The sequence below is a fragment of the Pseudomonas sp. LBUM1651 genome (assembly GCF_059716135.1).
In genome coordinates, this window is sequence record NZ_CP166805.1 from 1,942,966 (window position 1) to 2,000,636 (window position 57,671).

At 60.3% G+C, this 57,671-nt stretch carries 42 protein-coding genes and 1 pseudogene (2 of these 43 only partly in view); 26 read left to right on the plus strand and 17 right to left on the minus strand.

Annotated features, from left to right (window positions below; genetic code table 11):
• Both rloB and rloA read right to left on the minus strand, forming a co-directional pair.
• Positions 1 to 84: the 5' portion of an osmotic stress tolerance membrane protein RloB gene (gene rloB / locus ACA066_RS08990; protein WP_497698923.1), read on the minus strand. 1,452 nt of this gene lie to the left of the window's left edge; only the first 84 of its 1,536 coding nucleotides appear in the window; its start codon is at positions 82 to 84; its stop codon lies beyond the left edge, outside the window.
• A 5-nt stretch (positions 85 to 89) separates the two neighbouring features.
• Positions 90 to 626: a retropepsin-like aspartic peptidase RloA gene (rloA, locus tag ACA066_RS08995; RefSeq protein ID WP_214381807.1), complete on the minus strand. Its 537-nt coding sequence runs from the start codon at positions 624 to 626 to the stop codon at positions 90 to 92.
• Positions 627 to 1,774: 1,148 nt separating this feature from the next.
• Here rloA and ACA066_RS09000 point away from each other — a divergent pair.
• The 6 genes from ACA066_RS09000 to prpD all read left to right on the plus strand — a co-directional run bounded on the left by ACA066_RS09000 (position 1,775) and on the right by prpD (position 10,395).
• Positions 1,775 to 2,494, plus strand: coding sequence for a GntR family transcriptional regulator (locus ACA066_RS09000; protein WP_174602652.1), 720 nt, complete (start codon positions 1,775 to 1,777; stop codon positions 2,492 to 2,494).
• Positions 2,491 to 3,381 (plus strand): methylisocitrate lyase, encoded by an 891-nt coding sequence (gene prpB, locus ACA066_RS09005; RefSeq protein ID WP_461951125.1) that lies wholly within the window; start codon positions 2,491 to 2,493, stop codon positions 3,379 to 3,381. The genes ACA066_RS09000 and prpB overlap by 4 nt, the downstream gene beginning before the upstream one ends.
• A gap of 171 nt (positions 3,382 to 3,552) precedes the next feature.
• Entirely contained in the window at positions 3,553 to 4,680 is a 1,128-nt protein-coding gene (gene prpC, locus ACA066_RS09010; protein WP_497698924.1) for a bifunctional 2-methylcitrate synthase/citrate synthase, read from the plus strand.
• 185 nt (positions 4,681 to 4,865) lie between these two features.
• Entirely contained in the window at positions 4,866 to 7,463 is a 2,598-nt protein-coding gene (gene acnD / locus ACA066_RS09015; protein WP_497698925.1) for a Fe/S-dependent 2-methylisocitrate dehydratase AcnD, read from the plus strand.
• 55 nt (positions 7,464 to 7,518) lie between these two features.
• On the plus strand, positions 7,519 to 8,709 hold the full coding sequence (prpF, locus tag ACA066_RS09020; RefSeq protein WP_497698926.1) for a 2-methylaconitate cis-trans isomerase PrpF: 1,191 nt from the start codon (positions 7,519 to 7,521) through the stop codon (positions 8,707 to 8,709).
• 201 nt (positions 8,710 to 8,910) lie between these two features.
• A complete protein-coding gene (gene prpD / locus ACA066_RS09025; protein ID WP_497698927.1) occupies positions 8,911 to 10,395 on the plus strand; it encodes a 2-methylcitrate dehydratase in 1,485 nt (494 codons plus the stop codon).
• A 133-nt stretch (positions 10,396 to 10,528) separates the two neighbouring features.
• Here the strand turns inward: prpD and ppsR are convergent, their stop codons facing one another.
• Positions 10,529 to 11,347 (minus strand): posphoenolpyruvate synthetase regulatory kinase/phosphorylase PpsR, encoded by an 819-nt coding sequence (gene ppsR, locus ACA066_RS09030; RefSeq protein WP_008027418.1) that lies wholly within the window; start codon positions 11,345 to 11,347, stop codon positions 10,529 to 10,531.
• A 174-nt stretch (positions 11,348 to 11,521) separates the two neighbouring features.
• Between ppsR and ppsA the strand changes: the two genes are divergently transcribed.
• The 8 genes from ppsA (at position 11,522) to ACA066_RS09070 (ending at position 19,651) form a co-directional block, all read left to right on the plus strand.
• Complete coding sequence (gene ppsA, locus ACA066_RS09035; protein ID WP_497698928.1) at positions 11,522 to 13,897, plus strand: phosphoenolpyruvate synthase; 2,376 nt, start codon at positions 11,522 to 11,524, stop codon at positions 13,895 to 13,897.
• A 171-nt stretch (positions 13,898 to 14,068) separates the two neighbouring features.
• Positions 14,069 to 15,058: an alpha/beta fold hydrolase gene (locus ACA066_RS09040; RefSeq protein ID WP_497698929.1), complete on the plus strand. Its 990-nt coding sequence runs from the start codon at positions 14,069 to 14,071 to the stop codon at positions 15,056 to 15,058.
• Between the two features lie 121 nt (positions 15,059 to 15,179).
• Positions 15,180 to 15,671: a ribonuclease E activity regulator RraA gene (rraA, locus tag ACA066_RS09045; protein WP_084318739.1), complete on the plus strand. Its 492-nt coding sequence runs from the start codon at positions 15,180 to 15,182 to the stop codon at positions 15,669 to 15,671.
• Between the two features lie 26 nt (positions 15,672 to 15,697).
• On the plus strand, positions 15,698 to 16,693 hold the full coding sequence (gene cmaX, locus ACA066_RS09050; protein WP_497698930.1) for a divalent cation transporter CmaX: 996 nt from the start codon (positions 15,698 to 15,700) through the stop codon (positions 16,691 to 16,693).
• Between the two features lie 63 nt (positions 16,694 to 16,756).
• Positions 16,757 to 17,005: a CrfX protein gene (locus ACA066_RS09055; protein ID WP_497698931.1), complete on the plus strand. Its 249-nt coding sequence runs from the start codon at positions 16,757 to 16,759 to the stop codon at positions 17,003 to 17,005.
• 2 nt (positions 17,006 to 17,007) lie between these two features.
• Positions 17,008 to 17,832: a mechanosensitive ion channel family protein gene (locus ACA066_RS09060; protein WP_008027407.1), complete on the plus strand. Its 825-nt coding sequence runs from the start codon at positions 17,008 to 17,010 to the stop codon at positions 17,830 to 17,832.
• Positions 17,833 to 17,918: 86 nt separating this feature from the next.
• Positions 17,919 to 18,509: an RNA polymerase sigma factor SigX gene (gene sigX, locus ACA066_RS09065; RefSeq protein ID WP_497698932.1), complete on the plus strand. Its 591-nt coding sequence runs from the start codon at positions 17,919 to 17,921 to the stop codon at positions 18,507 to 18,509.
• Positions 18,510 to 18,616: 107 nt separating this feature from the next.
• Positions 18,617 to 19,651: an OmpA family protein gene (locus ACA066_RS09070; RefSeq protein ID WP_497698933.1), complete on the plus strand. Its 1,035-nt coding sequence runs from the start codon at positions 18,617 to 18,619 to the stop codon at positions 19,649 to 19,651.
• A 127-nt stretch (positions 19,652 to 19,778) separates the two neighbouring features.
• Here ACA066_RS09070 and cobA read toward each other — a convergent pair whose 3' ends face one another.
• The 7 genes and pseudogenes from cobA to ACA066_RS09105 form a co-directional block, all read right to left on the minus strand.
• Positions 19,779 to 20,549 (minus strand): uroporphyrinogen-III C-methyltransferase, encoded by a 771-nt coding sequence (gene cobA, locus ACA066_RS09075; RefSeq protein ID WP_497698934.1) that lies wholly within the window; start codon positions 20,547 to 20,549, stop codon positions 19,779 to 19,781.
• A gap of 10 nt (positions 20,550 to 20,559) precedes the next feature.
• Positions 20,560 to 23,277 (minus strand): nitrate reductase, encoded by a 2,718-nt coding sequence (locus ACA066_RS09080; RefSeq protein WP_497698935.1) that lies wholly within the window; start codon positions 23,275 to 23,277, stop codon positions 20,560 to 20,562.
• Between the two features lie 20 nt (positions 23,278 to 23,297).
• Positions 23,298 to 24,497: pseudogene (locus ACA066_RS09085) on the minus strand (NAD(P)/FAD-dependent oxidoreductase); the annotation flags it as partial.
• Between the two features lie 380 nt (positions 24,498 to 24,877).
• Positions 24,878 to 26,548, minus strand: coding sequence for a bifunctional protein-serine/threonine kinase/phosphatase (locus tag ACA066_RS09090; RefSeq protein ID WP_497698936.1), 1,671 nt, complete (start codon positions 26,546 to 26,548; stop codon positions 24,878 to 24,880).
• Positions 26,549 to 26,555: 7 nt separating this feature from the next.
• Positions 26,556 to 27,767, minus strand: coding sequence for a nitrate/nitrite transporter (locus ACA066_RS09095; RefSeq protein WP_497698937.1), 1,212 nt, complete (start codon positions 27,765 to 27,767; stop codon positions 26,556 to 26,558).
• 354 nt (positions 27,768 to 28,121) lie between these two features.
• Positions 28,122 to 28,697 (minus strand): ANTAR domain-containing response regulator, encoded by a 576-nt coding sequence (locus ACA066_RS09100; protein ID WP_084318725.1) that lies wholly within the window; start codon positions 28,695 to 28,697, stop codon positions 28,122 to 28,124.
• Positions 28,698 to 28,712: 15 nt separating this feature from the next.
• Positions 28,713 to 29,924: a CmpA/NrtA family ABC transporter substrate-binding protein gene (locus ACA066_RS09105; protein WP_497698938.1), complete on the minus strand. Its 1,212-nt coding sequence runs from the start codon at positions 29,922 to 29,924 to the stop codon at positions 28,713 to 28,715.
• A gap of 228 nt (positions 29,925 to 30,152) precedes the next feature.
• On the opposite strand from ACA066_RS09105, the gene ACA066_RS09110 reads away from it, so the two are divergent.
• The 4 genes from ACA066_RS09110 (at position 30,153) to ACA066_RS09125 (ending at position 34,506) form a co-directional block, all read left to right on the plus strand.
• Positions 30,153 to 30,881, plus strand: coding sequence for a helix-turn-helix domain-containing protein (locus ACA066_RS09110; RefSeq protein ID WP_497698939.1), 729 nt, complete (start codon positions 30,153 to 30,155; stop codon positions 30,879 to 30,881).
• 4 nt (positions 30,882 to 30,885) lie between these two features.
• Positions 30,886 to 32,541: a type III secretion system outer membrane ring subunit SctC gene (gene sctC / locus ACA066_RS09115; RefSeq protein WP_497698940.1), complete on the plus strand. Its 1,656-nt coding sequence runs from the start codon at positions 30,886 to 30,888 to the stop codon at positions 32,539 to 32,541.
• On the plus strand, positions 32,538 to 33,029 hold the full coding sequence (locus tag ACA066_RS09120; RefSeq protein WP_497698941.1) for a hypothetical protein: 492 nt from the start codon (positions 32,538 to 32,540) through the stop codon (positions 33,027 to 33,029). The genes sctC and ACA066_RS09120 overlap by 4 nt, the downstream gene beginning before the upstream one ends.
• A gap of 457 nt (positions 33,030 to 33,486) precedes the next feature.
• Positions 33,487 to 34,506, plus strand: coding sequence for a quinone-dependent dihydroorotate dehydrogenase (locus tag ACA066_RS09125; RefSeq protein ID WP_497698942.1), 1,020 nt, complete (start codon positions 33,487 to 33,489; stop codon positions 34,504 to 34,506).
• Positions 34,507 to 34,718: 212 nt separating this feature from the next.
• Here the strand turns inward: ACA066_RS09125 and rmf are convergent, their stop codons facing one another.
• Positions 34,719 to 34,934 (minus strand): ribosome modulation factor, encoded by a 216-nt coding sequence (gene rmf / locus ACA066_RS09130; protein WP_003223300.1) that lies wholly within the window; start codon positions 34,932 to 34,934, stop codon positions 34,719 to 34,721.
• Positions 34,935 to 35,464: 530 nt separating this feature from the next.
• Between rmf and rlmKL the strand changes: the two genes are divergently transcribed.
• Positions 35,465 to 37,735 (plus strand): bifunctional 23S rRNA (guanine(2069)-N(7))-methyltransferase RlmK/23S rRNA (guanine(2445)-N(2))-methyltransferase RlmL, encoded by a 2,271-nt coding sequence (gene rlmKL / locus ACA066_RS09135; protein WP_497698943.1) that lies wholly within the window; start codon positions 35,465 to 35,467, stop codon positions 37,733 to 37,735.
• A gap of 210 nt (positions 37,736 to 37,945) precedes the next feature.
• The gene (locus ACA066_RS09140) at positions 37,946 to 40,336 is read left to right on the plus strand and encodes a sensor domain-containing diguanylate cyclase (protein ID WP_497698944.1); all 2,391 of its coding nucleotides are present in this window, start codon (positions 37,946 to 37,948) and stop codon (positions 40,334 to 40,336) included.
• 127 nt (positions 40,337 to 40,463) lie between these two features.
• On the opposite strand, the gene dacB is transcribed toward ACA066_RS09140, so the two are convergent.
• On the minus strand, positions 40,464 to 41,924 hold the full coding sequence (dacB, locus tag ACA066_RS09145) for a D-alanyl-D-alanine carboxypeptidase/D-alanyl-D-alanine endopeptidase (protein ID WP_497698945.1): 1,461 nt from the start codon (positions 41,922 to 41,924) through the stop codon (positions 40,464 to 40,466).
• A 234-nt stretch (positions 41,925 to 42,158) separates the two neighbouring features.
• Between dacB and ACA066_RS09150 the strand changes: the two genes are divergently transcribed.
• Positions 42,159 to 42,503: a YggL family protein gene (locus ACA066_RS09150; RefSeq protein WP_007896965.1), complete on the plus strand. Its 345-nt coding sequence runs from the start codon at positions 42,159 to 42,161 to the stop codon at positions 42,501 to 42,503.
• Positions 42,504 to 42,685: 182 nt separating this feature from the next.
• Here the strand turns inward: ACA066_RS09150 and ACA066_RS09155 are convergent, their stop codons facing one another.
• Positions 42,686 to 43,876, minus strand: a complete 1,191-nt coding sequence (locus tag ACA066_RS09155) for a benzoate/H(+) symporter BenE family transporter (protein WP_497698946.1) — start codon at positions 43,874 to 43,876, stop codon at positions 42,686 to 42,688.
• Between the two features lie 360 nt (positions 43,877 to 44,236).
• Here ACA066_RS09155 and ACA066_RS09160 point away from each other — a divergent pair, with 360 nt between their 5' ends.
• Positions 44,237 to 45,001: a GntR family transcriptional regulator gene (locus tag ACA066_RS09160; protein ID WP_497698947.1), complete on the plus strand. Its 765-nt coding sequence runs from the start codon at positions 44,237 to 44,239 to the stop codon at positions 44,999 to 45,001.
• A gap of 179 nt (positions 45,002 to 45,180) precedes the next feature.
• Here ACA066_RS09160 and guaD read toward each other — a convergent pair whose 3' ends face one another.
• The 4 genes from guaD to xdhA form a co-directional block, all read right to left on the minus strand.
• On the minus strand, positions 45,181 to 46,485 hold the full coding sequence (guaD, locus tag ACA066_RS09165) for a guanine deaminase (RefSeq protein ID WP_497698948.1): 1,305 nt from the start codon (positions 46,483 to 46,485) through the stop codon (positions 45,181 to 45,183).
• Positions 46,486 to 46,508: 23 nt separating this feature from the next.
• Entirely contained in the window at positions 46,509 to 47,354 is an 846-nt protein-coding gene (gene xdhC, locus ACA066_RS09170) for a xanthine dehydrogenase accessory protein XdhC (protein WP_497698949.1), read from the minus strand.
• A 118-nt stretch (positions 47,355 to 47,472) separates the two neighbouring features.
• A complete protein-coding gene (gene xdhB, locus ACA066_RS09175; protein ID WP_497698950.1) occupies positions 47,473 to 49,872 on the minus strand; it encodes a xanthine dehydrogenase molybdopterin binding subunit in 2,400 nt (799 codons plus the stop codon).
• Entirely contained in the window at positions 49,865 to 51,319 is a 1,455-nt protein-coding gene (xdhA, locus tag ACA066_RS09180; RefSeq protein WP_497698951.1) for a xanthine dehydrogenase small subunit, read from the minus strand. Before xdhA ends, xdhB begins: the two co-directional genes overlap by 8 nt.
• A 268-nt stretch (positions 51,320 to 51,587) precedes the next feature.
• Here xdhA and ACA066_RS09185 point away from each other — a divergent pair, with 268 nt between their 5' ends.
• The 4 genes from ACA066_RS09185 to ligA all read left to right on the plus strand — a co-directional run.
• A complete protein-coding gene (locus tag ACA066_RS09185; RefSeq protein ID WP_497699836.1) occupies positions 51,588 to 52,247 on the plus strand; it encodes a GntR family transcriptional regulator in 660 nt (219 codons plus the stop codon).
• 2 nt (positions 52,248 to 52,249) lie between these two features.
• Positions 52,250 to 55,738: a chromosome segregation protein SMC gene (gene smc / locus ACA066_RS09190; protein WP_497698952.1), complete on the plus strand. Its 3,489-nt coding sequence runs from the start codon at positions 52,250 to 52,252 to the stop codon at positions 55,736 to 55,738.
• A 236-nt stretch (positions 55,739 to 55,974) separates the two neighbouring features.
• Positions 55,975 to 56,829, plus strand: coding sequence for a cell division protein ZipA (zipA, locus tag ACA066_RS09195; RefSeq protein ID WP_497698953.1), 855 nt, complete (start codon positions 55,975 to 55,977; stop codon positions 56,827 to 56,829).
• Positions 56,830 to 57,004: 175 nt separating this feature from the next.
• A protein-coding gene (ligA, locus tag ACA066_RS09200; protein ID WP_497698954.1) for an NAD-dependent DNA ligase LigA crosses the window boundary here: on the plus strand, positions 57,005 to 57,671 show its beginning. It continues 1,691 nt past the right edge of the window; the window shows 667 of its 2,358 coding nt (coding positions 1-667); it begins with the start codon at positions 57,005 to 57,007; the stop codon falls past the right edge of the window.

A 57,671-nucleotide genomic window follows, 5' to 3' on the forward strand; every position in this document is an offset into this window, starting at 1 on the left:
GAAAATCTGATAGGCCGTAACTGAAATGCCCAGCACCACCAGGATGGCGATCAGCATTTTCAGATGGAGGGTAAGAGAGCGCATTGGAATTACTCTGCGGTGTGTGCGTCGGTGGCGCAGGCGGGTTTGCCAGCAGCGTATTTAAGACTGGGGTCGACCAGCGCATCAAAGCGCTTGAGCGCTTCGGAGCCGATCAGGAGCGGGTATTGGAAAGCGCTTCGGTCGGTCAAGTTCACTTCGATGCTGCGTAAAGCCGAACCCATGCAGATGTCCAGCTCGATCACCGGACGGGCGGTGTATTTCTTGCCTTCGTCCGGATCGTAGTCGCCGGCGCGGCGCTTGATCTTGCTGACGCGGGCCAGTGGCCGTTCGATCGGGTGCGAGTGCGCCGCGTCGATCGCCAGATAGAAGCGCACCCAGGATTCGCCATTGCGTTTGAAGCGTTTGATGTCGCGGGCGCTCAGGGAGGCGGTTTTCGCCCCGGTGTCGAGTTTGGCCGCGACTTCCAGATTGATGCCGTCCAGCGAGGCGTACTCGTTGAGGCCGTACACGGTCTTTTCCCCCGCCGCGGCGACACCGGGCAGGCAGAGCAGATAAAGGAAGGTGGGGAAGGGCTTGAGTCTCATAAATCCTGGTGCGCAGCGGTCCGTGTTTCGATTCAAGGCCCTGGCATCGCTGCGCAAGCTCCCTCGTATGCCTATCAGCTATTTATGACAAGCAGTGCAGATGTCACAAACAAATGCGGGCGGCATTCTAGCACGGTGGTTTTATGGCGCCAGCGTTGGCCTTTTGGGTTTGGTGTTCTCGCGTGGGCGCGGGCGGAGGTCGCGGGGGGTGTATATCCGTTATTTGTGTGAGGGCGGCTATTGGTTCCGCTCTTACAGCGGGTTACTTGGAAAAGCGCCAAGTAACCAAGCGCTTTTGCCCCTTTCGTTCGGCCCTTCGCTTAGGCTCAGGGTGCCCTCGCTCCGGTCCTGCTCCGTGGGCCCGCCGCCATCGGCCATCCATGGCCGGGGGCGGCTAACCCGGCATCCATGCCGGGTTGCCCACTGCGCAGAACCTCCACTTGGCCTCTCGAGGGGGCGTGCACCGCAAAAGCACCGCGAGGCGGCCTGCGGGCCGACCTGGCTCTTCGGATGTATGCATTCCCCCTGTGGGAGCTAGCCTGCTAGCGATGGACGTTAACGATTACGCGTACGGTCTGAATGAACGCGGTGTCTGGACGTCCATCGCTAGCAGGCTAGCTCCCACAGGGGATTTTTGGCGGGCATGAGATGGGTGTTCACCACCGATGACCTTGACGCACATCAGGTCGGCTATCAGGCCGCCTCGCTTTGGCTTTTGATCTTGATCTGCCCCGTCGGAAGGCCGAGCGCAGGTTCTGCGCAGTGGGCAACCCGGCATGGATGCCGGGTTAGCCGCCCCCGGCCATGGATGGCCGATGGCGGCGGGCCCACGGAGCAGGACCGGAGCGAGGGCATGCCGAGCCACAGCGAGGCACCGTACGTCAGGGGCGCAGGCGCTTGGTTACTTGGCGCTTTTCCAAGTAACCCGCCGTAAGGGCGGAACCATTAGCAGCCGTTACCGCAGCAACGGATATGCACACCATCAAAAAAACCGTCTGCCGCCAAAAGCAGCAACGGATAGGTACTCGGTCTACGCTAAAAACAATCCGGTTATTAGACGATTGTCGACAATACCCATTTATCCTTTGACTAAGAGGCCTATATTCGCTAGTTTTTGCCGCATCAGCTTTCAAGGTGTCGACAATATGCTGGATCAACTCGATCCCCCGGTCATTGCTCAGGACGATTCGGAAACACTTTCCGAGAACGTCTTCCGACGCATTCAGGCGGCCATCGTCAAGGGCGAGATCGCCCCGGGCAGCAAGATCTCCGAGCCGGAACTGGCGCGCACCTATGGCATCAGCCGCGGCCCGCTGCGTGAGGCGATCCACCGTCTGGAAGGCCAGCGCCTGCTGGTTCGCGTGCCGCACGTCGGGGCGCGGGTGGTTTCCCTGAGTCACGCCGAGCTGCTGGAGCTCTACGAAATCCGCGAATCTCTTGAAGGCATGGCCTGCCGTCTCGCGGCGGAACGCATGACCGTCGAAGAAATCGACGAACTGCGCCACGTCCTCGAAACCCACGAGCGCGATGCGGCGTTTCAGGCCGGTGTCGGCTATTACCAGCAGGAAGGCGATTTCGACTTCCATTACCGAATCATCCAGGGCAGCGGCAATCGCACCCTGACGCAGATGCTCTGCGGCGAGCTTTATCAACTGGTGCGCATGTACCGCATCCAGTTTTCCACCACACCCAATCGCCCGCGCCAGGCCTTTGCCGAGCACCACCGGATTCTCGACGCCATCGCCGACCGTGACGGTGAACTGGCCGAGTTGTTGATGCGCCGTCACATCGGCGCCTCCAAACGCAATATCGCCCGTCATTACCAGGACGGCGCCACTAAGACAGCCACTGAACGAGGTGAGTCATGAGTTTTAACAAGAGCACTCCAGGTCAGCGTTTCCGCGATGCGGTCGCCAGCGAACATCCGCTGCAAGTGGTCGGTGCGATCAACGCCAACCACGCGCTGCTGGCCAAGCGCGCCGGTTTCAAGGCGATTTACCTGTCGGGTGGCGGGGTGGCTGCCGGCTCCCTCGGCGTGCCGGACCTGGGCATCACCGGCCTGGACGACGTGTTGACCGACGTGCGTCGCATCACCGACGTCTGCGACCTGCCGCTGCTGGTGGACGTGGACACCGGTTTCGGTTCCTCGGCGTTCAACGTCGCGCGCACCGTCAAGTCGATGATCAAGTTCGGCGCGGCGGCGATTCACATCGAAGACCAGGTCGGCGCCAAGCGCTGCGGTCACCGTCCTAATAAAGAGATCGTTTCGCAGCAGGAAATGGTCGACCGCATCAAGGCGGCGGTTGATGCGCGCACCGATGACAGCTTCGTGATCATGGCCCGCACCGATGCGCTGGCGGTGGAAGGTCTGGAGTCCGCACTGGATCGCGCTGCGGCGTGCATCGAGGCCGGCGCCGACATGATCTTCCCGGAAGCCATCACCGAACTGGAGATGTACAAGCTGTTTGCCAGCCGCGTGAAAGCGCCGATCCTGGCCAACATCACCGAATTCGGCGCGACACCGCTGTACACCACCGAGCAGCTGGCAGGCGCGGATGTATCGCTGGTGCTGTACCCGCTGTCGGCCTTCCGCGCGATGAACAAGGCCGCGGAAAACGTCTACACCGCGATCCGCCGCGACGGCACGCAACAGAACGTGATCGACACCATGCAGACCCGCATGGAGCTTTACGATCGCATCGACTACCACACCTTCGAGCAGAAGCTCGATGCGTTGTTTGCCGCCAAAAAATAATGCCCCTGTAGGAGCGAGCTCGCTCGCGATGGACGTCAACGATGACGCGGGAAAATTGATACCCCGCGGTGTCTGATCCACCATCGCGAGCAAGCTCGCTCCTACAGAGAGCGATATGAACGTGATTGATTTGCCGATTCCCCAACAAATTCAAGAAAACTGGAGACAGCAATGGCCGAAGCAAAAGTACTCAGTGGCGCCGGGCTCCGTGGCCAGGTTGCCGGGCAAACCGCACTGTCCACCGTGGGCCAGTCGGGCGCCGGCCTGACCTATCGCGGCTACGACGTTCGCGAACTGGCGGCTGACGCCCAGTTCGAAGAAGTGGCCTACCTGCTGCTGTACGGCGAACTGCCGACCCAGGCGCAACTGGACGCCTACTTCAGCAAACTGGGCAAGCTGCGCGACCTGCCGCAAGCGCTCAAGGAAGTGCTGGAACGCATCCCCGCCGACGCCCACCCGATGGACGTGATGCGCACCGGTTGCTCGTTTCTGGGCAATATCGAACCGGAGAAAGATTTCTCCGAGCAGCACGACAAAACCGACCGCCTGCTGGCCGCATTCCCGGCGATCATGTGCTACTGGTATCGCTTCAGCCACGATGGCAAACGCATCAGCTGCGTGAGCGACGAACAATCCATTGGTGGCCACTTCCTGCACCTGCTGCACGACAAGAAGCCGAGCGAGTTGCACGTCAAAGTGATGAACGTTTCGCTGATCCTCTACGCGGAACACGAGTTTAACGCTTCGACCTTCACCGCTCGGGTGTGTGCATCGACCTTGTCCGACCTGTTCTCCTGCATCACGGCGGCCATCGGTTCCCTGCGCGGTCCGCTGCACGGCGGCGCCAACGAAGCGGCGATGGAAATGATCGAGCGCTTTTCGTCGCCGGAAGAGGCGATCAAAGGCACCCTCGGCATGCTCGAACGCAAGGACAAGATCATGGGCTTCGGCCACGCGATCTATAAGGACAACGATCCGCGTAACGAGGTGATCAAGGGCTGGTCGAAAAAACTCGCTGACGAAGTGGGCGACACGGTGTTGTTCCCGGTCTCCGAAGCCATCGACAAGACCATGTGGGAGCAGAAAAAACTGTTCCCGAACGCCGACTTCTACCATGCGTCGACGTACCACTTCATGGGTATCCCGACCAAGTTGTTCACGCCGATCTTTGTCTGCTCGCGCCTGACCGGCTGGGCGGCGCATGTGTTCGAACAACGTGCCAACAACCGCATCATCCGCCCGAGCGCCGAATACACCGGCGTCGAACAGCGCAAGTTCGTGCCAATCGAACAACGCTGACCGGGGAGGGGCGGCTGAACCGGGAACCTGTAGGAGCCGAGCTTGCTCGCGATGACGGACTGACATTCAACATTGATGTCGACTGATATACCGCTATCGCGAGCAAGCTCGGCTCCTACAGGGGACCGCTCTCAATTCAACTGCCAGGCCCCACCTTTTGAAACTACCGTGACCGAGTCCTGACGATGAACACTGAATTCCGTAAACCGCTGCCCGGCAGCCATCTGGATTACTTCGACGTCCGTGCCGCTGTCGAAGCCATCCAGCCCGGCGCCTACGACACTCTGCCGTACACCTCCCGCGTGCTGGCGGAAAACCTGGTGCGTCGCTGCGACCCGGCCACGCTCACCGAATCCCTGAAGCAATTCATCGAGCGCAAACGCGACCTCGACTTCCCATGGTTCCCGGCCCGCGTGGTGTGCCACGACATTCTCGGCCAGACCGCGCTGGTCGACCTCGCCGGCCTGCGTGACGCCATCGCCCTGCAAGGTGGCGACCCGGCGCAAGTGAACCCGGTGGTGCCGACACAACTGATCGTCGACCACTCCCTGGCCGTCGAGCGCGGTGGTTTCGATCCGGACGCGTTCGAGAAGAACCGCGCCATCGAAGACCGTCGCAACGAAGACCGTTTCCACTTCATCAACTGGACCAAAAAAGCGTTCAAGAACGTTGACGTGATTCCGCCCGGCAACGGGATCATGCACCAGATCAACCTGGAGAAAATGTCTCCGGTGATTCAGGTGCGCGATGGCGTGGCGTTCCCTGATACCTGCGTCGGCACCGACAGTCACACCCCGCACGTCGATGCCCTGGGCGTGATCGCCATCGGCGTCGGTGGTCTGGAAGCCGAGAGCGTGATGCTCGGCCGCGCATCGTGGATGCGTCTGCCGGAAAGCGTCGGCGTCGAACTGACCGGCAAGCTGCAACCGGGCATCACCGCCACCGACATGGTGCTGGCGCTGACCGAGTTCCTGCGCAAGCAAAAAGTCGTCGGCGCGTGGCTGGAGTTCTTCGGCGAAGGCGCCTCCGCGCTGACCCTGGGCGACCGCGCGACCATTTCCAACATGGCCCCGGAATACGGCGCCACCGCGGCGATGTTCTACATCGACCAGCAAACCATCGACTACCTCAAACTCACCGGCCGCGAAGACGAGCAGGTGCAACTGGTCGAGAACTATGCCAAGACCACAGGCCTGTGGGCCGACAGCCTGAAGGGTGCGCAATACGAGCGCGGCTTGACCTTCAACCTGTCCTCGGTGGTGCGCAACATGGCCGGTCCGAGCAACCCGCACGCCCGCGTCGCCACGTCCGACCTGGCCGCGCAAGGCATCTCCGGTCAGTGGGATGACGTCCCGGGTCAGATGCCGGACGGCGCGGTGATCATCGCCGCCATCACCAGCTGCACCAACACCAGCAACCCGCGCAACGTCATCGCTGCCGGCCTGCTGGCGCGCAATGCCAATAAGCTCGGTCTGACCCGCAAGCCGTGGGTCAAATCGTCGCTGGCACCGGGTTCGAAAACCGTGGCGTTGTACCTCGATGAAGCGGGCCTGACTGACGAACTGGAACAACTCGGTTTCGGCGTCGTGGCCTTCGCTTGCACCACCTGCAACGGCATGTCCGGTGCGCTGGACCCGGTGATCCAGCAAGAGATCATCGACCGCGACCTGTACGCCACCGCCGTGCTCTCCGGCAACCGCAACTTCGACGGGCGGATTCACCCGTACGCCAAGAATGCGTTCCTCGCTTCGCCTCCATTGGTGGTGGCTTACGCCATCGCCGGCACCATCCGTTTCGACATCGAAAAAGATGTGTTGGGCCTGGATGCGAACGGCAAGGAAATCCGTCTGAAGGATATTTGGCCGAGCGACGAAGAGATCGACTCCGTGGTGAAAGCCTCGGTCAAACCGGAGCAGTTCCGTCAGGTCTACATCCCGATGTTCGCCATCCATGAAGACACCGGCCCGAAGGTCACGCCGCTGTACGACTGGCGCGAGATGAGCACCTACATCCGCCGTCCGCCGTACTGGGAAGGCGCACTGGCCGGCGCGCGTCCGCTCAAGGGCATGCGTCCGCTGGCGGTGCTGCCGGACAACATCACCACCGATCACCTGTCGCCGTCGAACGCGATCATGCTCGACAGCGCCGCCGGCGAATACCTGGCGAAAATGGGCCTGCCGGAAGAGGACTTCAACTCCTACGCCACGCACCGTGGTGACCACCTGACTGCGCAACGCGCGACCTTCGCCAACCCGAAACTGTTCAACGAAATGGTCCAGGAAAACGGCAAGGTCAAGCAGGGCTCGCTGGCCCGTGTCGAGCCGGAAGGTAAGGTCATGCGCATGTGGGAAGCCATCGAAACCTACATGGAACGCAAGCAACCGCTGATCATCATTGCCGGCGCCGATTACGGTCAGGGTTCGTCCCGGGACTGGGCGGCGAAGGGCGTGCGACTGGCGGGTGTGGAAGCGATTGCCGCTGAAGGTTTCGAGCGCATCCACCGCACCAACCTGGTGGGCATGGGCGTGTTGCCGCTGGAGTTCAAGCCGGGGACCAACCGCCACACGCTCGCCATCGACGGCAGCGAAACCTACGACGTGATCGGCGAACGCACGCCACGCGCCGAGCTGACGCTGGTGATCAATCGCAAGAACGGTGAGCGGGTCGAAGTGCCGGTGACGTGCCGCCTCGACACCGCTGAAGAAGTGTCGATCTACGAAGCGGGCGGCGTGCTGCAACGCTTCGCGCAGGATTTCCTCGAAGAGTCGGCGGTTGCCGTTTAACGAACGCTGTGCGGGCACGGGATTTCAATCCCGTGTCTGCCCTTAAGGAGCACCCATGGCTCACGCACCCCAGATCAAAATCCCCGCCACCTACATGCGCGGCGGCACCAGCAAAGGCGTATTTTTCAGCCTGAAAGACCTGCCCGAAGCGGCACAGATTCCCGGCCCGGCGCGCGACGCCTTGTTGCTGCGGGTGATCGGCAGCCCCGACCCGTACGACAAGCAAATCGACGGCATGGGCGGCGCGACCTCCAGCACCAGCAAAACCGTAATCCTGTCGAAAAGCCTCAAGGCCGATCACGACGTTGATTACCTGTTCGGTCAGGTCTCCATCGACAAGCCATTCGTGGACTGGAGCGGCAACTGCGGCAACCTGTCGGCGGCGGTCGGTTCGTTCGCCATCAGCAACGGTCTGGTGGACGCCAGCCGCATTCCGCACAACGGTGTGGCGGTGGTGCGCGTGTGGCAGACCAACATCGGCAAGACCATCATCGCCCACGTGCCGATCACCAACGGCGAAGTGCAGGAAACCGGTGATTTTGAACTCGACGGCGTGACCTTTCCGGCGGCCGAAGTGCAGGTTGAATTCATGGACCCGGCGGCGGAAGAGGAGGGCGGTGGTGGTTCGATGTTCCCTACCGGGAATCTGGTAGACGACCTCGAAGTGCCTGGCGTCGGAACTTTCAAGGCGACCATGATCAATGCCGGTATTCCGACCATCTTCGTCAATGCCGAAGATATCGGTTACACCGGCACCGAGCTGCAGGGCGCTATCAACGGTGATCCGAAAGCACTGGCGATGTTCGAGACCATTCGTGCTTACGGTGCGTTGCGCATGGGGCTGATTTCCAATCTGGATGAAGCCGCGAAGCGCCAGCACACGCCCAAGGTTGCCTTTGTGGCCAAGCCTGCGGACTACGTCGCGTCGAGCGGTAAAGCGATTGCAGCGGGTGATGTCGACCTGTTGGTGCGCGCGTTGTCCATGGGCAAGCTGCACCACGCGATGATGGGCACCGCGGCGGTTGCTATCGGTACTGCCGCTGCCATTTCCGGCACCCTGGTGAACATCGCGGCGGGCGGAATCGAGCGCAATGCGGTGCGTTTCGGTCATCCATCGGGCACCTTGCGCGTCGGCGCCGAAGCGAGCCAGGTGAATGGCGAGTGGACCGTCAACAAAGCCATCATGAGCCGCAGTGCGCGGGTGTTGATGGAAGGCTTCGTCTGCGTGCCGGGCGATTCTTTCTGATCCAATACAAGCCCCTGTAGGAGCAGAGCTTGCTCGCGAAGACGGATTTGCATTCAGTATTGATGTTGACTGATACACCGCTTTCGCGAGCAAGCTCAGCTCCTGCAAGTGATCGTATTCCACAATAAGAAAGCACCGACTGACTGAGTTTTAACCTGAACCGAGGTCCCATCAACGAACCACTTCCAGAGTGAATCGAACATGAGCACCAACGTCGACCAGAACAACCGCCCCGACTACGACACGGTCCTGCAGGACATTGCCGATTACGTCCTCAACTTCAAGATCGAGTCCGGGGAGGCCCTGGACACTGCCCGCAACTGCCTGATCGACACCCTTGGCTGCGGCCTCCTGGCCCTGCGCTTTCCCGAATGCACCAAACACCTGGGCCCGATCGTCGAAGGCACCGTCGTCCCGTTCGGCGCCCGCGTACCCGGCACCAGCTACCGTCTCGATCCGGTCAAAGCCGCGTGGGACATCGGCTGCATCGTGCGCTGGCTCGACTACAACGACACCTGGCTCGCCGCCGAATGGGGCCATCCGTCCGATAACCTCGGCGGCATTCTCGCGGTGGCCGATCACCTGTCGCAAAAGCGCCTGGCCAATGGCGACGCGCCGCTGACCGTTCGCGCCGTACTTGAAGCGATGATCATGGCCCACGAGATTCAGGGCGTCATTGCGCTGGAAAACTCCTTCAACCGCGTAGGCCTTGATCACGTCATTCTGGTGAAAGTCGCCTCGACCGCCGTTACCGCCAAACTGATGGGCGCCAATCGCGAGCAGTTGCTGTCCGCGTTGTCCCATGCCTTTGCCGACGGGCAAGCGCTGCGCACCTATCGGCATGCGCCGAATGCCGGTTCACGCAAATCCTGGGCGGCGGGTGATGCGACCAGTCGAGGCGTGCGTCTGGCGGACATCGCGATGCGTGGCGAGATGGGCATTCCCGGCGTACTGACCGCCAGGCAGTGGGGCTTCTACGACGTGTCGTTCAGCCACACCAACAACGACCTGGCGCTCAAGCCCGAAGGCAAGCGTGCCTTCAGTTTCACCCGCTCATATGGCAGCTATGTGATGGAAAACGTGCTGTTCAAAATCAGCTTCCCGGCCGAATTCCACGCGCAAACGGCCTGCGAAGCGGCTGTGACATTGCATCCGCAAGTCAGGAATCGCCTGCACGAGATCGACAGAATCGTCATCACCACCCACGAATCGGCGATCCGCATCATTTCCAAGGTCGGCCCGCTGGCCAATGCGGCCGACCGCGACCACTGCATCCAGTACATGACCGCCGTCCCGCTGGCCTTCGGCAATCTGGTGGCCGAGCAGTACGAAGATGACTTCCATGCGGCGCATCCGGTCATCGATGTGCTGCGCGAGAAAATGGTCATCGTCGAAGACCCGCAATACACCCGCGAATACCTGGAGGCGGACAAACGCTCCATTGCCAATGCGATACAGGTGTTTTTCAAGGACGGTTCAAGCACCGGGAAGGTGGTGGTTGAATACCCGATCGGCCATCGCCGTCGCCGCGCGGAGGGTATTGCGCTGCTGGAAGACAAGTTCAAGGCGAATCTGGCGACGCGATTCACGGTGCAGCGCAGTGCCGGGATTTTTGCGTTGTGCAAGGATCAGGCGCGGCTTGAGGCGATGCCGGTGAATCGGTTTGTGGATTTGTTTGTTATCTAGTTAAACCGCGTCATCGTTCATCGCGGGCAAGCCTTGCTCCTACAGTTCTGAGTCGTGTCGCGTATTTGTAATCGACATGAAACCTGTAGGAGCAAGGCTTGCCCGCGATGACGATGGATCAGGCGCAGCAAATTTACTTGAACCGCCGCTCCACGCCTTTCTCAACGAGGATTTTCGCGGAGATTTCTTCCACCGAAAAATGCGTGGAATTGATGTGCGCAATGTTCTCGCGGCGGAACAGATTCTCCACCTCGCGCACTTCAAACTCGCACTGCGCGTAGCTCGAATAGCGGCTGTTGGGCTTGCGCTCGTTGCGGATCGCGGTGAGGCGGTCCGGGTCGATGGTCAGGCCGAACAGCTTGTGCTGGTGGGCGCGCAGGGCGTTTGGCAGGGTCAGGCGCTCCATGTCGTCTTCGGTTAGCGGGTAATTGGCCGCGCGGATACCGAATTGCATCGCCATGTACAGGCACGTCGGTGTCTTGCCACAACGCGACACCCCCACCAGGATCAGGTCGGCCTTGTCGTAATAATGCGTGCGCGCGCCGTCGTCGTTGTCGAGGGCAAAGTTCACCGCCTCGATGCGTTCCATGTAATTGGAGTTGCCGCCGATCGAGTGAGACTTGCCGACGGTGTAGGAAGAATGCTCGGTCAGTTCCTGTTCAAGCGGTGCCAGGAAAGTCGAGAAAATGTCGATCATGAAACCATTGGACGTTGCGAGGATCTCACGAATGTCCTGATTGACGATGGTGTCGAAGATAATCGGCCGGAAGCCGTCGGTTTCGGCGGCTTTGTTGATTTGTTGTACCATGGCCCGCGCTTTATCCACGTTGTCGATGTACGGCCGCGTGAATTTGCTGAAGGTAATGTTTTCGAACTGCGCCAGGAGGCTTTGGCCGAGGGTCTCGGCTGTGATGCCGGTGCCGTCGGAAATAAAGAAAGCAGATCGTTTCATTTGCACCTTGGGCCTTAAGCTAGTGACGAATCTTGGATATAGTAGGCGCGATTTGCCGGCCGCCAGTGGCCCGCATTCTCACTTATTTTCCAGGTCCAGGCCATACAGCTGGCAAACGCTCCTTAGAGCAGCCGGCTTCTGAGCTTTTCCAACACAGTTAGTGGAGAGATCACCTTGGTAGAGTACGTAGTTTCCCTCGATAAGCTCGGCGTCCATGATGTAGAGCACGTAGGGGGCAAGAACGCATCCCTGGGCGAGATGATCAGTAACCTTGCAGGTGCCGGTGTATCGGTGCCTGGTGGCTTCGCCACGACAGCTCAGGCTTATCGTGATTTTCTCGAACTGAGCGGCCTGAACGATCAGATCCACGCCGCCCTCGACGCCCTAGACGTCGATGATGTCAACGCCCTGGCCAAGACCGGCGCCCAGATCCGTCAATGGATCATGGAAGCCGAATTCCCCGAGAAGCTCAACGCCGAGATCCGCACCGCGTTCGCCACGCTGTCGGCCGGCAACCCTGACATGGCCGTCGCCGTGCGCTCTTCCGCTACCGCCGAAGACCTGCCGGACGCTTCCTTCGCCGGTCAGCAGGAAACTTTCCTGAACATCCGTGGTGTCGAAAACGTCATTCGCGCCGCCAAAGAGGTGTTCGCTTCGCTGTTCAACGACCGTGCCATTTCCTACCGCGTGCACCAGGGCTTCGATCACAAGCTGGTGGCCCTGTCGGCTGGCGTGCAGCGCATGGTCCGCTCCGAAACCGGCACCGCCGGCGTGATGTTCACCCTCGATACCGAATCGGGCTTCCGTGACGTGGTGTTCATCACCGGTGCCTACGGCCTGGGTGAAACCGTCGTACAAGGCGCGGTGAACCCGGACGAATTCTACGTCCACAAACAAACCCTCGAGGCCGGCCGTCCGGCCATCCTGCGCCGTAACCTGGGCAGCAAAGCCATCAAGATGATCTACGGCGAAGTCGCCACGGCCGGCAAGTCGGTCAAGACCATCGACGTCGACAAGGCCGATCGCGCACGTTTCTGCCTCAGCGACGCCGAAGTCAGCGAACTGGCCAAGCAGGCGATGATCATCGAGAAGCACTACAAGTGCCCGATGGACATCGAATGGGCCAAAGACGGTGACGACGGCAAGCTCTACATCGTTCAGGCCCGTCCTGAAACCGTGAAGAGCCGCACCTCGGCCAACGTCATGGAACGTTACCTGTTGAAAGAAACCGGCACCGTGCTGGTTGAAGGTCGCGCCATCGGCCAGCGCATCGGCGCCGGCAAGGTGCGCATCATCAAGGACGTGTCCGAGATGGACAAAGTCCAGCCGGGCGACGTTCTTGTTTCCGACATGACCGACCCGGACTGGGAACCGGTCATGAAGCGCGCCAGCGCCATCGTCACCAACCGTGGCGGCCGTACCTGCCACGCGGCGATCATCGCTCGCGAGCTGGGCATCCCGGCCGTGGTCGGTTGCGGCAACGCCACCCAGCTGTTGCAAGACGGCCAGGGCGTGACCGTTTCCTGCGCGGAAGGCGACACCGGTTACATCTTCGAAGGCGAACTGGGCTTCGACATCAAGAAAAACTCCGTGGACGCCATGCCTGATCTGCCGTTCAAGATCATGATGAACGTCGGCAACCCGGACCGTGCCTTCGACTTCGCGCAGTTGCCGAACGCCGGTGTGGGCCTGGCTCGTCTTGAGTTCATCATCAACCGCATGATCGGTGTTCACCCCAAGGCGCTGTTGAACTACGACGGTCTGCCGCAGGAAATCAAGGACAGCGTCGACAAGCGCATCGCCGGTTACAACGATCCGGTCGACTTCTATGTCGACAAACTGGTGGAAGGCATCAGCACCCTGGCGGCAGCGTTCACACCGAAAAAGGTCATCGTGCGTCTGTCGGACTTCAAGTCCAACGAATACGCGAACCTGATCGGCGGCAAGCTCTACGAGCCGGAAGAAGAAAACCCGATGCTGGGCTTCCGTGGTGCTTCGCGTTACATCAGCGAAGCGTTCCGCGACTGCTTCGAGCTCGAGTGCCGCGCCCTCAAGCGTGTGCGCAACGAGATGGGCCTGACCAACGTCGAAATCATGGTGCCGTTCGTCCGTACCCTGGGCGAAGCGAGCCAGGTCGTCGACCTGCTGGCTGAAAACGGTCTGGCCCGCGGCGAAAACGGCCTGCGCGTGATCATGATGTGCGAACTGCCGTCCAACGCGATTCTGGCGGAAGAATTCCTCGAGTTCTTCGACGGTTTCTCCATCGGCTCCAACGACCTGACTCAGCTGACGCTGGGGCTGGACCGTGACTCCGGGATCATCGCGCATTTGTTCGACGAGCGTAATCCTGCAGTCAAGAAGCTGCTGGCCAACGCGATTCAGGCCTGCAACAAGGCTGGCAAGTACATCGGCATTTGCGGTCAGGGTCCTTCGGACCACCCTGATCTGGCTAAATGGCTGATGGAGCAGGGCATCGAAAGCGTTTCGTTGAACCCGGATTCCGTACTGGAAACCTGGTTCTTCCTGGCGGAAGGTCAAGCCTCGGCTTGATTGTAGGAGCGAGCTTGCTCGCGATGGTCGTGAACGATGACGCGTGCTTGCTGGATAAACGCGGTGTTCTGAAGTCCATCGCGAGCAAGCTCGCTCAGTTATCGCGGTCATTGACCAGACTTAAGCAGGGCGGGCTCCTCTGGATGCCGCCCTTTTTTGTGCAAGAGCATTATGCAAAGCAGCAGCAACCTATTTCCTGTCGCCCTGATCAGCGCCGAGCGGCGCGGCGATCTGAGCGAAGACGTTTATCGTTTGAAACCCGGCAACAGTCCTGATGGCACTGTGGAGTTGGCCGTGACCCGTTTGGGCATGGCGGATGAGCCCGCGCACGGGGGCGTGCCCGTGATTCTGTTGCACGGCAGTTTTTCCAATCGGCGTTTCTGGTTTTCTCCAAAAGGCCTGGGGCTCGGGGCTTACCTGACACGCCTGGGATTCGATGTATGGATTCCGGAAATGCGCGGCCATGGCCTGTCCCAGCGCAACCAGAACTACCGCAAAAACCGCGTCGCCGACTACGCTCGTTACGATTTGCCGGCCATCGGCGCGTTTGTGCGCGAGCAGAGCGGCCAGGTCCCGCACTGGATCGGTCACTCGCTGGGCGGGATTACCCTGGCGGCGGCGCTGGGTGGCGAGTACATCGGCGAACCGGTGGTGGCCTCTGCGGCGTTCTTCGGCACGCAAGTCAGCCGCACTTACTGGCCGTTGAAGATCCCGCCAGTGGAGTGGAGCGGGCGTTTCATTCTCAAGCGTTTCGCCCAGCTGTCCGGTTCACGGCTCAAGCGCGGCCCGGAGGACGAGCCGATTGGCCTGGCCCTGGAAAGCATGCGCTGGTACGGTCTGTTTGGGCGCTTTGGCGATGCCGACAAGGACTGGTGGGCGGGATTGGCCGAAGTCCGGTTGCCGGTACTGGCGGTGAGTGCGGCGGGCGACCACCAGGATCCTGCGTGGGCCTGTCGCAAGTTGTTTGACCAGGTTGGCTCCGAGCATAAGCAGTTCCTCAACCTCGGTCGCGAGCAGGGCTTTGGCGACAACTTCGGTCACGTGGAAATGCTCGTCAGCAAAGCGGCGCAGACCGAAGTCTGGCCGTTGGTGGCGCGCTGGTTGGTTGATCAGCAGGCGCCGTTGCCGGGAGGCAAGCCGGATCTGGCTGCGGCAGTCTGAGCCTGATGCTCTATCAAGGGCATTTCGCTCTGATCGGCTTGCGGCTAAGATATGACGCATTAAGCTTTTCCGGTCACTTTGCGACATCCTCGATTGTCTTCCTCTTTACAGGAGTTTCTCGATGAACCATTACATCACGCCTGACCTGTGCGACGCCTATCCGGAGCTGGTGCAGGTGCTGGAACCGATGTTCAGCAATTTCGGCGGCCGTGATTCCTTTGGCGGCGAAATCGTGACCATCAAGTGCTTCGAAGACAACTCGCGGGTCAAGGAGCAGGTCGAGCTCAAGGGGAATGGCAAGGTGCTGGTGGTCGACGGTGGCGGTTCCCTGCGTCATGCATTGCTGGGTGACATGCTGGCCGAGAAAGCCGCGAACAACGGTTGGGAAGGGCTGGTGATCTACGGTTGCATCCGCGACGTCGATATCATCGCGCAGACCGATCTGGGCGTTCAGGCCCTCGCCAGCCACCCGAGGAAATCCGACCGGCGCGGGCTCGGTGATCTCAACGTGGTGGTGACTTTTGCCGGTGTGACGTTCCGTCCAGGCGAATACATCTATGCGGACAACAACGGCGTGATCATCTCGCCAAGCCCGCTGAAGATGCCTGAATAAACGTTGAGCCAAACAAAGGGGTGAGGATGTTCGAGGAAGAAAACGCGCAGTGGGGGCTGGTGCATGCCCTGGTGCTGGATGGTAAAGGCGGCGCGCGTTCGATAGCCCGGACAGAACTCGATGAATTGCAGCTGCAGGCGCATGAAAGCCTGTGGCTGCACTGGGATCGCAGTCACCCGCAAACCCAGACCTGGCTGCGCAAATCCAGCGGTCTAAGTGAATTCAGCTGTGATCTGTTGCTGGAAGAAAACACCCGTCCGCGTCTCTTACAGCTTTCCGACAGCGAACTGCTGCTATTTTTGCGCGGGGTCAACCTGAATCCGGGGGCCGAACCGGAAGACATGGTCTCGGTGCGGATTTTCGCCTCGGCACAGCGGGTGATTTCCCTGCGTCTGCGTCCGTTGCGCGCCACCGATGAATTGCTGGTGCAGCTCGGCGAAGGCAAAGGACCGAAAACCGCCTCCGAACTCATCCTTTATATGGCTCAGTACCTCACCAACAAGGTGCAGGATCTGGTCGGCTGCCTCTCGGAAGTGGTCGATGAGGAAGAAGAGAAGCTGGATACCGACGAACGGTATACACCCGAACATGACTCCATTTTGCAGATCCGTCGAAGGGCGGCTGCGCTGAAACGTTTCCTGGCACCGCAGCGGGATATTTTCGGACAGCTGACGCGGATAAAACTACCCTGGTTTGTCGAAGATGACGGCGATTACTGGAACGAATTGAACAACAGTCTGACCCGTTATCTCGAGGAGCTGGAGTTGACCCGGGAGCGCGTGGGGCTGGTCCTGGAGGCTGAAGACCGGCGTTTGAGCGTGCGCATGAACCGCACGATGTACCGCTTCGGGATCATCACCGGGATCTTTTTGCCGATGAGTTTTCTGGCCGGTCTGTTGGGCATCAACGTCGGCGGTATTCCGTTCTCTGCCAGCCCTTATGGCTTTCCGATTGCCTGCCTGATGATGTTCCTGGTTGCACTGGGGCAGTGGTGGTTATTCCGACGTTTGCGCTGGGTCTGACGATGAACCATGTGACCCGTGCAAAACTGACCGCGTCTTTCACAGACATCACGAGAGGTGCGTATGCACGATCCGTTTGAACAGTCTTTGCGCGACATGCTGAACGCCTCGCCGTCCACCCGTGACGACGATGCGTGTCTGGGCCGTGTCCTGAAAACCGCCAATCGCCAGGTCGGCGCCGGTGATCTGTTCAGCCTGCTGGGCCGCTGGTTGCCCGCGCTGATGATCGCCCTGAATAACGGATCGGCGCACGTTTCGCCGGTTTCCCGTCACCGTAAACCTACCGTTCGCACTGCTGATAAGGCTAATTGAATATGGAACTTGATCTCTGGACTCAGAGCCTCGTCACTGCAATGACTGCGTTATGGACCAAGGTTGCGAATTTCATTCCGAACCTGTTCGGCGCACTGGTCGTGCTGCTGTTGGGTTTTGTCGTTGCGAAACTTTTGGATACTTTGCTGTCCAAGTTGCTCGCCAAGCTCGGTCTCGATCGCTTGATGGGCGGCACCGGTCTGACAAAATTGCTGTCCCGGGCCGGCCTTCAAGTACCGATTTCGACGCTGATTGGCAAAATTGTCTATTGGTTCGTTCTGCTGATTTTTCTGGTTTCGGCCGCAGAATCCCTTGGACTTGAGCGAGTTTCAGCTACGCTGGACATGCTTGCGCTGTATTTGCCGAAAGTTTTCGGCGCTGCGCTGGTGTTGCTGGTGGGTGTTTTACTGGCGCAACTGGCCAATGGGCTGGTGCGCGGTGCGGCAGAGGGCGTAGGGCTGGATTATGCCGCCGGGCTGGGGCGAATTGCCCAGGGCCTGGTGATCATCATCAGTATTTCGGTCGCGATCAGCCAGTTGGAGGTCAAGACAGACCTGCTCAACCATGTGATCGTGATCGTATTGATTACCGTTGGTCTGGCGGTTGCGCTGGCCATGGGTTTGGGAAGCCGGGAAATTGCCGGTCAGATTCTTGCGGGAATCTATGTGCGTGAGTTGTATCAGGTTGGGCAACAAGTGCGTGTTGGTGAGGTCGAAGGTCAGATCGAAGAGATCGGCACGGTTAAAACCACATTGCTGACCGATGAGGGTGAGCTAGTCTCTCTCTCCAATCGGATTCTCCTGGAGCAGCATGTGAGTAGCCGCTAACCCGGCAAACCCTGCTAATGTATGCCGCCGCAAAATGCCCTGAAGGGCTGCGGCGGACATTGACCTGACTGTCGGCCCGACTTGTTTTGAATAAAGCTCAATCGCTCTCCACGCGCTACGACCCCCGCGAGCTCTCTGATGAGGAGTTGGTCGCGCGCTCGCATACCGAGCTGTTTCACGTAACGCGCGCCTATGAAGAATTGATGCGGCGTTACCAACGAACATTATTTAACGTCTGTGCACGGTATCTTGGGAACGATCGCGATGCAGACGATGTCTGTCAGGAAGTGATGTTGAAGGTGTTGTATGGCCTGAAGAACTTCGAGGGCAAATCGAAGTTCAAGACATGGCTATATAGCATCACGTACAACGAGTGCATCACGCAGTATCGGAAAGAACGGCGAAAGCGTCGCTTGATGGATGCATTGAGTCTGGACCCCCTCGAGGAAGCGTCTGAAGAGAAGGCGCCGAAACCCGAGGAGCAGGGCGGACTTGATCGCTGGCTGGTGTATGTGAACCCGATTGACCGTGAAATTCTGGTGCTACGATTTGTCGCAGAGCTGGAATTTCAGGAGATCGCAGACATCATGCACATGGGTTTGAGTGCAACAAAAATGCGTTACAAACGTGCTCTAGACAAATTGCGTGAGAAATTTGCAGGCATTGCTGAAACTTAGTTCGGCGCAAATATCTCTTACGTGTAGGCAAGTTCTGTTAGACTTGCCGCCGAGTTGTCCCCCGGTTTGCGGGACTGCTTCACAATCACCAGATGGGGATTTAACGGATGAAACTGAAAAACACCTTGGGCTTGGCCATTGGTTCTCTTATTGCAGCCACTTCGTTCGGCGCACTGGCACAAGGCCAAGGCGCAGTTGAAATCGAAGGCTTCATGAAGAAAGAGTACTACGATAGCCAGCGCGATTTCAAAAACGACGGCAACCTGTTCGGTGGTTCGGTTGGTTACTTCCTAACCGACGACGTTGAACTGCGTCTGGCCTACGACGAAGTTCACAACGTTCGTGGCGAAGATGGCAAGAACATCAAGGGCTCCGACACTGCTCTGGATGCTCTGTACCACTTCAACAACCCAGGCGATATGCTGCGTCCGTACGTATCCGCTGGTTTCTCCGACCAGAGCATCGGCCAGACCGGCCGTGGTGGTCGTAACGGTTCCACCTTCGCCAACGTTGGCGGCGGTGCCAAGCTGTACTTCACAGACAACTTCTACGCCCGTGCCGGCGTTGAAGCTCAGTACAACATCGACCAGGGCGACACCGAGTGGGCTCCTAGCGTCGGTATCGGTGTGAACTTCGGTGGCGGCTCCAAGCCTGCTGCTGCTCCAGTTCCAGCACCGGCTGAAGTCTGCTCCGACAGCGACAACGACGGCGTTTGCGACAACGTTGACAAGTGCCCGGACACCCCAGCCAACGTAACTGTTGACGCTGATGGCTGCCCAGCAGTTGCTGAAGTTGTTCGTGTAGAGCTGGACGTTAAGTTCGATTTCGACAAATCTGTTGTTAAAACCAACAGCTACGGCGACATCAAGAACCTGGCTGACTTCATGAAGCAGTACCCATCCACCACCACTACTGTTGAAGGTCACACTGACTCCGTCGGTCCTGACGCTTACAACCAGAAACTGTCCGAGCGTCGTGCAAACGCCGTTAAGCAAGTTCTGACCAACCAGTACGGTGTTGAATCGTCCCGCGTTCAGTCTGTTGGCTACGGCGAATCCCGCCCAGTTGCTGACAACAAAACTGAAGCTGGTCGCGCTGTAAACCGTCGCGTAGAAGCGCAGGTTGAAGCTCAAGCTAAGTAATTAGCCCGCAGCTCTGAGAAAAGCCCGGCTTAGGCCGGGCTTTTCTTTGTCTGCGATTTGGATTTGGTCTGTAGGAGCGAGCTTGTCTCCGGGCGGCGTTCCGACGATGGTCGTCAACGATGACGCGTTAAGCCTGATACGCCGCGGCGATCTCAGTTTCATCGCGAGCGAGCTCGCTCCTACAGTGATTGGTGTTTGCAACCACCGCGCCAATCACCAGAATGGCCGGGCTCTTCAGCTCAAAGGCGCAGGCATCTTCTTCCATCGCGGTCAGATCGCTGCGACATTCCCGTTGGTGTGGCAGGGACGCGTTTTCAATCATCGCCACCGGCGTATCCGCCGCCATCCCTCCAACCAGCAACTGCTCGCGAATTTCACTCAGCTTCGCCACGCCCATGTAGATAACCAATGTCGTGCCGCCTTGGGCCAATGCCCGCCAATTCAGGCTGCTGCCATCTTGCGTGTGGGCCGTCACCAGCGTCACGCCCCGCGCCACACCCCTGAGGGTCAACGGGATATCGCATTGCGTCGCACCGGCAAGCCCGGCGGTGATGCCATTGACCAGCTCGACATCGACCCCGCGCTCGCGCAACCACTGGGCCTCTTCGCCGCCGCGACCAAAAATGCACGGATCGCCGCCCTTGAGCCGCACCACGCATTTGCCCTGACGGGCATAACGCAGCATCAATCGATGAATGAACGCTTGAGGCGTGGAGCGACAGCCACCGCGTTTGCCCACGGCAATGATTCGCGCCCGTGGGCAATGCTCAAGCACTGCTTCGTTCACCAGATCGTCGATCAACACCACATCGGCTTCGCTCAACGCTCGAACAGCCTTGAGGGTCAGCAATTCCGGGTCGCCAGGACCTGCACCCACCAGCCAGACTTTTGCGTTCATAGTGGTTTCCTCACGAGATGACGGCGATCGGCTGCGCACTGGCGGCCAACAAACGCTTGATTTCCGGAACGCAGGAGCCGCATTGCGTACCGCAACCCAGTTCCTGTTTCAAACCTTGCAAGTCCAGGCCTCGGCGGATACCGGCACAGACCGCGTTCTGGCTGACGTTTTTGCAGTTGCACAGGGTTCTGGTGCCGGCGGCCGGCGCGCTGGTGTTACCTGGTGGCGCGCTCAGCGGTGCAAGCAGCCAGCGCCGCAGCTGTTGGTCGACGCGACCTTCGAGCCAGAGGTCCTGCAGCCAGTGCTGGGCGAGGGTTTCGCCGGCAAGACGAATCGCGGTAATTCGGCCGTTCTCGATCCGCACCCGTTTGCCGATGGAGCGCCGAGGGTCGTCGTAGGCCAATACCGGACCGTCGTTGAGCCTCAGGCATTGGTCGATGTCACGCAGCAATTGCGGATCTGGCGCTGCGGCGCTGGAAGCGCGTATGAGCAGCGCAGGGCGTTCACGGCCGGCGAGGCCAAGGCTAACGTAGGAAAACGCCTCGCAGAGTGGTCGTAGTGTCTCAAAATGCTGTTGGATATCGCCCTCGACCAAGGCGAAAAGGTTCCAGGGCAGGTTTACCGGGTCAAGCCTTACTCCGGTGTGTTTGAGTTCCGGCTGTTTCGACAACGGATCAAACGCCGGTTGGGTGATCGAATTGACACCCCCCTTCAGGAAGCGATCGCCCCAGTGCATGGGCAGGAAGGCCTGGCCGGAACGCACACTGTCGTCGCTGCCCACGGCAACAATGACCGCGCCGCGACGGCTTCTCAGGCTGACCAGCTCACCCGGTTGCAGTCCATGGCGGTGCAGTTCATCCGGGTGCAGGCTCAACACGGCTTCGCTGACATGACCGAACAACTGCGCGGCCGTACCGGTGCGGCTCATGCCGTGCCATTGATCGCGCAGGCGGCCGGTGATCAGAGTCAGCGGGAATTGCCCATCGCGTTGTTCCCTGGCGGCGCGATACGGATCGGCGATGAACCGGGCGCGTCCGCTGGCTGTCGGGAAAACGCCGTCCACATACAGACGGGCCGTACCTTCACTGCCGCCTGCAGGGAATGGCCATTGCTGCGGACCGAGACGGTCGATCAGCTCATGGCTGATGCCGGACAGGTCCAGATCGCGGCCGCGAGTCAATTGCTTGTACTCATCGAAGATCTGCGCCGGGGTTTCGAACGCAAACAGACTGGCGTGCTCGGGACGCAGATGTTTTTCCAGGCGCTGTGCGAAATCCATCGTGATCGCCCAGTCTGAGCGTGCTTCACCGGGGGCGACAATCGCACGGCGGACGTGGGAAATCCGCCGCTCGGAGTTGGTGACCGTGCCGTCCTTTTCACCCCAACTGGCGGCGGGCAACAGCAGGTCGGCGAACGCGGTGGTTTCGGTGGTGCGAAAGGCTTCCTGCAAAACCACGAACGGACAGGCTTCCAGTGCAGCGCGCACGGCGGTCTGGTCCGGCATCGATTGCGCGGGGTTGGTGCAGGCAATCCACAGGGCTTTGATGGTTCCGCTACGAACCTGCTCGAACAGCTCGATAGCGGTGAGCCCGGTTTGTTCAGGCAACTGGTCAACGCCCCAGTAGGCTGCCACTTCTGCTCGGTGTTCGGCATTGGCCGCTTCGCGATGGCCCGGCAGCAAGTTCGACAGACTGCCGGTTTCGCGCCCCCCCATGGCATTCGGCTGACCGGTCAGGGAGAAAGGTCCTGCACCCGGTCGGCCAATCTGTCCGGTGGCGAGGTGAAGGTTGATCAGCGCACTGTTTTTCGCACTGCCCGCGGTGGACTGGTTCAAGCCCATGCACCACAACGACAGGAAACTCGGCGAGGTGCCCACCCACTCGGCACATTGTTGCAGTTGTTCAACGCTGATCCCGCACAGCTGCGAAACCATCGGCGGCGTGTAGTCGCGAACCAGGTCTTTCAGTTCGGCCAGCCCTTCGGTGTGGGCCTTGATGAAGTCGCGGTCGATCCAGTCTTCCCACAGCAACTGGTACAAAATCCCATGGAACAATGCGACATCGGTGCCCGGAAGAATCGCCAGATGCAGGTCAGCCAGGTCGCAGGTGTCGGTGCGACGCGGGTCGATGACGATGACTTTCATCTGTGGCCGGCGCGATTTTGCCTCTTCCAGACGACGAAACAGTACCGGGTGGGCGTAGGCCATGTTGCTGCCGACGATCATCACGCAGTCGCTCGATTCCAGGTCTTCGTAGCTGCATGGCGGTGCATCGGCACCGAGGCTGCGTTTGTAGCCGACCACTGCCGATGACATGCACAACCGCGAATTGCTGTCGATGTTGTTGGTGCCGACCAGTGCTCGCGCCAGTTTGTTGAAGCTGTAGTAATCCTCGGTCAGCAGTTGCCCTGAGATGTAAAACGCCACGCTGTCCGGGCCGTGTTCGGCGATGGTCTTGGCGAAGACACTGGCCGCGTGATCGAGGGCCGTGTCCCAATCGGTGCGGCTGCGGGACAGGCCTTTGCCGAGGCGCAGTTCCGGATACAGCGCTCGGGCCGCGAGGTCACCGGTCAGGTGCAGGGTCGAACCCTTGCTGCACAGTTTGCCGAAGTTGGCCGGGTGCGCCGGATCGCCGCTGACGCCGAGGATGCGCTCGCCGTCATGCTCGATCAGCACGCCGCAGCCGACCCCGCAATAGCAGCAGGTGGAGGCGGTGATCTGGCGGTTCATCAGCTGGTTTCCTTCAGGGTTTCACCAAACATCAGGTGATCGCGGCGTTCACCGATGTCCTGGTTCTCACGAATCTGCCGGAAATACCAACCGCCATCTGCCGTATCGCCGTACAGACAGGCGCCTACCAGCACGTCATCTTTAATCACCAGTTTTTTGTAAATCCCGCTGATGGGGTCGGAAAGTGTGATGGTTTCGGTACCTTCGCCGCCCATGAAGTCGCCGACGGAAAACAGGTCGATGCCGGTGACTTTCAATTTGGTCGAGGTCACCGAACCCTTGTAGGTGGCGAACCCCAGCCGGGCGAGATGATTGGCGCAGACCCGGGCCTGTTCGAACAATGGCGCGACCAGGCCATAGGCGATGCCACGGTGGCTGGCGCATTCGCCGATGGCGTAGACCCGTGGATCGTAGGTTTGCATCGTGTCGCTGACCAGAATCCCGCGGTTGCAGGGGAGGCCGGACTTTTCCGCCAGCTCGGTCGCGGGGCGAATGCCGGCGGCCATCACTACCAGGTCGGCGGGAATGATGTCGCCATTGTGGAACTCAACCGAGCCGACCCGACCATTGCCGACATCGTGCAGGGCCCGGGTTTGTTCGCGAAGGCGAAACTTCAGGCCACGAGCCTCCAGCGCGGTTTGCAGCATTTGGCCGCTGACGTTGTCCAGTTGCCGCTCCAGCAACCACTCACCGTTGTGCACCACGGTGACGTGCATGCCGCGCAGCATCAGGCCGTTGGCCGCTTCCAGACCCAGCAGGCCGCCGCCGATGACCACGGCGTGCTCGTGGGTTTTGGCGGTGTTGATCATGGTCCGAGTATCAGCGATGTCGCGGTAGCCGATCACGCCGTGCAAGGTGTTGCCGGGGATCGGCAGGATAAACGGGGTCGAACCGGTGGCGATCAACAGGCGGTCGTACTCGGCTTCGGTGCCGTCGTCGGCGATGACCCGACGTTTCACCCGGTCGATCTCCACCACTTTGCGGTTGAGCAGCAGCTTGATGTTGTTGTCCAGGTACCAGTCCAGATCGTTTAGCACGATCTCTTCGAAAGTTTGTTCGCCGGCCAGTACGGGCGACAGCAGAATGCGGTTGTAGTTGGTATGCGGTTCGGCGCCGAAGACGGTGATGTCGTACAGCTCGTTGCTCAGTTTGAGCAACTCTTCCAGGGTCCGAACCCCGGCCATGCCATTGCCGATCATCACCAGTTTGAGTTTTTTCATCAGGTTCTCCGGGGGCTCGGAACACATTTCGCGCAAACAAAAAAAGGCGTCCCGCTAGTTGCCTAGCGAGGACGCCTTTGTCCTGGTCCCGTTATGTCGGGAAGCGCATCCTTCGTCGTTGAAGGCTGGGCTTTATGTAAGTTGAGAGAGGTAATGCAGTGGTTGTGCCAAGTTGTCCGGGCCCCGGTTTTATGGACTCTTAGCACTTTTTCAACAGTTGCGGTTGCACCGAATCGAAGCGTGCTGCCCGTTAATAGAGCGGGTTGACGATGGATTTGTGGTGGCTGTCAGTCCGCCTTCGCGAGCAAGCTCGGCTCCTACAGGTTGCGGGTTGATCGACCTGTAGGAGCTGAGCTTGCTCGCGAAAGACGCGACTCGGTTCAGCCATGAAATACCAAAACCAACAGCACCAGATTCACCAGCAAAGACCCCAGCGCCAACGTCCGCCAGACCTTCACCGGCTCGCGCTCCAGCAAGGGCCTTGGCCGCACACTCAAACTGCGCCGCTCGCCCTGTTCCAGCACCAGCAACCATTCTTCCGCCGTCTCATATCGCTCATCCGGATTCGCCGCCACCGCGCGCTCCAGGCTTTGCGCGATCCATTCGGGCAGGTCGGGCCGGCAGCGACTGGCACTGACCGGTGCACCAAACCGCGGCCGCTGGAACGCTTCGATCTCGCCGTAGGGATAATGCCCGGTGAGCAGGAAATACAAGGTCACGCCGACCGCATACAAATCCTGTTGCGCCGACGGCGGGTCGCCGCGAAAGGCTTCCGGCGCGATATAGCTGGGCGTCCCGGACAGGGCCGAGGCCTGATCTTCAGACAGACCGGGGCAGTAGGCGAGGCCGAAGTCCAGCAGGCGCAGCTCGCCGTCGTCCCCCAGCAGCAGGTTTTCCGGTTTGATATCGCGATGGAGAATCTGCCGTCGATGCAGCATGCCGACCGCCCGCAGCAAGCGTTCCGCCAGATCCTGCCATTGAGCCATCGGTAGCATTGCGTTTCGCGCACTCAGTTGCGCCAGGGTAGAACCGGAATATTCACGCATCACGTAGTACAAATGCTGACGCTGATGGGCGGCATGGACTTCAGGAAAATGCCGACCGGCCACACGTTTGAGAAACCATTCTTCCGACAGTAACGCCTGGCCGGCCAGGTGATCGTCGCGCAGTGCACCGGGCAAGGTTTTCAGCAACCAGGGTTGTTGCTGAGCGTCGCGCACCCGATAAAGCAGCGATTGCTGACTCTGGCCGAGTATCCCTTCGACCTGCCAGCCCTCAAAGTTCTGCCCCGGTTTCAGCGCCGGCGGCAGTGGCCATTGCCGCAGATGGATCAGCGCGTCGCCGATGTTCGTTTCACCGAGGGCGTCGACCCTCACCAATAACGCGCTGGCATTGTCCTGGCTGCCCGCCAGATGCGCCGCACTCACCAGGGTTTGTGCCGCGCTGCGCAGGTCCGGTTGATCGCGCAGGATCGCCGCAATGGCGGTGTCACCCAGCACGGCCCAGATGCCATCGCTGAGCAGCACGAAACTCTCATCGAGGCGCAACTCGCCATCGAGAAAATCCAGCACCAGATGCTGATCGAGGCCCAGCGCCCGTTTGAGCACATGCTGCATGCCCGGCTGGTCCCAGACGTGGTCTTCGCTGATCCGTTGCAATTGATCGGCGTGCCAGCGATAAACCCTGCAGTCACCGACATGCGCCAGGGTAAATCGCCTGCCGCGCATGACCAAGGCACTGACAGTCGTGAGTAGCGGTTGCCCACCGCCATTGGCCTGCAACCAGCGATTCTGTGCCAGCAGCAAACGATCCAGTGCCTGGGCGACGCCCCAGGTTTCCGGGGTGGCGTAATAGTCCAGGGCCAGCGCCTGCAAGGTCGAACGGGCGGCGAGCCCGCCATCGGCGCACTGGCTGACGCCATCGGCAATGGCGAACAGGTAACCCTTGCTCGCCGCCAGCGCCGGCGCGGGAGTGACCAGGCGCAAGGCGTCCTGATTCTCCTCGCGCGGACCCGTGGCGCTGGCTTCGGCGAAACTCAGTTGCAGGCTCATTCAGCCCTCACACCCGTGCGGCGGTGACGGCTGCCGAGCCCCAGGTGGTTCTCCAGCGACGTTTCACGCCGTGCAGACCGAACCAGGCGAGGACGCCAAGGCTGGCGAACAGCCACAAGGCCAGTTGATAGCTGCCGGTGCTTTGCTTGATCGCACCCATGCCCGCCGCGAGGGCGAAACCACCGATGCCACCGGCCATGCCGATCAAACCGGTCATCACGCCGATTTCACGACGAAAACGTTGCGGGACCAATTGGAAAACAGCGCCGTTACCCGCACCCAGACCGAGCATGGTGCACACGAAAAGTGCCAGTGCCGCGTAGGAACTCGGCAAGTTGAAACCCACCGCCGCGATGCAGATCGCCGCCACCGTGTACATCGCCAGCAAGGTGCGAATCCCGCCAAATCGGTCGGCCAATGCACCGCCCAAAGGACGCATCAAACTGCCGCCGAACACGCAGGCTGCGGTGTAGTAACCGGCGGTGACCGGGCTCAGGCCATATTGGTCGTTGAAGTAGCCGGGCAGGGCGCTGGCCAGGCCGATGAAACCGCCGAAGGTCACGCTGTAGAAAAACATGAACCACCAGCTGTCGCGGTCGCCCAGGGCCTTGAAGTAGTCGGACATCGACTTGGCTTTCGGCCGCTCAGGGGCATTTTTGGCCAGCCAGGCGAAGACAATGATGGTCAGGATCAGCGGAATCAGGGCGAAGCCGAACACGTTGCTCCAGCCAAACGCCGCGGCCAGCACCGGGGCGATCAGCGCAGCGAGCACAGTGCCCGAGTTACCGGCACCGGCGATGCCCATGGCCTTGCCTTGATGCTGCGGCGGATACCACTGCGACGCCAGCGGTAGCGCCACGGCGAAGGACGCGCCGGCCATGCCGAGGAACAGGCCCAGCAGCAGCGCCTGCTCGTAGCTGTGGATACCGAGTTTCCAGGCACCGAACAGGGCGCAGATGACGATCACCTGGCCGATCAGCCCGGCGGTTTTCGGCGACAGGCGATCCGCCAGCATGCCCATGATGAAGCGCAATACGGCGCCGGCCAGAATCGGCGTGGCGACCATCATCCCGCGTTGTTGGGTGGTCAGGTGCAGGTCGGCGGCAATTTGCACCGCCATCGGGCCGAGCAGGTACCAGACCATGAAGCTCAGGTCGAAATAGAGAAAGGCCGCGAACAGTGTCGGGGTATGGCCGGATTTCCAGAAGCTTGAATTCATTACGCACCTCAGCTGTGAGTCGTCTCGAGAAGGAGTCATGAGCTTGCAGGTGGGGCGCCGCAACGGCCGCACCACCGGCCCCGGGCTGTGGGGCCAAAACAAAAAAACGCCGCCACCGGATTCGCCTTGGGCAAATGAGGTGAGCGACGTCTTTGTCGTAGGTGGGGCAACCGCCGTTGGTTACCTGTGTGGATTACTTAGCGAGATCTGTGCCAACAGGCTGAGACCGAGTCGCTGCGATCGCGAGCAAGCTTTGCTCCTACAGGTTTTGGGTGAGTTCAGATCATGCGAACGACACAAAACCGTAGGAGCAAGGCTTGCCCGCGATGGCGTCCCTTCAGGCGCCACAGGGCTTCAGCCGAGCAGTTCACTCATGGCAATAATCTGCTCCGCCACCTGAATCAGCTTCTGCTGTCGGCTCATGGCCTGGCGGCGCATGAGGGTGTAGGCCTCTTCCTCGTTGCAGTCTTTCATCTTCATCAGCAACCCCTTGGCCAGCTCGATGCGCTTGCGCTCGGCCAGTTGCAGGTCGCGGGCGTGCAGTTGGGCGCGCAGGGCCTGGTCGCTTTCGAAGCGTGCCATGGCCACGTCAAGAATCGGCTGCAAGCGTTGTGCGTGAATGCCTTCGACGATGTAGGCGCTGACCCCGGACTTGATGGCCTGGCGCATCACATCGGGGTCATGTTCGTCGGTAAACATCACGATCGGCCGCGGCTGGTCGCGGGACACCAGCACCACTTGCTCCATCACATCACGGCTCGGTGACTCGGTATCGATCAGGATGACGTCCGGACGCACCGTTTCGACGCGCGCGGGCAGGTCGATGGTCAGGCCGGATTCGTCGATTACCTCGAATCCGGCTTCGGTCAGGGCCGCTTTCAGCCGGCCGACTTTCTTCGCGGTGTCGTTGATCAACAGGATACGCAACATGTTCGCAGTCTCCTGTCAGCGGCTCGCGAGAAGGGGCGAGCTGTCGCTCAAGGCGTGCAGCTTGAAACTGCGGGCATAACCGGCCGGGTCGGAGCCGTCCCAGATTTTGCCGTCGATCAACTGGCTGCTGCGCATTTCCTGGCCCGACGAGGCAACACCGACGGCTGTCGCGGCCTCTCGATACAAGTCTAGTTGCTGGACCTGGCGGGCCACCGCGAGGTAGTCCGGGTCGTCGCGCAACAAGCCCCAGCGGCGGAACTGGGTCATGAACCACATGCCATCGGACAGGTAAGGCAGGTTGACCTCGCCACCGCCATGGAAGCGCAGTGCGTGCGGGTCTTGCCAGCGATTGCCGAGACCGTCGGCGTAATCGCCTAGCAGGCGCGGTTCGATGCAATCGAGCGGTGCATCGAGGTACTCCGGGGCGCTCAGCAACTGCGCGGTACTGCGGCGATTCTCGGCGCTTTGTTCGATGAAGCGGCTGGCTTCCAGGATCGCCATCACCAGCGCCCGGGCGGTGTGGGGGTATTGCTCGACGAACGCGCGGGTGCAACCGAGGACTTTTTCCGGATGGTCGGGCCAGATGGTCTGGGTCGTCGCCATCGTGAAGCCGAGATTCTGTTTCACGGCGCTGGCGGACCAGGGCTCACCGACGCAGAACCCGTCAATACGGCCCGCTTGCAGGTGCGCGATCATTTGCGGTGGCGGTACCACCACGCTGTCGACGTCGTGCAACGGATGAATCCCCTGGCTCGCCAGCCAGTAATACAGCCACATGGCGTGGGTGCCGGTCGGAAATGTCTGGGCAAAGGTGAGTTTTGGGCGAGTTTGGTGCACGTGGCGGTCCAGTGCTTCAGGACCGGTCACGCCCAGCGCCTGCAAGCCATGGGAAAGATTGATGCTCTGACCGTTCTGGTTCAGGCCCATGAGCACCGCCATGTCGGTGGGCGCGACGCCGCCGATGCCCAGGTGCACGGCGTAAATCAGACCGTAAAGGCTGTGGGCCGCGTCGAGTTCGCCGCTGACCAGTTTGTCCCGCAGGTTGGCCCAGGAGGACTGGCGCTTGAGGTTCAAGGTCAGCCCGTAAGGCTGGGCAAAACCCTGGGTGGCAGCGACTACCACCGAAGCGCAGTCGCTCAGGGCCATGAAGCCGAGGTTGATGTCGGTCTTTTCCGGGGCATCGCTGCCGTTGACCCAGGCCAACGGGCCGGCTGATGGTTCGTTCATCGCGTCTTCACCTTGCAAAAAAAAGCGTCGTCCCGGGTCCTCGCATGAGCAAGGCCGGGTGACGACGCCATTGTCCTGGCACTCATCCCGCCGTTGGCATGAGTGCTGATACCTCAATGGGTGCAAGGCATATGCCAGCCCGGGTTTCATCAGTTTTCCATCAGGACTTCCCGCGCCCGGTCTTTCATCCTGCCGACCCTTCATCGTCAGGCTGCAAAGGAGGTTGGCGTGCAAACCGAATCACTTCGTGCCACCACATTCCCGGATGCTCGTTCCGGCGAGCGCGTGTTGCACCTGCGTGTCAGCGAATCGACCGACCTTCTGGGTTCGACGCAGCGCCACCGGTTGCCCGGCGGTTGGGAAGGGCTGATCGCGGTCAGCGAGGCGCTGCAAATGAGCGGCGGCTGTGTGCAAGTGCTGCCGCTGTCCGAAACCCTGCTGGTGAAATTGCAGGTCTTTATCGACTTGAGTGATGCGTTGACTGGCCAGCGACCAGGCCATGCCCCGTGGGCGATGTTGCCGGTGACGTACGAGACCGTTCGGTCGGAGGGCGCACTGGAACGCTGGTACATCGAGCAGGCCATGGGCGGCGGTTCAGCTTTTCAGACCTTCGCCGGCGTGCTGCGTCATACCGAGAGCTACGGGCTTGTGCGATTCCTGCTGGAGCAGGGCACCCGCAGTGAAAAACTGAGCGACCTGGCGCAACGCTATGGCGTTTCCGTGTCGCACTTTCGTCGATTGTGCCGACAGGCGCTGGGCAGTGCAGCCAAGCCTGCGTTACGCGGCTGGCGCACGGCCCAGGCGCTGTTGAACATGAGTCTGAGGGACTGCTCGCTGACGGATGTCGCGCTGGAATTCGGTTTTGCCTCTTCCTCGCATTTCTCCAAGGAAATCCGCGAGCTGGTGGGTTTCACCCCCAGCAGCCTCGCCGACATTACCTACCTTCCAGGCAAGTGAACCGATGAACCGCCGATCGATCTCCATATCCCTTTTGCCCGTCTGCCTGACCATGGTGATGCTGCTCGCACCTTTTGCCGCACAGGCCGCTACCTATAATTTCGAGGCCCGCGAACAAAGCGCTCGCACGTTTTTCAGCGAATTGTCCGGACCACTGGGCAAGCCGGTCATCGTCAGCAAGGCCGCTGCGGCCAAGCGGATTTCCGGTACGTTCGATCTGCTCGCGCCGCAACGCACCTTTGAGCGAGTCAGCGCGCAAATGGGCCTGATCTGGTACAGCGATGGTCAGGCGATTTATCTGTATGACGCCCCGGAACTCAAAAGCTCGATGGTGTCGCTGCAGACCCTGACCGTGGCGAAGCTTCAGGCGTTCCTGGAACGCTCCGGGTTGCACGATCGGCGTTATCCGTTGCGCCACGATGGTCTGCGTACGTTCCATGTGTCCGGCCCGCCGATGTATGTCGATCTGGTCACGCAAGCGGCCGGGCTGATGGATAACCAGCGCTCGGAACTGTTGCTGGGCAAGCAGCAGATCGGCGTTATCCAGGTGCGAAACACCTTTGTGAGCGACCGCAAATACGAGTTGCGTGATGACAAGGTGACGATTCCCGGGCTGGCCACAGTGATTGATGCCCTGCTGCGCGGCGAGCGCAACGGCGTCGAGCCCGCGGTGGCGCAAGTCCCGGCACAGCGACCGCCGGGCTTGATGCCGGCGTTTCCACTGGAAGGCCTGGCGACCGCGCCTTCGGATCAGGACCCGTCCGCGCCGCGAATTCTTGCGCGCGACACGGCCGCCGGCAACATTCGGGTCGTGGCCTATCCCGACACCAACAGCCTGCTGGTCAAGGGGTTGCCGGAGCAGGTGCGTTTTATCGAGAACCTGGTCAGCGCACTGGACACGCCCAAACGCCACGTGGAGCTGTCGTTGTGGATCATTGATCTGCACAAGGATGAACTCAATCAGTTGGGCGTCAATTGGCAAGGCGTGGTGAATTCGGGCGGAAAATTCAGCGCGTCGCTCAACGCCGGCTCGGCGACCACGCTCGATGGTGCGTCGTTCGTCACCCAGGTCATGGCGCTGGAGCGTACGAGCCGGGCGAATGTGGTGTCGCGACCGGTGATCCTGACCCAGGAAAATGTGCCGGCGATTTTCGACAATAACCGAACGTTTTATGCGCCGCTGGTGGGCGAGCGCAGTGTTGATTTGCAGCACGTGACCTACGGCACGCTGGTGAGCGTATTGCCGCGTTTCGCCCAGGCGGACGAGATTGAAATGTCGCTCAATATCGAAGATGGCAACGAAATCGAAAACCCTGGCCAGGGCGAACGACCGAGCGCTCTGCCGACGGTTGGCCGCACCCGGATCAGTACGGTGGCGCGGGTGCCGCCGGGCAAGAGCCTGTTGGTGGGCGGTTTCACCCGCGATGACCACAGCGAACAGATCGGCCGGATTCCGGTGCTGGGGTCGATTCCGTGGATCGGTCGGCTGTTCAGTTATCGGCAGAACCGCTCGGCCAACACCGTGCGGGTGTTCCTGATTCAACCCAAGGAAATTCGCGACACGCTGGAGCCGAACGCCGTTGAACCGGCTCCGCAGTTGCTGACTCCGGAACAGCACGAACGTTTGCGCCGTTCCTATTTTCGGGCGGCAGTAAAATGATCTTGCCGGCGATTTCCAGCGGAGGGCGCGCGGCCCAGGCGCGGCTGAATGCCGAGAAGGCCGCGGAGCATCCGCAGCCACAGGCGACGGCGGACACTGATCTCGACGACAGCGGCACGGCAGCCGTCATGCAGCGTTTCGTGCAGATCAGCGATGAAATGTCGGCGGCATTGGCGCAGTTTCGTGGCCGACGGCATTTCGAACTGAAGTCCGACACCCTGACCGACAACTTCGAAAGGGTCCTGGACGACGACACCGTGCCCAAGGTGCGGCAGATTCTCAGCCGCCTTCGAATTCGTTGCGTGCCAGCTTGGTCAGGAATTCAACGCATAGGTCAACGATCGTGTGGGTGCGTTGTATCATTGCTTCCACTGCGCTTGCGGGTGACTTCGTTGCCATGCACGCCTGGACAAGTCGTGCTGCCAGAGACCCAGGCGTTGCAGCGGCTGACGCGGCCTCGAAATCACCCGGAAGAACGTACTGAATAACCTGACAAAGGTTCCTTGAGTGTTCATCGCTGGGCATCTCAATCATCACATGGTCGAGTTCCTGAACTACACCCTCACTCACGGTTATTAGGTATCTGGACGCAGTTCATTGGCGTGTTGAGCGGTAGTGCTATTGCTCAATGCCTCGGCGATTGCCTCAGTACCTCCCATTTCCACAATTGTGTGATCTTGTCGGGCTGGAGGGGCGGAACTGGTGGCGTTTCCATGAAGCTGGGGGGGCGTTGGTTGTAAAAAGGAAACCGTCATTTATTTTCTTCCATGAGGCCCTGCGGTAGTGCAGTCGAATCGATCATTCATCCGCCGTGTGGCTGCAACTATCAAAAAACGCTCCAACAGGCATCACCGACCGGGGGAATGAATCCCTTGGTTCTCGCCGCTGACCCTCCACCCGGCTATAATCGCCGCCACTTTTCATTGCCCAGAGTCAAACCCGCCCATGTACACCCTGGCCCGTCAGCTGTTGTTCAAACTTTCCCCGGAAACCTCCCACGATCTGTCCCTGGACCTGATCGGCGCGGGCGGGCGTTTGGGCCTCAACGGCTTGCTGTGCAAGGCTCCGGCGAAGATGCCGGTGACGGTCATGGGGCTGGACTTCCCGAACCCGGTAGGTCTGGCGGCGGGCCTAGACAAGAACGGCGCGGCCATTGATGGTTTTGCGCAACTGGGTTTCGGTTTTGTCGAAATCGGCACCATTACCCCGCGTCCGCAGCCGGGCAATCCGAAACCACGTATTTTCCGCCTGCCGGAAGCCGAGGCGATCATCAACCGCATGGGCTTCAACAACCTCGGTGTCGATCACCTGCTGGCCCGCGTCGCAGCGGCCAAATACAAGGGCGTGCTGGGCATCAACATCGGCAAGAACTTCGATACGCCGGTCGAGCGTGCGGTCGACGATTACCTGATCTGCCTGGACAAGGTCTATGCCCACGCCAGCTACGTGACGGTCAACGTCAGCTCGCCGAACACGCCGGGCCTGCGCAGCCTGCAATTCGGTGATTCGCTCAAGCAGTTGCTGGCCGATCTGGCGACCCGTCGCGCAGAGCTGGCTTTGCGCCACGGCAAGCACGTACCGCTGGCAATCAAGATCGCACCGGACATGACCGACGAAGAAACCGCTCAAGTCGCGCAAGCCCTGATCGAAACCGGGATGGACGCGGTGATCGCCACCAACACCACCCTGAGCCGCGTGGGGGTCGAAGGCATGGAGCACGGTGACGAGGCGGGCGGTTTGTCCGGCGCACCGGTTCGCGACAAGAGCACGCACACCGTGAAAGTGCTGGCCTCGGAGTTGGCCGGTCGCTTGCCGATCATCGCCGTAGGCGGCATCACCGAAGGCCGGCACGCCGCCGAAAAAATCGCTGCGGGTGCGAGCCTGGTGCAGATCTATTCCGGCTTCATCTACAAAGGCCCGGCGTTGATTCGTGAATCCGTAGACGCTATCGCCGCCTTGCGCTGAACCCTGTAGGAGCACGGCTTGCCGGCGATGGCGTCCTTGAAATGGTCATCGCCGGCAAGCCGTGCTCCTACAAGGGATTGTGTTTAGCCAGAGAGCAGGCATAAAAAAGGGCTCCTCGAAGGAGCCCCTGGGCCGGAGCCCGCCGCCCGGATGGGGCGTGCGTGGTAAGTCGTTACGTAATCAGGTTGTCGTGTCGGAGTGTGTGCCCTGTGTTAGCCGACGGCGTGAAGTTCGTTGAGTCTGTGGATTCCCGCAGTGCCGGTCATACCGTCCCAGTTGTCGCCGCGTCCTTCTCGCCAGCCGTTAATCCAGGCTTGGCGTACCGACGGTAGAGTAAATGGGCAAAGCTCACGGGATTTGCCACCAACGCCATATTGATATCCGCGCAAAAATGCTCTTTCCAACGGATCACGCTTAAGTCTTCTCATAGGGTGTTGCCCTCACTTGTTGACTGTATTTATCGCGTTGACCTCAATCGAGGTCTGGCAGAAATGTCTGCCGTTGGGGGGCTCGCTGCCGGCGTGGCGAGCCAGGGTGTTGACGTCCGTTGTGGCGCCAACCTGTATTGAGTTCTAACCAATGCGTCACATCGAGGGAATGATCGTTTTGTCATAAGGACGTAACCATAAAGATGCTATGGCCATAAGTAACACGATGTTTGACCCGTATTTATTGGCCAAAGCCCTGTATGATCGGCCCCCCGCAGAATGATGGGGTTAATCCTTTTGTGAGAATGGCTCGTGTTGCATCGAGGCATTTTTCGACGAAGGGTCAACTTATGACATTTGTTGCTTCAACTTTTTTATCTGCCCGTGCATCTAAGCTCTTCTAACCTGAGCAGCACGGGTGGGACGGCACACCTTCGTGCCACGCGGGCGCTCTTTTAGAAAAGCGCCTGATTGAAAACCGGGCCGGCAATGCGTTGCCGGTCCACTTAGCCAAAGGCTCTGGAATTACCATGTCCGATCGTTTCGAACTCTTCCTCACTTGCCCGAAAGGCCTTGAAGGCCTGCTGATCGAGGAAGCCGTCGGGCTTGGCCTTGAAGAAGCGCGTGAGCACACTTCTGCCGTGCGCGGCATGGCAACCATGGAAACCGCTTATCGCCTGTGCCTGTGGTCGCGTCTGGCGAACCGGGTGCTGCTGGTGCTCAAGCGTTTCCCGATGAAGGACGCCGAAGACCTCTACCACGGCGTGCTCGATATCGAGTGGCAAGACCACATGCTCAACGACGGCACCCTGGCCGTCGAGTTCAGTGGTCACGGCTCGGGCATCGACAACACCCACTTCGGCGCCTTGAAAGTCAAAGACGCCATCGTCGACAAACTGCGCACCCCGCAGGGCGACCGTCCGTCCATCGACAAACTCAACCCGGACCTGCGTATTCACCTGCGTCTGGACCGTGGCGAAGCCATCCTCTCCCTCGACCTCTCCGGCCACAGCCTGCACCAGCGCGGCTATCGCTTGCAGCAGGGCGCGGCGCCGCTGAAGGAAAACCTCGCGGCCGCGATTCTGATCCGTTCCGGCTGGCCACGCATTGCGGCCGACGGCGGCGCACTGGCTGACCCGATGTGCGGTGTCGGTACGTTCCTCGTCGAAGCGGCGATGATCGCCGCCGACATGGCGCCGAACCTGCGTCGTGAGCAGTGGGGTTTCACCGCCTGGCTCGGTCACGTACCGGCGCTGTGGAAAAAGCTGCACGAAGAAGCCACCGAGCGCGCTGCGGCCGGCCTGGCCAAGCCACCGCTGTGGATTCGTGGTTACGAAGCCGATCCACGCCTGATTCAGCCGGGCCGCAACAACGTCGAACGTGCCGGCCTGAGCGAGTGGATCAAGATCTACCAGGGCGAAGTCGGCACATTCGAACCACGTCCGGACCAGAACCAGAAAGGCCTGGTGATCTGCAACCCGCCGTACGGCGAGCGTCTGGGCGACGAGGCGAGCTTGCTCTACCTCTACCAGAACCTTGGCGAACGCCTGCGTCAGGCCTGCCTGAACTGGGAAGCGGCGGTGTTCACCGGCGCCCCGGATCTCGGCAAGCGCATGGGCATCCGCAGCCACAAACAGTATTCGTTCTGGAACGGCGCGTTGCCGTGCAAGCTGTTGTTGATCAAGGTCACCCCGGACCAGTTCGTCACCGGCGAACGTCGCACCCCGGAACAGCGTCAGGTCGAGCGCGAACAAGCTGAAGTCGAAGTCGCCGACAACGACGTAGCACCTGGCAAGTATGAGAAGTACAACAAGAACGGTAACCCGATCAAACCGGCACCGGTGGTGATCGAGCAGCCGCGCTTGAGCGAAGGCGGGCAGATGTTCGCCAATCGCCTGCAAAAGAATCTCAAGGCGCTGGGCAAGTGGGTCAAGCGTGAAGGCATCGACTGCTACCGCGTCTACGATGCCGACATGCCGGAATACTCGATGGCCATCGATCTGTATCAGGATTGGGTCCACGTCCAGGAGTATGCCGCGCCGAAATCCATCGACCCGGAAAAAGCCTCGGCCCGCATGTTCGACGCCCTGGCAGCGATTCCGCAGGCGTTGAACATCGACAAGAGCCGCGTAGTGGTCAAGCGTCGCGAGCGTCAGAGTGGCACCAAGCAGTACGAACGTCAGGCCGCGCAGGGCAAGTTCGTCGAGGTCAACGAAGGCGGCGTGAAGCTGCTGGTGAACCTCACCGACTACCTCGACACCGGGCTGTTCCTCGACCACCGGCCAATGCGTATGCGCATTCAGAAAGAGGCAGCCGGCAAGCGCTTCCTCAACCTGTATTGCTACACCGCGACCGCCAGCGTCCATGCGGCCAAGGGTGGCGCGCGCAGCACCACCAGCGTCGATCTGTCGAAAACCTACCTCGACTGGGCGCGTCGCAACCTGTCGCTGAACGGCTTCTCCGACAAGAACCGTCTGGAGCAGGGCGACGTGATGGCCTGGCTCGACGCCTGCCGTGACGAGTACGACCTGATCTTCATCGACCCGCCAACGTTCTCCAACTCCAAGCGCATGGAAGGGATCTTCGACGTGCAGCGTGACCAGGTGCAATTGATTGACCTGGCTATGGCACGACTGGCGCCGGGGGGCGTGTTGTACTTCTCCAACAACTTCCGCAAGTTCGCCCTTGAGGAAAATCTCACCGAGCGTTACGCGGTCGAGGAGATCACGGCTCAGACCATTGATCCGGATTTTGCCCGCAACGCCAAGATCCATCGGGCCTGGAAAATCACGGCGCGTTGACGGTTGGATCTCCTGTAGGAGCGAGCTTGCTCGCGATGGTCGTTAATGATGACGCGTGCTTTCTGAATGAATGCGTTGTCCAGACGTTTTTCGCGAGCAGGCTCGCTCCTACAGGGGGCATTTCAGTGCTGGTCAAATTGATGGCTAATAGCTATAACTCAACGTATGGCCAATGGGCTTTTCCGGCACCTGGCGTTTTGAGTTGCTTCTATGTCGTTGCACGCCGTGCGCCCCAAGATCCTGGGTTTTATCAGTGAAGATGTTTCGGCCTGGCTGGTCGCGCTGCTGGTATTGATCGTCGGCGGAGTTCTCACGGGGCTGTTGGCCTGGTCGACCCTGAACCTGTTTCACCAACAATTGCGGCAACGTTTCCAGCTGATGGCCAGTGAGCGTTACAGCCGTATCGAAGAGCGTTTAGAAGATCAGGAGCAGCGCCTCGACGGCCTGCGCAGGTTCTTTACCAATTCCGATACGGTCAACCGCGAGGAATTCAACGGTTACACCCAACCTCTGCTGCACCGAACCCAGGCGTACTCGTTTGCCCGGCGGGTCAGCGGTGCCGAGCGCGCTGAATTTGAGCTCCAGGTACGTGAGGAAGGTTTATCCGATTTCAGCATTCGTGAGCTCAATGCCGACGGCCAGCTGCAACTGGCGGCCGAACGGGATGAGTACGTGGTGGTGTTGTATAGCCAGACGCAAAGCCGACTCGGTGCGCCGCTGGGTTATGACTTGCTGGCGCAACCCCTGCGCCGTTCTACCCTCGAACGGGCCGACCAGAACGCCAGGATGGCGGTGTCGCAACCGATGCACCTGGTCAGCATCGACCCGGCCTATGCCCGGGGCGTGCTGTTGGTTGCGCCGGTCCTGTCCCGCAACAGTCCGGAAACCAAACCCTACGGTTACGTGATGGCGGTGATCAGCATGCGTCAGTTGCTGGCCGACGGGTTGCCGGAGGCGAGCCGCGATTATCTGTCGGTGCGCATCCTCGACTTGTCCACTGACGATCAGCACGAAGTGCTCTATGAATCCCCCAACGGGCCCGCCGCCAGTGAGTTGGCCGCGACCCGGCTGCTGCGGCTTGCCGATCACAACTATCAAGTCGATATCCAGCCCAGCGAAGCCTTCCTGCAGGCCAACCATTCTTCGGTCACCAGCGTGGTGGTGCTGGGAGGCTTGCTCAGTCTGATGCTTAGCGCGCTGCTGTATGTGCTGGTCAGTCAGCGTCAACGGGCGTTGAAAATGGTCGAGCAGCGGACCCAGGAGCTGCGCGCCCGTGAGCAGGAACTGCGTGGCACCCATGGTCAGTTGCGCGGCGTACTGAATGCCGCGACTCAGGTGGCGATCATCGCCACCGACCTGCGCGGCATCATCAGCACGTTCAATGCCGGGGCGGAGCAGATGCTCGGCTATTCCAGCGCTGATGTGGTGGGGCACATGACCCTGGAAAATCTGCATTTGCCCCGGGAACTGGAGGCGCGCTCGGCGGAGTTGAGCGCGCGCTACGGCAAGCCGATTCCGACCTGCCAGGCGATGTTGGTCGAGGGCGGTGAAGAGGGCGGTCACGAGGCGCGGGAGTGGACCCTGGTTCGCGACGACGGCAGCCATTTGACGGTGAACATGCTGGCGACTCCGGTGCTCGACGAGCAAGGTCTGTGGGTCGGGCACCTGGCAATCTGCATCGACGTCACGGAGCGCAAGCGGGTGTACGAGGCGCTTGCCGCACGGGACTTGTTATTGAAGAAACTCAGCGCCCATCTGCCCGGCGGGATTTACCAGTTCAAGATGGAGTTCGACGGACGCTTCAGTGTGATCTACGCCAGCGATGGCATCCGCGAAATCTATGAGCTCGAGCCGGAGGTGATGCTGCTCAACGCTGAATCGATTTTCACCCGGATTCATCCCCAGGACACCACCCGGGTTCGCGCCTCCATCCGGGCGTCGGCGGACACGCTCAGCCCGTGGCGCGAGGAATACCGTGTGCTGCTGCCGGTACGTGGTCTGCGCTGGGTCCGGGGTGAAGCGACGCCGGAAGAACTGCCCGGTGGCGGCGTGCTCTGGCATGGCTACGTCTCGGACATCTCGGACTTGAAACGGGTGGAAGAAGAGTTGCGGGCGCTGTCGATTACCGACTCGCTGACCGGGATCCACAACCGCCGCTACTTTCAGGAGCGCCTGACCACCGAAATGGCCCGGGTCGAGCGCGGTGGCGGCGAGTTGTCGGTGATCATGCTCGACATCGACCACTTCAAACGCATCAATGACCAGCACGGTCATGCGGTGGGCGATCGGGTGTTGCAGGCCGTGTGCGAGCGTATCGGCCATCGGTTGCGCCGCACCGACGTGTTCTGTCGCTTGGGCGGCGAGGAGTTCATGGTGCTCTGCCCGGATATCGACGGCGAGCAGGCGTTTGGGTTGGCGCTGGAGTTGTGGCAAGGATTGCGCAGTTCGCCGATCGACGATATCGGGATCGTTACTGCGAGTTTCGGAATCGCCAGTTGGCGCGTCGACGAGGGCGCAGATGCGCTGCTGCTGCGGGCGGACTCGGGGGTTTATGCGGCGAAGCAGGCGGGGCGGGATCGGGTTCAGGGCGAGATGAATTAGTTGCTGGCTGCACACAACCCCCTGTGGGAGCTAGCCTGCTAGCGATAGCGGTGTGTAAGTCAATACATGTGTCAACTGACACACCGCTATCGCTAGCAGGCTAGCTCCCACATTTGATTTGCGGTGTTTACAGAACCGAAGCCGTATCAGGCAGTTTCGGCTGGCGATACAAGTCGAGCAGCACCTGATCCAGCACCGACGACGCACCAAACGGTGCCTTGTCGTTGAGGATCGCCACCACCGCCCAGGTATTGCCATTGACGTCACGGCTGAAGCCGGAGATCGCGCGCACGGTGTTCAGGGTGCCGGTCTTGACGTGGGCTTCACCGCGCATCGCCGTAGTCTTCAGGCGTTTGCGCATGGTGCCGTCGGTGCCGGCAATCGGCATCGAGCTGATGAACTCGGCCGCGTACGGGCTGTGCCACGCGGCTTGCAGCATCGCGGCCATTTCACGCGCACTGACACGTTCTGCACGGGACAGGCCGGAACCGTTCTCCATCACCAGGTGCGGCGCGGTGATGCCTTTTTTCGCCAGCCACTGACGCACCACGCGCTGGGCCGCTTTGGCGTCGTCGCTGTCGGCGTCGGTGCGGAATTTCTGGCCCAGGCTCAGGAACAACTGCTGAGCCATGGTGTTGTTACTGTATTTATTGATGTCACGGATGATTTCCGCCAGGTCCGGGGAGAAGGCGCGAGCCAGCACCTTGGCATCTTTTGGCGTCGGTGCCAGAACGTCCTTGCCCTGAATGCTGCCACCCAGTTCTTTCCAGATCGCCCGGACCGCGCCAGCGGTATAGGTCGCGTGGTCGAGCAGCGACAGGTAAGTCTGGGAGCTGCAGCCATCGCCCAGCTGACCGCCGACGGTCACGTTCACGGTGCCATCGGCCTGGGTCACCGGGTTGTAACGCACGCCACCGGTGCATTGTTTGGAGTTGACGGCCTTGACCTGGTTTTCGATGCGGATGCTGGAAATCGGCGGTTCGACCGAAATCAGCACCCGACCGTTGTCGTTGCGCGCCACGAAGCGCAAGGCCTTGAGGTTGACCAGCAGCGAGTCGGGTTTGACCAGGAACGGTTTGTTCTCGTCATTGCCGTCATCGTTGAACTCGGGCAATTGCGGTTGCACGAAGAAGCCACGATCCAGCACCAGGTCGCCGGTGACTTGCGTCACGCCGTTGGCGCGCAGGTCGCGCATCAACAGCCAGAGTTTTTCCATGTTCAGTTTCGGATCGCCGCCACCCTTGAGGTAGAGGTTGCCGTTGAGAATGCCGCCGCTGAGCGTGCCGTCGGTGTAAAACTCGGTTTTCCACTGGTGGTTCGGGCCGAGCATTTCCAGCGCGGCGTACGTGGTGACGAGTTTCATGGTCGAGGCCGGGTTGACCGAGACGTCAGCGTTGAAAATGGTCGGCGTGCCAGGGCCGTTGAGCGGGATCATCACCAATGACAGGGCGTTGTCCTGCAACTTGCTGGCCTTCAGGGCCTTTTCGACGTTGGGCGACAGCGCGGTGTTGATGGTGGCGGCGGAAACGGGGAGGGCCAGGGGGAGAAGAAGACTGGCCAGCAGCAGTGGACGCAAAGATTTGATCATGTGAAATAAAACCCTACAGCCGAGGGGAAAAAAGACGAGGGCATGAAGATAAATTCCCTCAGTGGTCATGAAAGTGTCGGCATTATGCCCCAAGGTGTAGCGGCTTGTGCCGTGCCCCGGTCACCTAATCCGCTATTTTTTTACCGGCGGTAACTTGTCGCGCCCAGAGAATCGGGCAATTGGCGGCTTAAACTGCTAAAGTGCCGCCCGTTATTACTTATGAGGATTGTTCCAATGGCGACTAACCGTTCCCAGCGTCTGCGCAAAAAACTGTGCGTCGATGAATTTCAAGAGCTGGGTTTCGAACTGAACCTGGATTTCAAAGAAGATTTGGCTGATGAAGCCATTGATGCTTTCCTCGACGCGTTCCTGAAAGAAGCCATGGAAGCCAACGGTCTGGGCTATGTTGGCGGCGACGACTTCGGTCTGGTTTGCCTGCAGAAGCGTGGCTCGGTGTCCGAAGAGCAGCGTGCTGCTGTTGAAGCCTGGCTCAAAGGCCGCAGCGAACTGACGGAAGCCACCGTCAGCCCGCTGATCGACGTCTGGTACCCGGAAAAGCCGATCAATCCGGTAGCTTGATGTCATGAAAAACGGCGACCCAAGGGTCGCCGTTTTTTTTGGGCAAAAAAAAAGCCACCGCCCCCTGTAGGAGCGAGCTTGCTCGCGAAAAACATCCAGACAACGCGTGCATTCAGGCGGATCGAGTCATCGTTAACGTTTTTCGCGAGCAAGCTCGCTCCTACAGGGGGGGCGCGCGGTATTCATGACTTGCGCCAATTCAGAATCACCAGCGTCAACACCCCCGCCACAATCCCCCAGAACGCCGAACCGATGGAAAACAGCGTCAGCCCCGACGCCGTGACCATAAAGGTGATCAGCGCCGCTTCACGTTCCTTCACTTGCGCCATGGCAATGCTCAAGCCATTGATGATCGAACCGAACAGCGCCAGTGCCGCAATCGACAGCACCAGTTCTTTCGGCAGCGCGGCAAACAGCGCCGCCAGCGTCGCGCCGAAGACCCCGGCGATCCCGTAGAAAATCCCGCACCACACCGCCGCCGTATAACGCTTGTTGCGATCCTCGTGGGCATGCGGGCCGGTGCAGATCGCCGCGCTGATGGCGGCCAGGTTGATCCCGTGGGAACCGAACGGCGCCAGCAGCAACGAAGCGAGGCCCGTTGTGGTGATCAGCGGCGAGGCCGGTACCGTGTAACCGTCGGCGCGCAGCACGGCGATGCCCGGCATGTTCTGCGAGGTCATCGCCACGACGAACAGCGGGATGCCGATGCTGATGGTCGCGGCCAGGGAGAAGTGCGGCGTGGTCCAGACCGGCGTCGCCACCTCCAGGTGAAACGCGCTGAAATCCAGAAGCCCCATGAACCCTGACAACGCCGTGCCGATGAGCAATGCAGCCAGTACGGCGTAGCGGGGCGACAGGCGCTTGACCACCAGGTACGTGAAGAACATTCCGAGTACCAGCGCGGTGCGATGCTGGGCCGCGACGAAAATTTCGCTGCCGATCTTGAACAGAATCCCCGCCAGCAGCGCCGCGGCCAATGATGCTGGAATCTTCTTCACCAGGCGTTCGAAGCTGCCGGTCAAACCACAAACGGTCACCAGCACCGCGCAGGTCATGTAGGCGCCAATGGCTTCGCCGTAGCTCACGCCGCCCAGGCTGGTGATCAGCAGCGCCGCGCCGGGTGTCGACCAGGCAATGGTGATCGGCGTGCGATAACGCAGGGACAGGCCGATCGAGCACACCGCCATACCAATGGAAATCGCCCAAATCCAGGACGAAATCTGCCCGCTGGTCAGCCCTGCCGCTTGCCCGGCCTGGAACATCAGCACCAGGGAGCTGGTGTAGCCGGTCATCATGGCGATGAAACCGGCGACGATGGCGGAAGGGGACGTGTCCGCCAATGGGCGGAGCTGCGTGTGCGTGGCGTCGTTCATGACAGCGGTGTTCCTTTGTTCTGATAAAGATGTCCGAATCGACGCTGAACCCTGTAGGAGCTGAGCTTGCTCGCGAAGGCGGAGGATCAGTCGACATAAATGTTGAATGTTATACCGCCTTCGCGAGCAAGCTCGGCTCCTACAAGGGATTGCGTTCTGGCTGCGGATTCTGGGTTCAAGCCTAAACTCAAAGGTGATGGACCATTGCAATACAGCAAAGGCGACAAACAGCCGTACAGTCGTGTTGCCACCATCCATTGTGTACAATCGCGGTGTTTTTTACGCGATACTTGCCAGCGACCCACTGTGCCGTATTACAGTCACGGTCAATTCGCCGCAGTTCTCCCGACTCGAGTGCCCATGAACGAACAGTTGCAACCCCTCAAGAAACAACCGCGAGCAGGCAAAGCCGGCCGCAGCGGTACCCAGGACGATATTGTCTATGCGCATATCTTCGAGGCCATCCTCGAACAGCGTCTGGCGCCCGGCACCAAGTTGAGCGAAGAAGCGCTGGGGGAAATTTTCGGGGTCAGTCGCACCATCATTCGCCGCGCGCTGTCGCGCCTGGCCCATGAAGGCGTCGTACTGTTGCGGCCCAATCGTGGTGCCGTGGTTGCCAGCCCGAGTGTCGAAGAAGCGCGCCAGGTGTTCCTCGCCCGGCGTCTGGTCGAGCGGGCGATCACTGAACTGGCGGTGCAACACGCCACCGCCGAGCAGATCGCTGAATTGCGCCAGATGGTCAACGACGAACGCGACAGCTTTTCCCGTGGCGATCGCGGTGCCGGTATCCGTCTGTCCGGCGAGTTTCACCTGAAACTGGCCGAAGCGGCGAAGAATGCACCGCTGATCAGCTTCCAGCGCAGCCTGGTTTCCCAGACCTCGTTGATCATCGCCCAGTACGAAAGCGGCAACCGTTCGCACTGTTCCTACGACGAGCACACCCAACTGATCGACGCCATTGAAGCGCGTAACGGTGAGTTGGCGGTGAACCTGATGATGCATCACATGGATCACATCGACAGCAAACTCAACCTCGACGAGGAAAGTGCGTCGGATGATTTGCATGCGGTGTTCTCGCATTTGTTGCAGAGCAAGAAGCCAGGGCGTTCGCCAGCGAAAATCTGATGGACCGAGGTGCCCCAATCGCTGGCAGGCCAGCTCCCACAGGTTTTTGGATATACAGCAGATATTGTGGATACCACAAATCACTGTGGGAGCTGGCCTGCCAGCGATAGCAATCCGACGGGCAACAAAAATCCCCCGGGGCTGAACACCACCGGGGGATTTTTTATGCCCGAAAAACCTTACCGCTGATGCACCTGATTCCCCGCCGCATACGTCTGCAGAACAGTCCGGTCATCCCCCAGCGTCATCAACACAAACAGCGTCTCGGCAATGTTGTTCGCCTGCTTCAAGCGATAGCTCAGCAACGGCGTAGCGTTGTAATCCAGCACCAGGAAGTCCGCATCAGTGCCCGGCAACAACGTGCCGATCTTGTCTTCCAGGTGCAGCGCACGTGCACCGCCGAGGGTCGCCAGGTACAGAGATTTGAACGGGCTCAGTCGCGCACCCTGCAACTGCATGACCTTGTACGCCTCGTTCAACGTTTGCAGCAGCGAGAAACTGGTGCCACCGCCAACGTCCGTGCCCAAACCGACATTCAGCTTGTGCTTCTCGGCCATCGGCAAATTGAACAGGCCACTGCCGAGGAAGAAGTTCGAGGTCGGGCAGAAGGCAATCGCCGAACCGGTTTCGGCCAGACGCGCGCATTCGTCGTCGCACAGGTGTACGCCGTGGGCGAACACCGAGCGCTCGCCCAGCAACTGGTAGTGATCGTAGACGTCGAGGTAACCCTTGCGCTCCGGGAACAGCGCCTTGACCCACTCGACTTCCTTGAGGTTTTCGCTGATGTGGGTCTGCATGTACAGGTCCGGATATTCGCTCAGCAGCTGGCCGGCGAGGGTCAGTTGTTCCGGGGTGCTGGTCGGGGCGAAGCGCGGAGTGACGGCGTAGTGCAAGCGACCCTTGCCGTGCCAGCGCTCGATCAATGCCTTGCTTTCCACGTAGCTGGATTCGGCGGTGTCGGTCAGGTAGTCCGGCGCGTTGCGGTCCATCATCACCTTGCCGGCGATCATCCTCAGGTCCAGCTGTTCGGCGGCCTCGAAGAACGAGTTCACCGATTGCGGATGCACGCTGCCGAACACCAGCGCCGTTGTGGTGCCGTTGCGTAGCAGTTCCTTGATGAAAATGTCCGCGACTTCATCGGCGTGAGCCTTGTCGGCGAACTGGCTTTCACAAGGGAACGTGTAAGTGTTGAGCCAGTCCAGCAACTGCTCGCCGTAGGCGCCCACCATGCCGGTTTGCGGCAAGTGAATGTGAGTATCGATGAAGCCGGGCGTGATCAGTGCGTCCTGATAATGGGTGATCTCGATGTCGGCGGGCAGGGTCGGCAGCAGTTCGCTGGCGTGACCGAGGGCGCTGATCTGGCCGTTGTCGACCACCAGCAAGCCGTCTTCGAAATACTCGTATGAGGCTTCGATGCCAACGATAGCGGGGTCGGCGATGCTGTGCAGGATGGCGGCGCGGTAGGCTTTGCGAGTCAGAGGCATTGTCGTTCTCAGTTGGTGGCTCTTTAATTCGAAGCGTGGCTGCGGCGTGAAGCAGGCAGCAGTTTGGCAATCGACGATCCGGCGCTGGCGGTGTGCTGGCCGAAATTCGCGTTATAGGTGGCGATGATTTCGCCGGCGATGGAGATGGCGATTTCCACAGGCAACTTGCCTTTGACTTCGCCCAGGCCCATCGGGCAGCGCATGCGTTGCAGCGTCGCGCTGTCGAAGCCACGATCACGCAGGCGATGTTCGAATTTCACCCGTTTGGTCTTCGAACCGATCAGGCCGAAGTAGGCGAAGTCGTTGCGCTTGAGGATCGCGGCGGTGAGTTCGAGGTCGAGCTGATGATTGTGGGTCATGACGATGCAGTAGCTGCCGGCGGGCAGGTCGTCGATTTCATCCACCGGTTCTTCCGCGACGATCTTGCGCACGCCGTGGGGGATCTGTTCGGGGAATTCGTCCTCCCGCGAATCGATCCAGCGTACCCGGCAGGGCAGGCTGGCGAGCAGCGGCACCAACGCCCGGCCGACATGGCCGGCGCCGAACACGGCGATCTGCGCCTGGACCTGGCCCATCGGTTCGAACAGCAACACGGTCACGCCGCCACAGCACTGGCCCAGGCTGGCGCCGAGGCTGAAGCGCTCCAGGTGCGTGTCCTGTTTGCCGCTGGCCAGCATCTCGCGGCCGATCTGCATGGCCTTGTATTCCAGATGCCCGCCACCGATGGTGTCGAAGGTCTGGGTGGCACTTATGACCATCTTCGAGCCGGCATTGCGCGGCGTCGAGCCGAGCTCTTCGATGATGGTCACCAACACGCAGGGTTCACCCCGGTTTTGCAGGTCGGCGAGGGCGTCGATCCAGTTGTACATATTCACCTCGACATCTTTGTTGTCTATCCGGGCCTCATCGCTAGCAGGCTAGCTCCCACAGGGGGAATGCATTCCAAATGTGGGAGCTAGCCTGCTAGCGATTGGCCGCGCCTCGGTATCAGAGCGAAGCCAACTCAACTTCGGTTTCGGCAGCCTTCGCCGCCTTCAACTGCCGCATCTGCTCACACCCCCACAACACCCGCTCCGGTGTCGCCGGTGCGTCGATTTTCGGCTGATGCTTGTAGTCACCGAGGCTGGCCACGGCGTCCTTGATCGCACACCACGACGCGATGCCGAGCATGAACGGCGGCTCACCCACGGCCTTGGAATGGAACACCGTGTCTTCCGGGTTCTTGCGGTTCTCCACCAGCTTCACCCGCAGGTCCAGCGGCATGTCCGCCACGGCCGGGATCTTGTAGCTCGCCGGGCCGTTGGTCATCAGTTTGCCCTTGGCATTCCAGACCAGCTCTTCCATGGTCAGCCACCCCATGCCCTGGATGAAACCGCCCTCGACCTGACCGATGTCGATCGCCGGGTTCAGCGAGGCGCCGACGTCGTGGAGGATGTCGGTGCGCAGCATCTTGTACTCGCCGGTCAGGGTATCGATGATCACTTCGCAGCACGCAGCCCCGAAGGCGTAGTAGTAGAACGGCCGACCACGCGCCTGACTGCGGTCGTAGAAGATTTTCGGGGTCTTGTAGAACCCGGTGCTCGACAGCGACACCTGAGCGAAATACGCCTGCTGGATCAACGCTTCGAACGTCAGGATGTGATCGCGAATCCGCACGTGACCGTTGTGGAATTCCACGTCTTCTTCGCTGACCTTGTACTGCCGCGCGGCAAATTCCACGAGGCGTTTCTTGATGATTTCAGCCGCGTTCTGTGCGGCTTTACCGTTCAGGTCGGCGCCGCTGGACGCTGCGGTCGGCGAGGTGTTCGGCACTTTGTCGGTGTTGGTCGCGGTGATCTGCACGCGGTCCATTTCCACCTGGAACACTTCGGCCACGACCTGCGCGACTTTGGTGTTCAGGCCTTGGCCCATCTCCGTGCCGCCATGGTTCAGGTGGATGCTGCCGTCGGTGTAGACGTGGACCAGCGCCCCGGCCTGGTTGAGGAAACTGGCAGTAAAGGAAATACCGAATTTCACCGGAGTCAGTGCCAGGCCTTTTTTCAGGATCGGGCTGTTGGCGTTGTAGCGACGAATCGCTTCGCGACGCTCGGCGTACTGGCTGCTTTCTTCCAGTTCGGCGGTCATTTCCTCGAGCATGTTGTGCTCGACGGTCTGGTAGTAATGGGTGACGTTGCGCTCGGTCTTGCCGTAGTAGTTGGCCTTGCGCACCGCCAGCGGATCGAGGCCCAGATGGCGGGCAATCGCGTCCATGACTTCTTCGATGGCGACCATGCCTTGTGGGCCACCGAAACCCCGGTAAGCGGTGTTTGACGCGGTGTTGGTCTTGCAGCGGTGACCGTTGATGGTCGCATCGCCCAGGTAGTACGAGTTGTCGGCATGGAACATCGCGCGGTCGACAATTGACGCCGACAAGTCCGGCGAGCAACCGCAGTTACCCGCCAGTTCCAGCGCGATGCCGTGCAGGCGACCGGTGTTGTCGAAGCCGACGTCGTATTCGACGTAGAAGGGGTGACGCTTGCCGGTCATCAACATGTCTTCGACGCGCGGCAGGCGCATCTTGGTCGGTTGGCCGGTGAGGTGCGCGACGACGGCGCACAGGCACGCGGGACTTGCAGCCTGGGTTTCCTTGCCGCCGAAGCCACCGCCCATGCGGCGCATGTCGACGACGATTTTGTTCATCGAAACGTCCAGAACCTCGGCCACCAGCTTCTGCACTTCGGTCGGGTTCTGGGTCGAGCAATAGACGATCATTCCACCATCTTCAGTCGGCATCACCGAAGAGATCTGGGTTTCGAGGTAGAAGTGTTCCTGGCCGCCGATGTGCAGCGTGCCTTGAATACGATGTTCAGCGGTGGCCAAGGCACCGGCCGAATCACCCCGCTGATGCGTGTGGCTGTCGAGCACGAAGTGGCGTTTGCGCAAGGCTTCGACCACGTCCAGCACCGGTTCCAGATCTTCATATTCGATGATCGCGGCCATGGCGGCTTTACGAGCGGTTTCCAGATCTTTTGCGGCGACGGCAAGTACCGGCTGACCGACGAATTGCACATCGTCGATGGCCAGCAATGGATCGCCCGGCAGCAACGGCCCGATGTCTTTCAACCCCGGCACGTCTTCATGGGTGATGGCGATGCGCACGCCTTCGAAGGCATAGCACGGCTGGGTGTCGATGCTGATGATTTTCGCGTGGGCGCGGTCCGACAGTCGGGCGTAAACGTGCAGCTGGTTCGGAAATTCCAGACGGTCATCGATGTACTGCGCTTCACCCGACACATGTTTGGCGGCGCTGTCGTGCTTGACGCTGCGGCCGACACCGGTGGTCAGGTCCTTGGCGAACAGTTCAGCCAGTTCGGCCTGGGTCTTCTCTACGGCGTGATGGTTAGACATAAGCGGTCACCCGAGTCTCGATGTGCGGCGTTTGCAGTTCGATGAAGTATTTGCGCAGCAGGTTTTGCGCGCTGAGCAGGCGATATTCCTTGCTGGCGCGGAAGTCCGAGAGTGGCGTGAAATCATCGGTCAGGGCGGCGCAGGCGCGTTCGACGGTGGCGTTGTTGAACGGTGAACCGAGCAACACGGCTTCGCAGTGGGCGGCGCGTTTCGGGATGGCAGCCATGCCGCCAAACGCCACGCGGGCATCAGCAATCACACCGTTTTCAAGGCGCAGATTGAAGGCGGCGCAGACGGCGGAAATGTCATCGTCCAGACGCTTGGAAACCTTGTAGGCACGGAACAGCTGTTCGGCACTGGCACGCGGCACGATGATCTTCTCGATGAACTCGCTTTCCTGGCGCGCGGTGACGCGGTAATCGATGAAGTAATCCTCCAGGGCCATGGTGCGGCGGGTCTCGCCTTTGCACAGGACGATTTGCGCGCCGAGGGCGATCAGCAGCGGTGGCGAGTCACCGATCGGCGAGGCGTTGCCGATGTTGCCGCCGAGGGTTCCCTGGTTGCGGATCTGCAAGGACGCGAAGCGCTGCAGCAATTCGCCGAAGTCCGGGTACTCGGCTTTCAAGGCTTCATAGCAGTCGGAGAGGGCGGTGGCGGCGCCGATTTCCAGGCGATCATCAAAGCGTTCGATGCGCTTCATTTCGGCGACGTTGCCGACGTAGATCATCACCGGCAGGGTGCGATGGAACTGGGTGACTTCCAGCGCCAGGTCCGTACCGCCGGCCAGCAGCCGGGCTTGCGGATAAGCGTCGTAGAGGTCGGCCAGATCGGCGACGGTCAACGGCACCAGGCAGCGCTTGTCGCCACTGTTGAGTTCGCCGATATCGGTCGGCGCGATGGCTTTCAGGCGAGCGATGGTGTCGGCTTCGCGAGCATCGAACTGGTCCGGCTGTTTGCTGCAGCAGGACTGCTCGGCAGCTTCCAGGATCGGCCGATAGCCGGTGCAGCGGCAGAGGTTGCCGGCCAGCGCTTCGTGCGCTTTATGCGAGTCCGGCTGATCGCTGTTCTTTTGCAGCGCGAACAGCGACATCACGAAACCGGGCGTGCAGAAACCGCACTGCGAGCCGTGGCACTCGACCATGGCTTTCTGCACGCTGTGCAGTTCGCCTTTGTGCTTGAGGTCTTCGACGCTGATCAGTTGTTTGCCGTGCAGCGACGAAACGAACGTCAGGCACGAGTTGAGGCTGCGATAGCGAATGTGTTCGCGGCCATCGTCTTCCGTTTGCAACTCGCCGACCACCACGGTGCACGCACCGCAGTCACCGCTGGCGCAGCCTTCTTTGGTGCCGGGTTTGCCCACATGGTCGCGCAGATAATTGAGCACGGTCAGGTTCGGGTTCAGGGCGTGCTCGCTACGGAGTTCCTGGTTTAGTAAAAACTGGATCACGGAAGGCCTCGCAGACTCATTATTGTTGTTAACCGACGTGGACCGAATTTATCAGGTCTGACTTTCGGGTCAATGATTTTCTGACTTAAAGGTCAGGAAATAGCATTTTGTCGATCAACAACCTGTTCCTTCATTATTGACCCTCGCGGGATTGCCTGCTTTTTTGCGGGATTCGTGCCAAAAACCGCCGAGTGGGCACTCCGCCATGACCCTTCATGTGCGCTACACTGCGCCGCTTGTGCAGATCGAAGAGTTTGAAGGGACAACCATGACGTTCAAGGCGCCGGACAGCCTCGCCGAGCAAATCGCTCACCACCTCGCCGAACGCATCATTCGTGGCGAAATGAAGCCCGGGGAGCGCATCCAGGAACAGAAGGTCACGCTGGCCCTCAATGTCAGCCGCGGCTCGGTCCGCGAAGCCTTGCTGATCCTCGAGCGCCGCCACCTGATCGCGATCCTGCCGCGACGCGGCGCCCACGTGACCGAGCTCACCGCCCACAAGGTGCAGAGCCTGTGCACGCTGATGAGCGAGTTGTACATCCTGCTCGGCAACGCAGTGGCCAAAGGCTGGCAAGTCCAGGCCGACATGGCGCCGTTCGTGCAGATCCAGCAGCGCCTGACCGCCAGCTACGAGCGTCAGGACATCCGCACCTTCGTCGACGACAGTTTCAATGTGATGCGCGCCGCGTACCCGTTCGCCAACAACCCGTACTTGCAGGAAACCGTCGAGAACCTGCAGCCAGCCATGAGCCGTGCGTATTTCCTCGCGCTGGACCAGCGCAAGGCGTCGATGAGCGAGTTTCTCGAACTGTTCGAACGCTTGCTCGCCGCCGTCTTGGCCCGTGACTTTCCGCAGATCCGCGAAGTGCTGACGGCGTACGCCCAGCGCAGTTGCGATCTGGTGGTTTCTGCCCTGACGGACGCTTAAGCGTGCGGCTCAAGTGCATAAAACTGGCAGGGTTCAAATCCTTCGTCGACCCGACCACCGTGAACTTCCCCAGCAACATGGCGGCGGTGGTCGGGCCCAATGGTTGCGGCAAGTCGAACATCATCGACGCCGTGCGCTGGGTGATGGGCGAAAGCTCGGCCAAGAACCTGCGTGGCGAGTCGATGACCGACGTCATCTTCAACGGTTCGACCAGCCGCAAACCGGTGAGCCAGGCGAGTATCGAGCTGGTATTCGATAACTCCGACGGCACGCTGCTCGGCGAATACGCGGCTTACGCGGAAATCTCCATTCGCCGTAAAGTCACCCGCGACAGCCAGACCACTTATTACCTCAACGGCACCAAGTGCCGCCGCCGTGATATCACCGACATCTTCCTCGGTACCGGCCTGGGCCCGCGCAGCTACTCGATCATCGAGCAGGGGATGATCTCCAAGCTGATCGAGTCCAAGCCCGAAGACTTGCGCAACTTTATTGAAGAAGCGGCGGGCATCTCCAAGTACAAGGAGCGCCGGCGCGAGACCGAAAACCGCATTCGTCGCACCCACGAAAACCTGGAGCGCCTGACGGACCTGCGCGAAGAGCTTACGCGTCAGCTCGAACGCCTGCACCGCCAGGCCGAAGCGGCCAAGAAGTATCAGGAATACAAGGGCGAGGAGCGTCAGCTCAAGGCGCAACTGTCAGCATTGCGCTGGCAGGCGTTGAACGAACAGGTCGGTCAGCGCGAAGCGATCATCGGCACTCAGGAAGTCACGTTCGAAGCGCTGGTGGCCGAGCAACGCAACGCCGATGCGAGCATCGAACGCTTGCGTGATGGGCATCATGACCTGTCCGAGCGCTTCAATCTGGTGCAGGGGCGCTTCTATTCGGTTGGCGGCGACATCGCCCGGGTCGAGCAGAGCATCCAGCACGGTCAGCAACGATTGCGTCAGCTGCAAGACGATTTGAAAGAAGCCGAGCGCGCGCGGCTGGAAACCGAATCGCATTTGGGCCACGACCGCACGTTGTTGCTGACCCTCGGCGAAGAGTTGGACATGCTCACGCCGGAGCAGGAAGTCACCAGCGCCGCCGCTGAAGAAGCCGCCGCCGCGCTGGAAGAATCCGAAACCACCATGCACGGCTGGCAGGAGCAGTGGGACACGTTCAACCTGACCGCCGCCGAGCCGCGTCGCCAATCCGAAGTCCAGCAGTCGCGGATCCAGCAGCTGGAAACCAGCATGGAGCGCTTGGCGGATCGTCAGAAGCGTCTTGGCGAAGAGCGCGCGTTGCTCTCGGTGGACCCGGAAGACGCGGCGATCATGGAACTCAGCGAGCAACTCGCCGCTAGCGAAGCGACCCTGGAAGACTTGCAGGCCAGTGAAGAGGCGCAGGTCGAGCGCCTTGAGCAACTGCGTCAGGAATTGCAGCAAGCGCTGTCGGCGCAGCAACAGGCGCAGGGTGATTTGCAGCGTCTCAACGGCCGTCTCGCCTCGCTTGAAGCCTTGCAGCAAGCCGCCCTCGATCCAGGCACCGGCACCGCCGAATGGCTGCGCGAACAACACTTGGCTGACCGTCCGCGTCTGGCCGAAGGCCTCAAGGTTGAAGCCGGTTGGGAGCTGGCGGTGGAAACCGTGCTCGGTGCCGACCTGCAAGCCGTGCTGGTGGATGATTTCGGCGAATTCGATCTGGCCAGTTTTGCCCAGGGCGATTTGCGTTTGCTCAGCCCCGCCAGCGATGGCGTGCGCGTGCCCGGCAGCCTGCTCGACAAGGTCGAGGCGCAGATTGATCTGTCGCCTTGGTTGGGGCAGGTCAAACCCGTCGACAGCCTTGAACAAGCGTTGGCGCTGCGCAGTCAGCTGACCGCCGGCCAGAGCTTGATCAGTCGCGACGGTTACTGGGTCGGTCGCCACTTTCTGCGTGTGCGCCGGGCCAGCGAAGCGGAAAGCGGCGTGCTGGCTCGCGGTCAGGAAATCCAGCGTCTGAGCATCGAACGCGAAGAGCGCGAGGCCACGGTCGAAACCCTCGAAACCCAACTGCAAAATCTCAGGGCGCAACAGCGTCAGCAGGAAAACGGTCGCGAACATTTGCGCCGTCTGCTGCAAGACGAGGCGCGCCAGCAAGGTGAGCTGAAAGCTCAATTGTCCGCTGGTAAAGCCAAGGTCGAGCAACTGACGTTGCGCCGTACCCGGCTCGATGAAGAACTCACCGAGCTGGCCGAGCAGCGAGCGCTGGAGCACGAAAACATCGGCGAAGCACGCCTGCAATTGCAGGAAGCCCTTGATGCCATGGCACTGGACACCGAGCAACGTGAGTTGCTGCTGGCTCAGCGCGACAGCCTGCGCGAGCGACTTGACCGCGTGCGTCAGGAGGCCCGTCAGCACAAGGATCACGCGCATCAACTGGCGGTGCGTCTGGGGTCGCTCAAAGCGCAACATGATTCGACGCGTCAGGCGCTGGAACGGCTGGAAATGCAGTCCGAGCGCCTGACTGAAAAACGCGAACAACTGAGCCTCAATCTGGAGGAGGGCGAGGCGCCGCTGGAAGAGCTGCGCCTGAAACTCGAAGAGTTGCTCGACAAGCGCATGACCGTCGACGAAGAACTCAAGACCGCACAGATTGCCCTCGAAGACGCCGACCGTGAACTGCGTGACGCCGAGAAGCGCCGCAACCAGGCCGAGCAGCAATCGCAGTTGATTCGTGGCCAGATGGAAACGCAGCGCATGGAATGGCAAGCCCTGACCGTGCGCCGCAAGACCCTGGAAGATCAGTTGCTGGAAGACGGCTACGACCTGCACGGCGTACTCGGCACACTGACGACCGAAGCCAACGAGAAGGACGCCGAAGAGGAACTCGAACGCATTGCCGCACGCATTCAGCGCCTCGGTGCGATCAACCTCGCGGCCATCGACGAATATCAGCAACAATCAGAGCGTAAACGTTATCTGGATGCGCAAAACGACGATCTGGTGGAAGCGCTGGACACCCTCGAGAACGTAATTCGCAAGATCGACAAGGAAACCCGCAACCGCTTCAAAGATACCTTTGATCAGATCAATGGCGGTTTACAGGCGCTTTTCCCAAAAGTTTTCGGTGGAGGACGCGCCTATTTGGAACTGACCGGCGAAGATCTACTCGATACAGGGGTGACGATCATGGCGCAGCCGCCCGGAAAGAAGAACAGCACCATCCATTTGCTCTCCGGCGGCGAAAAAGCCCTGACCGCATTGGCCCTGGTTTTTGCGATCTTCAAGTTGAATCCGGCGCCGTTCTGCATGCTCGATGAAGTTGATGCGCCACTGGATGACGCTAACGTTGGACGCTACGCACGGCTGGTGAAAGAGATGTCGCAGACGGTGCAGTTCATCTATATCACCCACAACAAGATCGCCATGGAAATGGCCGATCAATTGATGGGGGTGACGATGCACGAACCGGGGTGCTCGCGTCTTGTGGCAGTGGATGTCGAGGAGGCGATGGCGATGGTGGACGCCTGATGGCGAGCTTCGAGCGGCAAGCTATAAGCTGCAAGTAAGGTTGCCAACGCTTGAAGCTTTGAGCTTGTGGCTTATAGCTGCTGTAAAGTCCCTTTGTTCGTGCTAGTTTAATGTCAATTTTTCGTATACGTGGGCAAAACGCCTGTCAGAACATAGAGTTGGCGCCACGTTTTAAAGCGGTTTACGAGTTGTAAACCCCTTATTTTTCAGCATTTTTTATAGAGGCACGGGATTACATGGAAATCGGTCTGCGCGAGTGGCTGATCGTCATTGGCATTATTGTCATTGCCGGTATTCTTTTCGATGGCTGGCGTCGCATGAGCGGCGGCAAGGGAAAACTGAAATTCCGTCTTGATAGAAGTCTGTCCAATTTGCCGGACGAGGACACCAGCGCCGAGTTGTTGGGGCCGCCCCGCGTGCTGGACACCCACAAAGAACCGCAACTGGACGAGCACGACCTGCCGTCGGTGAGCATGCCTGCCCGTGAACCGCGCGAGTCGGGTTCCAAGCGCGGCAAGCGTGGCCATGGCGAACCGTCGCAAGGCGACATGAACCTCAGTCTGGACCTGGACGGCGGCCCGAGCTTCAGCAGCCGTGACGACGATTTCCCGGATGACACCAAGGCCTCGCCGTCGGTCAGCGACAAGGAACAACCGCAAGCAGAAGAAGTGCTGGTGATCAGCGTGATCTGCCGCGACACCGCCGGCTTCAAGGGCCCGGCGCTGTTGCAGAACATTCTGGAAAGTGGTCTGCGTTTCGGCGAGATGGACATTTTTCACCGCCATGAAAGCATGGCCGGCAATGGCGAAGTCCTGTTCTCCATGGCCAATGCGGTCAAGCCGGGCATCTTCGATCTGGACGACATCGACCACTTCAGCACCCCGGCCGTGAGTTTCTTCCTCGGTCTGCCAGGCCCGCGTCATCCGAAGCAGGCTTTTGATGTGATGGTGGCTGCGGCACGCAAGTTGTCCCAGGAGCTGAATGGCGAACTGAAGGACGACCAGCGCAGCGTACTGACCGCCCAGACGATCGAGCATTACCGTCAGCGCATCGTAGAATTCGAACGTCGTGCCCTGACCCAGAAGCGCTGAAATTGGCAACGTGCGGGAGATCGCGCCGCGGCTCCTGCACCCTGTAGGAGCTGAGCTTGCTCGCGATGGCGATCTCAAGGACGCCATCGCGGGCAAGCCATGCTCCTACAATGAATTTGCGCCGCATCAACATTGAGCAGCCTCGGCTGCTCTTTTGCTTTATGAGAGAACACCCATGACCGCCGCCAAAACCCGCATTCTAGAGCTGCGCGCTGAGCTGGACCAGCACAACTATCGCTACCACGTGATGGACGAACCGAGCATTCCGGACGCCGAGTACGACCGGTTGTTCCATGAGCTCAAGGCCCTTGAAGCGGCCAACCCTGACCTCATCACCAGCGACTCGCCGACCCAGCGCGTCGGCAGCGCGGCGCTGTCAGCGTTCACTCAGGTGCGTCACGAAGTGCCGATGCTCAGCCTCGGCAACGCCTTTGAAGAGACCGACATGCGCGAGTTCGATCGTCGGGTGACGGAAGGCCTCGATCTGCCGGCCGGCGACTTGTTCGGCGGTGGTGCGGCGGTGGAATACAGCTGCGAACCGAAGCTCGATGGCCTGGCGGTCAGCCTGCTTTATCAGGACGGTGTGCTGGTGCGTGGCGCGACGCGCGGCGACGGCACCACCGGCGAAGACATCAGTGTCAACGTTCGCACCGTACGTAATATTCCGCTCAAACTGCAAGGCAGCGGCTGGCCGGCGACCCTCGAAGTGCGCGGCGAAGTGTTCATGTCCAAAGCGGGTTTCGAACGGCTCAACGCTACGCAACTGGAAGTCGGCGGCAAGACCTTCGCCAACCCGCGCAACGCGGCGGCGGGCAGTTTGCGGCAGCTGGATTCGAAGATCA

Coding starts and splice junctions, on each gene's coding strand:
- prpD (WP_497698927.1), top strand. CDS start 8,911: ATGAGCACCAACGTCGACCAGAACAACCGCCCCGACTACGACACGGTC.
- rloA (WP_214381807.1), bottom strand. CDS start 626: ATGAGACTCAAGCCCTTCCCCACCTTCCTTTATCTGCTCTGCCTGCCC.
- ACA066_RS09150 (WP_007896965.1), top strand. CDS start 42,159: ATGGCGACTAACCGTTCCCAGCGTCTGCGCAAAAAACTGTGCGTCGAT.
- dacB (WP_497698945.1), bottom strand. CDS start 41,924: ATGATCAAATCTTTGCGTCCACTGCTGCTGGCCAGTCTTCTTCTCCCC.
- ppsR (WP_008027418.1), bottom strand. CDS start 11,347: ATGAAACGATCTGCTTTCTTTATTTCCGACGGCACCGGCATCACAGCC.
- prpB (WP_461951125.1), top strand. CDS start 2,491: ATGAGTTTTAACAAGAGCACTCCAGGTCAGCGTTTCCGCGATGCGGTC.
- xdhC (WP_497698949.1), bottom strand. CDS start 47,354: ATGTACAACTGGATCGACGCCCTCGCCGACCTGCAAAACCGGGGTGAA.
- xdhB (WP_497698950.1), bottom strand. CDS start 49,872: ATGTCTAACCATCACGCCGTAGAGAAGACCCAGGCCGAACTGGCTGAA.
- ACA066_RS09070 (WP_497698933.1), top strand. CDS start 18,617: ATGAAACTGAAAAACACCTTGGGCTTGGCCATTGGTTCTCTTATTGCA.
- ACA066_RS09090 (WP_497698936.1), bottom strand. CDS start 26,548: ATGAGCCTGCAACTGAGTTTCGCCGAAGCCAGCGCCACGGGTCCGCGC.
- zipA (WP_497698953.1), top strand. CDS start 55,975: ATGGAAATCGGTCTGCGCGAGTGGCTGATCGTCATTGGCATTATTGTC.
- ACA066_RS09155 (WP_497698946.1), bottom strand. CDS start 43,876: ATGAACGACGCCACGCACACGCAGCTCCGCCCATTGGCGGACACGTCC.
- guaD (WP_497698948.1), bottom strand. CDS start 46,485: ATGCCTCTGACTCGCAAAGCCTACCGCGCCGCCATCCTGCACAGCATC.
- sctC (WP_497698940.1), top strand. CDS start 30,886: ATGAACCGCCGATCGATCTCCATATCCCTTTTGCCCGTCTGCCTGACC.
- ACA066_RS09120 (WP_497698941.1), top strand. CDS start 32,538: ATGATCTTGCCGGCGATTTCCAGCGGAGGGCGCGCGGCCCAGGCGCGG.
- acnD (WP_497698925.1), top strand. CDS start 4,866: ATGAACACTGAATTCCGTAAACCGCTGCCCGGCAGCCATCTGGATTAC.
- cobA (WP_497698934.1), bottom strand. CDS start 20,549: ATGAACGCAAAAGTCTGGCTGGTGGGTGCAGGTCCTGGCGACCCGGAA.
- ACA066_RS09140 (WP_497698944.1), top strand. CDS start 37,946: ATGTCGTTGCACGCCGTGCGCCCCAAGATCCTGGGTTTTATCAGTGAA.
- prpF (WP_497698926.1), top strand. CDS start 7,519: ATGGCTCACGCACCCCAGATCAAAATCCCCGCCACCTACATGCGCGGC.
- ACA066_RS09060 (WP_008027407.1), top strand. CDS start 17,008: ATGGAACTTGATCTCTGGACTCAGAGCCTCGTCACTGCAATGACTGCG.
- rmf (WP_003223300.1), bottom strand. CDS start 34,934: ATGAGAAGACTTAAGCGTGATCCGTTGGAAAGAGCATTTTTGCGCGGA.
- ACA066_RS09125 (WP_497698942.1), top strand. CDS start 33,487: ATGTACACCCTGGCCCGTCAGCTGTTGTTCAAACTTTCCCCGGAAACC.
- ACA066_RS09040 (WP_497698929.1), top strand. CDS start 14,069: ATGCAAAGCAGCAGCAACCTATTTCCTGTCGCCCTGATCAGCGCCGAG.
- ACA066_RS09105 (WP_497698938.1), bottom strand. CDS start 29,924: ATGAACGAACCATCAGCCGGCCCGTTGGCCTGGGTCAACGGCAGCGAT.
- ACA066_RS09160 (WP_497698947.1), top strand. CDS start 44,237: ATGAACGAACAGTTGCAACCCCTCAAGAAACAACCGCGAGCAGGCAAA.
- ACA066_RS09185 (WP_497699836.1), top strand. CDS start 51,588: ATGACGTTCAAGGCGCCGGACAGCCTCGCCGAGCAAATCGCTCACCAC.
- ACA066_RS09095 (WP_497698937.1), bottom strand. CDS start 27,767: ATGAATTCAAGCTTCTGGAAATCCGGCCATACCCCGACACTGTTCGCG.
- rlmKL (WP_497698943.1), top strand. CDS start 35,465: ATGTCCGATCGTTTCGAACTCTTCCTCACTTGCCCGAAAGGCCTTGAA.
- ACA066_RS09100 (WP_084318725.1), bottom strand. CDS start 28,697: ATGTTGCGTATCCTGTTGATCAACGACACCGCGAAGAAAGTCGGCCGG.
- rraA (WP_084318739.1), top strand. CDS start 15,180: ATGAACCATTACATCACGCCTGACCTGTGCGACGCCTATCCGGAGCTG.
- cmaX (WP_497698930.1), top strand. CDS start 15,698: ATGTTCGAGGAAGAAAACGCGCAGTGGGGGCTGGTGCATGCCCTGGTG.
- prpC (WP_497698924.1), top strand. CDS start 3,553: ATGGCCGAAGCAAAAGTACTCAGTGGCGCCGGGCTCCGTGGCCAGGTT.
- ACA066_RS09080 (WP_497698935.1), bottom strand. CDS start 23,277: ATGAACCGCCAGATCACCGCCTCCACCTGCTGCTATTGCGGGGTCGGC.
- ACA066_RS09055 (WP_497698931.1), top strand. CDS start 16,757: ATGCACGATCCGTTTGAACAGTCTTTGCGCGACATGCTGAACGCCTCG.